This window comes from Streptomyces sp. NPDC043738 (assembly GCF_056436545.1).
Genome location: NZ_JBWKCJ010000010.1, coordinates 1 through 57,671 on the forward strand (window position 1 = coordinate 1; position 57,671 = coordinate 57,671).

Consider the following 57,671-nt stretch of genomic DNA (forward strand, 5'->3'; position numbering starts at 1 on the left):
CCCCCCCCCCCCCCCCCCCCCCCCCCCCCCCCCCCCCCCCCCCCCCCCCCCCCCCCCCCCCCCCCCCCCCCCCCCCCCCCCCCCCCCCCCCGCCGCGTTGTCAGTGGGCCGTGCGACGATTCTCTTCGGCGGCGGCCTCGGGGAGCTAGCTCCAGCGGCCCGTGCGCCCCAGCAGCAGGGCCGTCGCCGCCGTGCCCGCGGTGGAGGTGCGCAGGACGGTCGTACCCAGGCGGTACGGCCTGGCGCCGGCCTCGGCGAAGACGGCGAGCTCCTCCGGGGAGACGCCCCCCTCGGGGCCGACGACGAGCACGATACGGCCGGTGGCGGGGAGTTCGGCGGTGGCCAGCGGAGTGCTGCCCTCCTCGTGGAGGACGGCCGCGAAGTCGGCGTCGGCCAGCAGGGCGGCGACCTGCTTCGTCGTCAGCGGGTCGGCGACCTCGGGGAAGGTCAGCCGACGGGACTGCTTGCCCGCCTCACGGGCCGTGGCGCGCCATTTGCCCAGCGACTTGGCGGCCCGCTCGCCCTTCCACTGGGTGACGCAACGCGCCGCCGGCCAGGGCACGATGGCGTCCACACCGGTCTCGGTCATCGTCTCGACGGCCAGCTCGCCGCGGTCGCCCTTGGGGAGCGCCTGGACGACGGTGATGACCGGCTCCGGCGGGTCGTCGGTGCGCAGCTCCGTGACGGCGACGACGAGCGTGTCCTTGCCCTCGACGGAGGCGACCGTGCCGTAGGCCCCGGTCCCGTGACCGTCCGTCAGCACGACCTCCTCGCCGGCCCGCAGCCGCCGCACCGACACCGCGTGCCGGCCCTCGGGGCCGTCCAGGGTCAGCGTGCCGCCGGCGCGTGCCTGCGCGAGCGAGTCGACGAGGAAGACGGGCGCGGTCATGACGCGCCGCCGGCGCCGGGGAGGGACAACGCCGCCCGTGCCGCGTCGATTTCGGCCGCCAGGACCTCGACGAGCTGCGCGGCGGGCAGCTCCCTGGCCAGCCGGTGCCCCTGCCCCGCCCACAGGTTCATGGCCTGCGCGTCGCCCGCCTTGGCCGCGGCCTTGCGCACGGTGGAGGTGAGGTAGTGGACGGCGGGGTAGGCGGCCGGGGCGTACGGGCCGTGTTCGCGCAGGAAGCGGTTCACCAGCCCGCGGGCCGGGCGCCCGGAGAACGCCCGGGTCAACTCGGTATGCGTGAACAGGGGGTTGTTCAGTGCCTGCTTGTGCAGCGGGTTGGCGCCGGACTCCGGGGTGGCGAGGAACGCCGTCCCCAGCTGCGCCATCGTCGCCCCGGCGGCCAGTACGGCGGCGATCTGTGCCCCGCGCATCAGCCCGCCCGCGGCGATCACCGGGATCTGCACGGCCTCGCGGACCTGGCCGAGCAGCGCCAGCAGCCCCAGCCCCGCACCGGTCCCGTCCGCGTGCGGATCGTCCCGGTGGGTGCCCTGGTGGCCGCCGGCCTCCACGCCCTGCACACACACCGCGTCCGCGCCCGACCACTGCGCGGCCTGCGCCTCGGCCGCCGTGGTGGCCGTCACGACGGTGTACGTACCGACCTTGGCGAAGGAGTCGAGGACGGCGCGCGAGGGGCAGCCGAAGGTGAAGGACACCAGCGGCACCGGGTCCTCACGCAGTATCGCGAGCTTGGCCTCGTAGCCGTCGTCGCTGGGCCCGTCGGTCTCGCCGAGCTCGGTCTCGTACCAGGCGGCCTCGCCCGCGAGCTGCTCGCGGTAGACGTCGACGGCGGCGGTGTCGGCCAGGGTCGGCTGCGGCATGAAGAGATTGACGCCGAAGGGCCGGTCGGTCAGCGACCGCAGCTGTTTGATCTCCTGGTACATGCCGTCGGCGGTCTTGTAGCCGGCGGCGAGGAAGCCGAGACCGCCGGCGCCGCAGACGGCGGCGGCCAGCTCGGGTCCGGAGCCGCCTCCTGCCATCGGCGCCTGCACGATCGGATAGCGGCAGAGATCGGTCAGTGCGGTGGACATGAGCACATCGTGTCACGGGAAACGCCGAGCCCCCGCATCAGGGGCTCGGCGCAGGTACGCGCCTGGGCGCGCCGGTTCGGCCGTGGCCTACCGCCCGTTGAACGCGTCCTTCAGCCGCGAGAACAACCCCTGCTGCCCGGGCTGGAACTGGCCCGTGGGCCGCTCCTCGCCGCGCAGCTTGGCGAGCCGCCGCAGCAGCTCCTCCTGCTCGGGGTCGAGCTTGGTCGGGGTCTGCACCTCGACATGGACGATGAGATCGCCGCGGCCGTTGCCCCGCAGATGCGTCACCCCGCGCTGGTGCAGCGGAATCGACTGCCCGGACTGGGTGCCCGGCCGCACATCGATCTCCTCCACCCCGTCCAGCGTCTCCAGCGGGCACTTCGTGCCCAGCGCCGCCGCCGTCATCGGGATGGTGACCGTGCAGTGCAGGTCGTCGCCGCGCCGCTGGAAGACCGGGTGCGCAAGCTCGTGGATCTCGACGTAGAGGTCACCGGCGGGGCCGCCGCCGGGGCCGACCTCGCCCTCGCCCGCGAGCTGGATCCGGGTGCCGTTGTCGACACCGGCCGGGATCTTGACCGTCAGCGTGCGGCGGGAGCGGATCCGCCCGTCGCCCGCGCACTCGGGGCACGGCGTCGGCACGACCGTGCCGAAGCCCTGGCACTGCGGGCACGGCCGCGACGTCATGACCTGACCGAGGAAGGACCGGGTGACCTGCGAGACCTCACCGCGGCCGCGGCACATGTCACAGGTCTGCGCCGAGGTCCCCGGCGCCGCGCCCTCACCGGTGCACGTCGTGCAGACCACGGCGGTGTCGACCTGGATTTCCTTGGTCGTGCCGAAGGCCGCCTCGTTCAGCTCGATGTCGAGCCGGATCATGGCGTCCTGGCCGCGGCGGGTGCGCGAGCGCGGTCCGCGCTGCGAGGCCGTGCCGAAGAAGGCGTCCATGATGTCGGAGAAGTTGCCGAAGCCCGCGCCGAAGCCGCCCGCGCCGCCACCGCCGGACTGCGACAGCGGGTCCCCGCCGAGGTCGTAGACCTGCTTCTTCTGCGGATCCGACAGGACCTCGTAAGCGGCGTTGATCTCCTTGAACCGCTCCTGGGTCTTGGGATCCGGGTTCACGTCCGGGTGCAGCTCGCGCGCCAGCCGGCGGAACGCCTTCTTGATCTCGTCCTGCGAGGCATCGCGCCGTACGCCCAGGACCGCGTAGTAATCCGTGGCCACTTACGACTCCGCCAGGATCTGTCCGACGTAACGTGCCACTGCGCGTACCGCTCCCATCGTTCCGGGGTAGTCCATGCGGGTCGGTCCGACCACGCCGAGTTTGGCGACTGCCTCGTCGCCCGAACCGTAGCCGACCGTGACGACCGATGTGGACGTCAGGCCTTCGTGGGCATTCTCATGCCCGATACGTACGGTCATGCCCGAGTCCTTGGCCTCGCCGAGGAGCTTGAGCAGCACCACATGCTCCTCAAGGGCCTCCAGCACCGGACGGATGGTCAGGGGGAAGTCGTGCCCGAAGCGCGTGAGATTGGCGGTGCCGCCGATCATCAGCCGCTCTTCGGTCTCCTCCACCAAAGTCTCCAGCAACACCGACAGCACTGTCGAGACCGTGCCGCGGTCGTCCTGTTCGAAGGACTCCGGGAGATCCTGCACCAACTGGGGCACATCCGTGAAACGGCGTCCCACGACCCGGCTGTTGAGCCGTGCCCGCAGGTCCGCCAGTGAGGTCTCGGCGAACGGCGTCTGGCAGTCGATGAGCCGCTGCTCGACCCGCCCGGTGTCCGTGATCAGTACGAGCATCAACCGGGCCGGTGCCAGTGCCAGCAGCTCGACGTGCCGGACCGTGGACCGCGTCAGCGACGGGTACTGCACGACCGCCACCTGCCGGGTCAGCTGCGCCAGCAGCCGTACCGTGCGCCCCACCACGTCGTCGAGGTCGACGGCACCGTCCAGGAAGTTCTGGATCGCCCGCCGCTCCGGGCTGGACAGCGGCTTGACGCCGGCCAGCTTGTCGACGAAGAGACGGTAGCCCTTGTCGGTCGGGATCCGCCCCGCGCTCGTGTGCGGCTGGGCGATGAAACCCTCGTCCTCCAGGGCTGCCATGTCGTTGCGGACGGTGGCCGGGGAGACCCCCAGCTGATGCCGCTCGGTGAGCGCCTTGGAGCCGACCGGCTCCTCCGTCCCGACATAGTCCTGGACGATGGCGCGCAGCACTTCGAGCCTGCGTTCACTGAGCATCCCGCGCACCTCCAGTCCGGCCGTCCGCCGTTTCGTTACTCCTGGCACTCACGCAAGCCGAGTGCCAGACCCGGAGCCAGTGTACGGCCGGGTAGCACGGCCACGGCAAGGGCGACCTTGCGCGGCGTCCGCCCGATGACCGTGTTCGGCCGATCCGCCGGGCAACGCTATCGCGATGGAGCTAGCGTCTCGGTATGGGCACTGCTTGGGAAGAGGCCGGGTGGGAACAGCTCGGTGACGGTGTCGCCAGGCGCCGGATGCCGGGCTGGGACGAGACGATCGGCGTGATCACCGGGTCGGCCGGCGTCATGATCGTGGACACCGGTGCGAGCATCCGTGACGGCGCGGATCTGCGCCGGGCGATCCGTGGCGTACTGGGCCGGGAAGTGACGCATGTCGCGCTCACCCATCCGCATTTCGATCATGTGCTGGGCACCGCCGCCTTCGCCGGCGTCGAGGTGTTCGGCGCGGCCGGCCTGGGCGAGCTGCTCCGGCGCGGCAAGGACGAGCTGCGGCACGACGCGATGCGCCACGGCGTCGCGCGGGACGCCGCCGCGGAGGCCGCCGATCTGCTGGTCGCCCCGCACCACCATGTGCACGGCCAGCTGACCGTCGATCTCGGCGACCGGCAGGTGCTGCTCGCCAACGTCGGTCCCGGCCACACCGCCCACGACCTGGCGGTCCTGGTGCCCGGCCGGCACGGCGCCGCCGAGATCGTCTTCTGCGGCGACCTGGTCGAGGAGTCCGGCGAACCGCAGGCCGGCCCGGACGCACTGCCCCAGCAGTGGCCCGCGGCCCTGGACCGCCTGCTGGCCCTCGGCGGCGAGGACGCGGTCTACGTCCCCGGCCACGGCGCCGTGGTGGACGCCGCCTTCGTCCGCGCCCAGCGCGACGCCCTGGCCGCCCTCTTCGGCGTACCGCCCGCCTGAGCACCGGCCCCCGCCCCGACCGGGGCCCGTCGTCACCGCATCCCTCCGTGATCGCATCCCGCCGCGGTCAGGGCCCGCAGCCATCGGGTCCCGCCGCCGGGCTCTCGTATAGAACAGGCCCATGCAGAGCAAGCGCTACCGCCCCGACCTGACCCCGCCCTGGAAGAAGCAGCGCCCCGCGCCCGAGGTGCCGGCCGACCCCGACCTGGTCGTCGAGGAGGTCACCACGGGCTTCTGCGGCGCCGTGATCCGCTGCGAGAAGACCGCCGAGGGGCCCACGGTCACCCTGGAGGACCGCTTCGGCAAGCACCGTGTCTTCCCCATGGCCCCGCGCGGCTTCCTCCTGGAGGGCAAGGTCGTCACCCTCGTGCGCCCGCAGCACCGGCCGGCGCCGGGCGGTCCCGCCCGTACGGCTTCCGGGTCACTCGCCGTCCCCGGCGCCCGCGCCCGGGTCGCACGCGCCGGGCGCATTTACGTGGAGGGCCGGCACGACGCCGAACTGGTCGAGCGGGTCTGGGGCGACGACCTGCGCATCGAGGGCGTCGTCGTGGAGTACCTGGAGGGCGTCGACGACCTCCCGGCGATCGTCCGCGGCTTCTCCCCCGGCCCGGACGCCCGGCTGGGGGTGCTGGTGGACCACCTCGTGCCCGGTTCGAAGGAGTCCCGGATCGCGGCCGAGGTGACGGGCGAGCACGTGCTCGTCGTGGGCCACCCGTACATCGACGTCTGGGAGGCGGTGAAGCCGTCGTCGGTGGGGATCGCGGCGTGGCCCGCCGTCCCGCGCGGCCAGGACTGGAAGACCGGCGTGTGCCGGGCGCTGGGCTGGCCGGAGAACACGGGGGCGGCGTGGCAGCGCATCCTGTCCCGCGTACGGACCTACAAGGACCTGGAGCCGCAACTCCTCGGACGGGTCGAGGAGTTGATCGACTTCGTCACGGTCGGCGGGGAAGGCTGACGCGAGGGGGAGGCGGACGGCGGGTCCGCTGGAACGGGAGCGCGGCTCGCCGCGGGATCACCCAGCCGGGTGATCAGTCCACCAGGTCCCGCACCACCGCGTCGGCCAGCAGCCGTCCCCGGAGGGTCAGCACGGCCCGCCCCGCCTCGTAGGGCGCCGGCTCCAGCAGCCCGTCGGCCAGCGCCCGCGCCGCCGCACGCGCTCCCGCCGGGGCGAGGATGCCGAGCGGGCAGCCGTCCGACAGCCGCAGCTCCAGCAGGATGCGTTCGACGCGGCGGTCCTCGTCGGCCAGCACCTCGCGGCCCGCGCCCGGGGAGCGGCCCTCGGCCAGGGCCTGGGCGTAGGCGCCCGGATGCTTGACGTTCCACCAGCGGACGCCGCCGACGTGGCTGTGGGCGCCGGGGCCGGCACCCCACCAGTCGGCGCCGGTCCAGTACAGCTCGTTGTGGCGGCAGCGGGCGGCCTCGGTGGTGGCCCAGTTGGAGACCTCGTACCAGGTGAAACCGGCGGCGGAGAGCTTCTCCTCGGCCATCAGGTAGCGGTCGGCGTGGACGTCGTCGTCGGTCATCGGGACCTCGCCGCGGCGGATCCGGCGGGCCAGCTGGGTGCCCTCCTCGACGATCAGGGCGTAGGCGGAGATGTGGTCGGGGCCGGCACCCAGGGCGGCGTCCAGGGATGCCCGCCAGTCGTCGTCGGACTCACCGGGGGTGCCGTAGATCAGGTCGAGGTTGACGTGCTCGAAGCCGGCCGCGCGGGCCTCGGCGACGCAGGCCTCGGGGCGGCCGGGGGTGTGCGTGCGGTCGAGGATCTTCAGGACGTGCTGCCGGGCGCTCTGCATGCCGAAGGAGACGCGGTTGAAGCCGCCCGCGCGCAGCTCGGCCAGATAGCGGGCGTCGACGGACTCGGGGTTGGCCTCGGTGGTGATCTCGGCGTCCGGCGCGAGGCCGAATTCGTCGCGGATGGCCGCCAGCATGCGGGCGAGGTCGGCGGCGGGCAGGAGGGTGGGAGTGCCGCCGCCCACGAAGACCGTCTCGACCGGGCGCGGATCGTCGCCCAGCACCTTGCGGGCCAGGCGGATCTCCGCCACGACGGTGTCGGCGTAGTTGTCGCGGGAGGCCAGGGCGCCGCCGGAGCCGCGCAGCTCGCTCGCGGTGTAGGTGTTGAAGTCGCAGTAGCCGCAGCGGGTCGCGCAGTACGGCACATGCAGATAGAAGCCGAGGGGCCGCCCGGCCGCCCCCGCCAGGGCATGACGGGGCAGCGCCCCGTGCTCGGGCATCGGCTCACCATCAGGCAGTGCGGAAGGCATGGGAACCATTGTCCGTCATGCGGCGCGGAGCACGGTCCGCCCGACGGATCGCCGGGCGGAAGCCCTTACGGTGCCCGTGCGGGGCCCCGGGGGCCGGCCGGCCTGGGACATCGCTCTGGTGCCCGCCAGCGGGGGACATCGCTCTGCTCCCCGCCGGCGCGGGCTCGTCCGCCGTACGGCTGCTCCCCGCACGCCCCGCCCCGCCGGTCCCAGGCCCGACGCCCGCGGGAATACCCTCCCCACCCGCCCCGTTGTGGCCCCGCAGGGGGCCCACGCACCCCCTACGGGATCTGTTCCCACCGGCCCTACGGGACGGCCGCCCCCCAGGCCCCCGCGCCGCCCCCACTCGCCCCACGGAACCCTGCCCGTCCCGGCAGGCGCCCTACGGGCGACCGCCCGCGGCCTGCAGGACCAGGAGGGCCAGGTCGTCGTCGGGCGGGGTCGGGTCGAAGGCGTGGACCGTGTTGCGGATGTGGTCGGCCAGGGCGGTGGCGCCGAGGCCGGCGCCGGCGGCGAGGGCCGTGGCCAGACCGTCCTCGTCGTCGAAGAGCCGGCGCCCGGAGCGTCGCTCGGTGACCCCGTCGGTGACGCACAGCAGCGTCTCGCCGGGGCAGAGGTCGAACGATTCGCTGACGTATGCGGCGTCCTCGACCACCCCGAGCAGCATCTGCGGTGCCGCGACGACCCGGACCGCGCCGTCCGCGCCCAGCACCAGCGGCAGCGGGTGGCCGGCGCTGGCGAGGGTGCAGCGGGCGCCTCCCGAGCCGCCGGGGTACGGGACGATCTCGCCGTAGAGGAGCGACAGGAAGCGGGCCTGTTCGCCCTCCTCGCGGATCTCCACCGGCGCCTCCGCCCCGGCGCCGGCCGCCGCCACCGCCGCCGCCACCGCCGCCACCGAGTCCGCCGCCTCCCTGGCCATGGTCTTGTTGAGCCGGTCGAGCACCTCCGCCACGCCGAACCCGTCGCGGGCCAGCAGCCGCAGCACCGGCCGGGCGAGCCCGGTCACCGCGGCCGCCTCGGGCCCGCTGCCGCAGACATCGCCGAGCGCGAAGCACCAGCGGCCGTCCCCGGCGTCGAAGAGGTCCCAGAAGTCGCCGCCCGCCCAGGCGCCCTCACGCGGTTCGTAGACCACCGCCGACTCCACCCCGGGCACCTGCGCCCGCCCCCGGGGCAGCAGCCTGCGCTGCAGCACCTGGCTGATGCGCTCCTGGCGGCTGTACGCGCGTGCGGTGGCCACCGCACGCGCGACCCGCCGGGCCAGGTCCTCGATCAGGACGACGACCTCGTCGGGGATGCGCAGCAGTCCGCCCCGGCCGAGCAGCAGCGTGCCGAGGCGGCGGCCGCCGGCGACCAGGGGGCAGGCCAGCGCCGCGCCGCCCGGCTCCGCGCCCCCCGGGTCGTCCGGCCAGGGCCAGGGGACCGCGGCGGGCGCGCGGCCCGGCGGGGCGGTGCCGGGTACTTCCGGCGGCTGTTTCTCCAGTGCCGTACGCAGCGAGTCGACCCGGCTCTCGCTGGTGTGCCAGACGCGGGCGAGCCGCTGCTCCTCGACGCTCGCCGCGATGCCCCGGCCGGGCGCGCCGCCGTCGCCGTCGTAGAGCCAGACGGCGCACCAGTCGGCGAGCCGCGGCACGATCAGCTGGGCGGCGAGCGCGGCGACCTGATCGGCGTCGAGCTGGCCGGAGAGCAGGTCGGAGGCCTCGGCGAGGAACGACAGGGCGCCGGTCTCGACCCGGTCGGCGTCCAGCTCCCGGCGGGCGGCCCGGCGCGGCGCGGGGGCGAGGAGTTCGGCGGCCCGCAGTTCACACTGCAGCACCTGATCGGCGTAGGCGATCTCCGGCTCGGGCCGTGCGCCGGCGTCCGGCGCGTCCACCGGCAGGCGGAACCACACGGTCTTCATCGCCCGGCGGTAGGTGATGCCCCAGGATTCGGCGACCGCGCTGATCAGCTGCAGTCCATGGCCGCCGCTTTCGGAGCCGTCACTGTCGGCGGTGGCACCGTCGACCGGGCAGCCGCCGGACAGCGAGCCGTCGGACACGGGGCTGCCGGACGCGGTGCGCCGCGCACGGGCGCGGATCGGCTGTGCCGGATGGTGGTCGGAGACCTCGATGACGACGCCGGGGAGGGGGGCCGGGTCGGCCTCGTCGTCCCGCTCGCCCGCCGCCTCCAGCCGGCAGCGCAGCTCGACGGTGGTGCCCGCGTGCACCACCGCGTTCGTCACCAGTTCGCTGACCAGCAGCACCGCTTCGTCCGCGAGCCGGTCGGTGAGCCCCTCCGTGCCGGGCAGCCGCTCGGCGGCCCAGTCGGCGAAGGCCGCCCGGACGAACTGTCGGGCGGCGGCAGCGGCCTGCGGATCCCCCGGCAGACTGGCCCGCAGGGAGCGGGCGGCGGGTCCGGCCGCGGACGGGCCGCCGGCCCCTTCCGTCGTCGTCGTGCGCGTCGCCGTGACGTCGTCGTCCCGTGGAGACGAAGTGGTCGTCCGCATTGAGCAACTCCCGAGCAGCTCCGCTACAGCGCCGGATGCGCCACCGACAGAGTGACAGAACGAGCGCGGCCATAAGCACTGAGTCACGGAAGTCGGTGGTCACGGCGGTCAATTCGGCTGACGCGCCGGGGGAGTTGGCCGACGCGCCAAGTGCGGCCCGGGGAACCTCGGCATGCGAGACGGTATGGGGCGGACGGCGTGGAGCGGCGAGGGGCGGTACGGGGACGGCCCCGCGCGGCCCGCCCCGTACCGCCCCAGAGCCCCCTACGCCTCCCGTGCCCCCGCGTACATCTCCTCCAGCAGGTCCTTGAACGTCCGCTCCACGACCGGCCGCTTGACCTTGAGGCTGGGGGTGACCTCGCCGTGCTCGATGTCCAGGTCGCGCGGCAGCAGCCGGAACTTGCGGATCTGCTGCCAGCGCTGGAGCCCTTCGTTGACCCGCTCGACGTAGCCGTCGACCAGCTCGCGGACCTGGTCGGTGGCGACGACCTCGGCGTACGACTTGCCGGCCAGGCCGTGCTCCTTGGCCCAGCCCATGATCGTCGGCTCGTCGAGGGCGATCAGCGCGGTGCAGAAGTTCCGGTTGGCGCCGTGCACCAGCACGTTGGAGACGAACGGGCAGACCGCCTTGAACTGGCCCTCCACCTCGGCCGGTGCGATGTACTTGCCGCCCGAGGTCTTGATGAGGTCCTTCTTGCGGTCGGTGATCCGCAGATAGCCGTCGGCCGACAGCTCGCCGATGTCGCCGGTGTGGAACCAGCCGTCCTCCTCCAGGACCTCGGCGGTCTTGTCCGGCAGGCCGTGGTAGCCCTGCATGATGCCGGGGCCGCGCAGCAGGATCTCGCCGTCCTCGGCGATCCGGACCTCGGTGCCGGGCAGCGGCTTGCCGACCGTGCCGGTGCGGTAGGCCTCGCCGGGGTTGACGAAGCTGGCGGCGCTGGACTCCGTCAGGCCGTAGCCCTCCAGGATGTGGATGCCGGCGCCGGAGAAGAAGTAGCCGATCTCCGGGGAGAGCGCGGCGGAACCGGAGACCGCGGCGCGCAGCCGCCCGCCGAAGGCCTCGCGCAGCTTGGCGAAGACGAGGGTGTCGGCGACCTTGTGCTTGACGCCGAGCGCGAACGGCACCGAGGCGTTGCCGGTGCGCTGGAAGTTTTCCTGCGAGGCCTTGGCGTACTCGCGGGCCACCCCGGCGGCCCACTGGAAGATCTTGTACTTGGCGCCGCCGCCCTCCCGGGCCTTGGCCGCGACACCGTTGTAGACCTTCTCGAAGATCCGCGGTACGGCCGCCATGTACGTCGGCCGCACCACCGGAAGATTCTCGATGATCTTGTCGACCCGCCCGTCCACGGCGATCACATGCCCGAGCGCGATCTGCCCGGCGGTCAGCACCTTGCCGAAGACGTGCGCCAGCGGCAGCCAGAGGTACTGCACGTCCTCCTCGGTGACCAGCCCGGTCGCCTGGATCGCGCGGGCCATGTACGACCAGCAGTCGTGCGGCAGCCGTACGCCCTTGGGGCGGCCGGTGGTGCCGGAGGTGTAGATCAGCGTCGCCAGCTGGTCGGCGCGCAGCGCGGCGACCCGCTCCTTGACGCACTCCGGGTGCTTCTCCAGATAGGCGGCGCCGCGCTTCTCCAGCTCGGCGAGGCTGAGCACCCAGCCCTCGGGGTCGTCGGCCGCGGGCTCGGCGCCCGTGTCGTCGATGACGACGACGTGCGCCAGGTCGGGCAGCTCCGCGCGCCGCTCACGCGCCTTGGCGAGCTGTCCGGCGTCCTCCGCGATCAGCACTCGGCTGCCGGAGTCGGCGAGGATGTATCCGGTCTCCTCGGCGTTGGTGCTCGGATAGACCGTGGTGGTCGCGGCGCCGGAGCAGAGCACACCGAGGTCGGCGAGGATCCATTCGACGCGGGTGTTGGCGGCCAGCGCCACCCGCTCCTCGGGCCGTACGCCCAGTGCGATCAGCCCGGCGGCCACGGCGTAGACCCGGTCGGCGGCCTCGGCCCAGCTGATGGCCTTCCAGTCGTCCGGACCCTGACCCGAGGCGGGCGGGACCGGATAGCGATAGGCCTCGATATCGGGCGTGGCCGCGACCCGTTCCAGGAAGAGGTTCGCCACCGAAGGCGGCCGGTTTTCGATCAGCGTGTAGGTGTCCGTCACGGCGTCCTCCGGGGCCCGCTTCGTTGCTGGTGACTCGCGAGTAACCTTGAGCGTGATCAGAGTAGAGCGCGTCGGGCCGCCGCGTAAGGGCCTGAGACCGACTCGTTCACGATGTGACCAGTGCGATAGGTGTACGTAGCACGCTCATCGCCCGATATGCGAGCCGGGCCGGTCACCGCCCACGAGACCACAGCGGGCCACAGTGGTCACGCCGCGACGGAACGGCGCGCTCCGCATTCATCCCGATGCGCGTGCTGGCGTCCGGTGCGCGCCCGCACGCCCCGGTACGTGTTCAGAAGCCCGGTCCGCGTTCAGCGATACGTACGTCGTGCGCGCCCCGGGGAGTCCGCATCCAGTCCCCCTGCGACCTGAAGCCCCAGGGGGACTGGACCCCCTGGGGACCTAGGAGGGACTGGGCCCCCTGGGGGACCTAGGGGACCCACGGGCCCCACGCGCCCCACGCGCCCCCAGGCGGACGGACGGAGGCCGGACAGAGCCCCCGGAAGACGAGGACAGGGCGCCGACCCCCTCAGGGGGCCGACGCCCTGTCCTCGCTCTTGCCGCCTGCTTCTACTTCTTCCTGCGGCTGCTACTTCTCGCGGCTGCTACTTACTGCCGCTGCTACTTCTTCTTCTCACCGTCGGAGTCCGAGGACAGCACCGCGATGAAGGCCTCCTGCGGGACCTCCACGCTGCCGACCATCTTCATCCGCTTCTTGCCTTCCTTCTGCTTCTCCAGCAGCTTCCGCTTACGGGAGATGTCACCGCCGTAGCACTTGGCGAGGACGTCCTTGCGGATGGCGCGGACGGTCTCACGGGCGATGACCCGGGAGCCGATGGCGGCCTGGATCGGCACCTCGAAGCCCTGCCGCGGGATCAGCTCGCGCAGCTTGGCCACCAGCCGCACGCCGTACGCGTACGCCTTGTCCTTGTGCGTGATCGCGGAGAACGCGTCGACCTTGTCGCCGTGCAGCAGGATGTCGACCTTGACCAGGTCGGAGATCTGCTCACCGGTGGGCTCGTAGTCCAGCGAGGCGTAGCCCCGGGTCTTGGACTTGAGCTGGTCGAAGAAGTCGAAGACGACCTCCGCCAGCGGGAGGGTGTAGCGGATCTCGACACGGTCCTCGGAGAGGTAGTCCATGCCGAGCAGGGTGCCGCGGCGGGTCTGGCACAGCTCCATGATCGCGCCGATGAACTCGCTGGGCGCCAGGATGGTGGCCCGCACGACCGGCTCGTGCACCTCGTCGATCTTGCCGACCGGGAACTCGCTGGGGTTGGTGACCTCGTGCTCGGCGCCGTCCTCCATGATCACGCGGTAGATCACGTTGGGGGCGGTGGCGATCAGGTCGAGGCCGAACTCGCGCTCCAGGCGCTCGCGGACGACCTCCAGGTGCAGCAGGCCCAGGAAGCCGACGCGGAAACCGAAGCCCAGAGCGGCCGAGGTCTCCGGCTCGTAGACCAGTGCGGCGTCGTTGAGCTGGAGCTTGTCCAGGGCCTCGCGCAGCTCCGGGTAGTCCGAGCCGTCCAGCGGGTACAGGCCCGAGAAGACCATGGGCTTGGGGTCCTTGTAGCCGCCCAGCGGCTCCGTGGCGCCCTTGGTGAGCTGGGTGATGGTGTCGCCGACCTTGGACTGGCGGACGTCCTTCACGCCGGTGATCAGATAGCCGACCTCGCCGACGGAGAGGCCGTCGGCGGCCGTCATCTCCGGGGAGTTCGTGCCGATCTCCAGCAGCTCGTGGGCCGCGCCGGTCGACATCATCTTGATGCGCTCGCGCTTGTTGAGCGTGCCGTCGACGACCTTCACGTACGTCACGACGCCGCGGTAGGAGTCGTAGACCGAGTCGAAGATCATCGCGCGGGCCGGGGCGTCCTTGGTGCCGACCGGGGCCGGGACCTCGCGGACGACCTTGTCCAGCAGCTCGGGCACGCCCACGCCGGTCTTGGCGGAGACCCGCAGCACGTCGGACGGGTCGCAGCCCACGAGGTTCGCCAGCTCCAGGGCGAACTTCTCGGGCTGGGCGGCCGGCAGGTCGATCTTGTTGAGGACCGGGATGATCGTGAGGTCGTTCTCCATCGCCAGGTAGAGGTTGGCGAGGGTCTGGGCCTCGATGCCCTGGGCGGCGTCCACCAGGAGGATGCAGGCCTCGCACGCGGCCAGCGAGCGGGAGACCTCGTAGGTGAAGTCGACGTGACCAGGGGTGTCGATCATGTTGAGGATGTGGGTCGGGCCACCTTCCTCGTCGCTGCGGGCCCAGGGCAGTCGGACCGCCTGGGACTTGATCGTGATGCCGCGCTCGCGCTCGATGTCCATGCGGTCGAGGTACTGCGCGCGCATCTGCCGCTGGTCGACGACGCCGGTGATCTGGAGCATCCGGTCGGCGAGGGTCGACTTGCCGTGGTCGATGTGCGCGATGATGCAGAAGTTACGGATGAGAGCCGGGTCGGTACGGCTCGGCTCCGGCACGTTCGTAGGGGTCGCGGGCACGCAGGGTCCATTCAGTGAACGCGGGTAGGCGGGACTCGGGTATGTGACGTCTCCCCCATGGTCCCATGAGCGGCGGGGTCGGTCGGGTTTGGGCGGGGTGCCGGTCGTACCGGATGGGTCGCGGGGGCCTTGCGGGGTCCCGCCCGGAGGGCTCCACTGAGGCCTGGCGGGGGCTCGTGCAGAGGCTGATACGAGGCTGATACGGAGGGTGGCCCCGGCCGCTCCGGCGGGGGCCTCGGCCGCTCCCTGCGGGGGTCTCCGGCGGCCGCGGGCCCGGTTTGGGACGCCGTAGACCCTGCTGGTAGCCTGGTCCACTGCGCTTCGTGCCCTCTCTCGTGCGTGGCGCAACTCGAAACTCCAACGAACCTGAAAAGGCTCTTTCGTGGCGAACATCAAGTCCCAGATGAAGCGGATCAAGACCAACGAGAAGGCTCGTCAGCGCAACAAGGCTGTCAAGTCCACTCTGAAGACCGCGATCCGTCGCACCCGCGAGGCCATCGAGGCCGGCGACCTGCAGAAGGCCACCGCCGCCCAGGCCCTGGCTGCCAAGAAGCTCGACAAGGCCGTCAGCAAGGGTGTCATCCACAAGAACGCCGCCGCCAACAAGAAGTCGGCGCTGGCGAAGAAGGTCGCGGGCCTCAAGGGCTGACCTTCCCCCGGAAGAGGATCTCCGGCCCGTCGAAGGCCCTGATCTTCCTCCAACCGCAGCATCAGCTGCCTGCAGAACCCCTGCCGACAGGGACCCAGCGGCCCCTCTCTCCGCTCCCTGGTCGGTGCACCACCGCGCCGCACACGGCCTGCGTTCGCCACGCGGGTGCGGCGCACACCCGGCTCACCCGGCGGCCACCACCGCCGACGAAGCCGCAGTCGCTTGACGCGAAGGCCCCGCCACTCCCCTTCCCCGGGGTGGGCGGGGCCTTTCGTTTTCCCCAGGGGTGGGGCGGGGGCCTTTCGTTGCGCCTGCGCCCTTCACGCGATTGAGGCTGCACCATTTGCCGCGCTTGAGCCTGCGCCATTCGCCGCGCTTGAGCCTGCGCCATTCGCCGCGCTTGAGCCTGCGCCTTTCGCCCGCTGCGCCCGCACCCCTGGCCCTGCCTCGGCAGCTCCGGTTTCCTGCCTGCTCCCTTGCCTGCCGCCCCTCCTTGCCTGCGACATCCTCGCCCACACTCACGTCTGTTCCTTCCTCGCTCGCATCTGCCCTTTCTCGGGCCACGGCCCCCGTTCCGGCCGCCCCGGCGATGGACGTAGATGCGGTCGTATATTCGGTTCAGCTGTCAGTGGGGTCCGCTACGCTGCGGCCATGTCCATCTCGGGGGATCCGAACAATCCCTACGCCCAGCCGCAGCCCAACCCCTACGGCCAGGTGCCAGCGGCGCAGAACCCGGTGCCGCCCCAGCAGAACCCCTACACCCAGCAGGCCCCGCCGACGCAACCCCCCGGCGTCGGCTACGGCTATCCGGCACCCGGCGTGCCCGCCGCCCCCACAGGGACACCCGGTGGTTCCGGCGGCTCCGGCCGCGGCGTCTCCGGTTGGCTGTGGGCGATCGGCGGTGCGGTCGCCGCGTCCGCGATATGGGGGTCACTGCTGTTCGCCACCGGCGGCTTCTCCTCCGAGCCCAGCCCCGACCTCGCGGGCTACGGCTACACCAGCGATCTGTGCGCGGCCACCTCGATGACCCCGTTCGAGAACGCCGACTTCGAGACCAGGAAGAACACCGGCTCGACCTCGAAGGACGCCAACCCGCAGCACAGCGGCGCGCAGCAGAAGTCGCTGGACACCATGTGGTGCAACGTTTCGCTGCAGCGGAAGAACGCCGGCAGCTCCGACTACTCCTCGACCTGGCTGTACGCCACGGCCACCCTGCACAAGAAGACCGACCCGGCCCCGGAGTTCGCCGACAACTACCGCTCGTACGAGAAGCAGGACACCTCGGTCGGCTACAAGGTCGAGTCCGTTGCGGGCCTCGGCGACGAGGCGTATCTGGTGACCCGGAACGACGAGGGCGGCAGCAGCACCAGCTCCTATGTGATCCTCGGCGTCCGGGACGGCTGGATGACCTACCAGTCGACGTGGTCGAGCTACGCATCGAGCAGCAGCTCCAGCAAGCCGCCCACCTCCTCCGAGGTCGCGACCATGCTGAAGACCAGCGCGACGGAGACCCTCAAGCAACTGCGGAACTCAGGGTCGCGGTAGGCCCGACAACGGACACGGCAACGGACACGGCAGCGGACACGCGGCGGCAATGGACACCGACCGCGTACGCCGCGCCCCCCCGCGCGACACCGCACCCCCGTACGTCAGCGCACCCCGCCGTCAGCGCGTCTCGTACGTCAGCCCGTCTCGCACCCCGTACGTCGACGCGTCTCGCACCCTCGTGCGTTGGCGCGTCTCGCCACCGCCGTACGTCGACGCGTCTCGCCACCGCCGTACGTCACGGACTCCCGCGCATCACCGCGACCGCGCCGCGCGGGCAACCGCGACGATGGCCTTCTCCAGGGCGTACGCCGGATCGTCTCCGCCGCCCTTCACTCCCGCGTCGGCCGCCGCCACCGCCCGCAGCGCCGTGGCCACGCCGTCCGCCGACCAGCCGCGCATCTGCTGCCGCACCCGGTCGATCTTCCACGGCGGCATGCCCAGGTCACGGGCGAGGTCACCGGGGCGCGCGCCGCGCGGGGCGGAGGCCAGTTTGCCGATGGCCCGGACGCCCTGGGCGAGCGCGCTGGTGATCATGACGGGGGCGACGCCGGTCGCCAGCGACCAGCGCAGCGCCTCCAGCGCCTCCGCCGCCCGCCCCTCGACGGCACGGTCCGCGACGGTGAAGCTCGAGGCCTCGGCCCGGCCCGTGTAGTAACGCCCGACGACGGCCTCGTCGATGGTGCCCTCAACATCGGCCGCCAGTTGCGCACAGGCCGACGCCAGCTCACGCAGATCGCTGCCGATCGCATCGACCAGCGACTGGCATGCCTCCGGCGTCGCCGATCGCCCGGACGCGCGGAACTCGCCCCGCACGAAGGCCAGCCGGTCGGCCGGCTTGGTCATCTTGGGACAGGCCACCTCGCGCGCGCCTGCCTTGCGAGCGGCGTCCAGCAGGCCCTTGCCCTTGGCGCCGCCGGCGTGGAGCAGGACGAGCGTGATCTCCTCGGCGGGCGAGCCCAGATACGCCTTGACGTCCTTGATGGTGTCCGCGGACAGGTCCTGGGCGGCCCGGACCACCACGACCTTGCGCTCCGCGAAGAGCGAGGGGCTGGTCAGCTCGGCGAGGGTGCCGGGCTGCAGCTGATCTGGGGTGAGGTCGCGCACGTCGGTGTCCGCGTCGGCCGCCCGCGCGGCCGCCACCACCTGCTGTACCGCGCGGTCCAGCAGCAGGTCTTCCTGGCCCACCGCGATCGTGACGGGAGCGAGGGGGTCATCGTGAGCTGTCTTCCTGGCCATCGCGGTCCAGCATCCCACGCCCCACTGACAACGCCGCCCGGGCGGCCGCCCGGCCCACCGCCGCACCCGCCCGCCGGAGCCACCGGCCTCCTGCCGGACAATGGCCGGGTGAACGACAACGCCCGCCCCGCACGCCATGTCATCGTCCTGCCCGACCGCGACGCCGCCGAGGAGGTGGCCGAGGCGCTGGCCGACCGCTTCGGCGTCACCGAAGAACCGCAGCTCGTACGGGACGCGCTGGCCGGTGAGGACGACGCCGAGGACGCCCAGTGGCTGGTGGTGGTCGAAGACCCGGACGCCACCCACGACCCGGCGCAGCTGGACGGCCTCGCGGCGGAGTACGAGGGCTGGCTGGAGACCGAGTAGCACCGGCGGGCACGGGGCCCACGCCCTCGATGGGGCACGGACCCACGCACTTGCCCCTGCCCTTGCCCTTGCCTACGGCTGGTCGCCCGCCCCGGGCACCCGCACCTTGGCCACCACGGGCTCCCGCTCCAGAACGATCCCGAAGTGCTCCCGATAGGTGGCGAGGACCTCGCCCTCTTCCACCTGGCGCTCCTCCCGCGCACCGTCCGCGCCGGTGATCACGAGCGTACGGCCGGAGAGCGTCACCCGACCGGTCTCGGTCAGCCGTGAGCACACCAGGGACTGCGTGAAGTGCGACTTCGGCGAGGTCTGATGCCACCAGCAGCCGACCTCGAACTCCGCGTACGCGCGCGGGCGCCGCTCAAGCCGGTACTGGGGCCTGCCGTCCCGCAGCACGTCGAGATCCCCCTCCGCCGTCTCCTCGATCCGGAACACCCCGGCGGGATCGCTCTGCTCGGCACGGCTGTCCCAGCGCAGCGGGAAGTGGCTGTTCCGGCCGAAGCCGACGTCCGCGAGCCATGGCCCGCCGGGCGTCTGGACGCGCAGCGCGAGATGGTCGTACGGAATCCCCGGCCCGTCGGGACCGAACACCCGGGCCGCAAGCAGCTCGACCTCGTAGCCGAGGGCCCGCAGCAGCATCGCGAAGGCGCCGTTGAGTTCGTAGCAGAAGCCGCCGCGCCGGGCGCCGACGATCTTGTCCAGCAGCGGCTGCTCCGCGAGCACGATCTCCTCGCCGAGGTGGACGGAGAGGTTCTCGAAGGGGACGGTGCGCAGATGCCCGAGGTGCAGTGCGCGCAGCGCGTCGGCGTCGGGAGCCGCGGGCCGTGCGATCCCGATGCGGTCCAGGTAGGCGTCGACGGCAGTGGTGTCCATCAGGTGTGCGTCCTCTCCGTAGCGAACCAGCGGCGGGTCTGCTCCACCGCGGAAGCGGGGGTCCCCGCAGCGATTTCGGCGATGGTCTGCGCCGCCAGCTCACGCCGCCAGGCCAGCTCGGCCTTGCGCATCGCCGTGGAGATTCCGCACGGCCGGCCGAACTCCCGGCCGGCGTGCTCGACCCCGGCCCCCTGCCGGCGGATCTCCTGACAGCGGAAAGCGTCTTCGGTGCCCTCGATCGCCGCGACCACATCCATCAGCGTGATCCGCTCCGGCGCCCGCGCCAACTGGAAGCCGCCCCGGGCCCCGGGCGTGGACGTCAGGATCCCGGCCCGCACCAGGGCCTGCAGCCGCTTGTTCAAGTAAGCCGCCGGCAACGCGAACGAGGCAGCCAACCGAGCCGTGGAGACCGGCCCTTCCCCCTCCAGCCAGGTCAGCGTCACACAGCAGTGCAGGCCCCACTCGACGCCTTCACTCATCCTCATAACCTGGAGTCTACATATCCCGTTTCCGCCGAGCCCCCTGATTAATTCGGCGCGCGAGCCCTACGGAATCGCCTGGCGAGCCGGGACGACGAACAGGGTGCGGTCCGGGAGGGGGCTCTGCCAGACAGGGCTCCTTCACGAAGACGAAAGGCCGACGGATGAACCTCTGGTGACGGGCCGCCGAAGAGGTCTCGGGGCGCGGTGGAGGTCCTTAAAGTTTTGACATCCCGCCGTCCGATCATCTGTGCGAGGTTGCCGTGGCTCTGCCGGACACCGAGACGATCCTCACCGCGGCCGGGCTCGTGGCGACGGCCGTGGTGTGGGCCGTGGAGCGGTTTCTGCCGGGCCGTAAGCGGATCGGCTATCGGGTCCAGATGGACACCGCGATCGGCATGAACCCCCAAGACGCGCACAGCCTCGTGCAGTTGCGGCTGCTGCGGCAGGATCAGGAGATCAGCGACGCGACGCTGGCACTGCTGCGGTTCGAGAACGACGGCGGCAAGGACATCGTCCGGCAGGACTATCAGGAGGCGCTGACCGTCGAGTTCGCCGGACGCACCGTCATCGGTGCCGAGGTGCCGGACGCCAACCCGACGGACCTGGTGCGCATGCTGACCCGCAACGGCGGTGGGCTGCGGCACGACGGCGGCCGGCTGTTCATTCCCAAAGTGCCGCTGAACAAGCGGAACCACTTCAAAGTGTTGGTGCTCCTCACGGGGTCCGATGCGGACCAGGACCCCGAGAGTGGACGCGCCGACAGCGCGGCCGGGGCCGTGACCGTCGGCGGGTTCATCAGCGGCGGACGGATCCGGCGCAACGCCCAGCGCTGGGGGCCGCGCAAGCTCAGCCTCGTGCTGGGTGGCACCTTCATCGTCCTGCTGGGGCTGCTCGGCGGGCTGCTGCTCAGCGGCCGGGCGACGCCGGTGCCCGGCGAATGCGCCGCCGGGCGGCTGACCATCGACGGGTCCACCGCGTTCGCCCCGCCGATGCGGGAGATCGCCCGGCAGTATCGGGCCCGGTGTGCGGACGCAGAGGTCACGGTCCTGGAGAGCGGCAGCCTGTCCGGCCTGGGCATCCTCAGCCGGGAGGCCCGGCCCGCGTCCACCGAGGGCCCCGGTTTCATCGCCGTGTCGGACGTGCCGGCGCCGTCCCTCTACCGACGGCTGGCGGGCGACCCGGTGGGCGTCATCGTGCTCAGCCTCGTGGCCAACGACAAGGCCGGCGTCGACGGCCTCACCTCCGCCCAGGTGCGGAAGATATACGACGGGACCTACACCAACTGGAAGCAGCTGAACGGGCACGACCTGCCGATCCGCCTCGTCAGCCGGGACGCCGGGTCGGGCACCCGCCGGGCCTTCGAGACGTCCGTTCTGCATCGCTCGGAGCCGGGCGTGGTGTCGTCCTACGACTGCGGCGACAAGGACCGCGACGCACGAGCGCGCCTGACGCGCTGCGAGGTGAACAGCACCAAGAGCCTGCTGGACGCGGTCGACCGGGTGCCGGGGGCGATCGGTTACGCGGAGGTCTACGCGGCGGCGCAGCGGCAGCACGTGGTCAGCGTGCGGCTGAACGGGAACGAACCGGACATCGAGTGGGGACGGCAACGCGACTACCCCTTCTGGACGGTGGAGTACCTCTACACCTACGGGCGGCCCGAAGACGGCTCGCTGACCGCGAAGTTCCTGGCCTTCATGGACTCCGACACGGCGAAGAACATCATGCGGATGTACAAGCACGTGCCCTGCGCCGACCGGCAGAGCCTGCCGGTCGCCGTATGCCGGCCGTGAGGGGACGGCCGGCGGGAGGCCCGCGGCCGGCGACCGTTGCCGCGAGACCGGCCGGACCGCCCAGGACCGCGATCGCACCGTCGGTGTCCGTGCGCAGCACCCGGGCGCCCTGGGCGCGCAGCGCCGCGATGGTCCGGTACGCCGGATGCCCGTACGGATTGCCGGCCCCGCAGGAGATCAGCGCCAGGCGCGGCGCCAGCCGGTGTATCAGCGGCGGGTCCTGATAGGCGGAGCCGTGGTGCGCCACCTTCAGGACGTCGACGGCCCCCAGCTCGGGGTGGGCCGCCAGCAACGCCTGCTGAGCGGGCGGTTCGAGATCGCCGAGCAACAGCAGGGTCATTCCTCCCGTGCGGACGAGGAGGGTGACGCTGGAGTCGTTGGGGCTGTCGGCGCTGTCGCGGCTGCCGGTGGCAAGGGGGCCGCCGGGCCCCGGTGCGGCCGGCGGAGCGGGAGGCCAGAGGACTTCCCAGGTGAGGGGGCCCAGCCGACGCCGCTCCCCCGGTGCGGCGGGGACGACCGGGATGCCTGCGGCCGCAGCCGTGCCGCGTACGAATTGGGCCTGTCCCGGTGGCTGTTGAAACGTCGTGGTCTCGATGGCGCCGACCGACCGGCCGCGGAGCGCGCCGGGGAGCCCGTCCACGTGATCGGCGTGGAAGTGGGTGAGGACGAGGAGCGGGATGCGGCGGATTCCCAGGTCGGTGAGGCAGCGGTCGATGGCGCGCGGCTCGGGACCGGTGTCCACCACCAGCGCCGTGCCCTCCCCCGCTGCCAGCACCAGTCCGTCCCCCTGCCCCACGTCGCAGACCACGGCACGCCACCCGGGTGGTGGCCAGCCCGTGATGACGCGGGTCAGCGGGGCGGGCCGGCAGACCGCCAGGATCACGGCCAGCGCACACAGCACGCACATCCAGGGGCGGCGCAGCGTCCGGCGGCCGACCGCCACCAGAACCGCGATGACGACCGCGAGCACCAGCCCGCCCACCCAGCCACCGGCCCAGCCGAACTCGGCTCCCGGCAACGCCGCCCCCGTGCGGGCCACACCGGCGATCCACTCGGCCGGCCACCCCGCGCACCACGCCAGCGCCTGGGCGACCGGCGGCGCAACCGGGGCGGCGGCGAGGGCGGCGAAACCAAGGACCGTGGCAGGGGCCACGGCCAGTTCGGCCAGCAGATTGCAGGGCACGGCGACCAGGCCCACACGGGCCGCGAGCACGGCGACGACGGGGGCGCAGACGGCTTGGGCGGCGGCCGCGGCGGCGATCACCTCGGCCAGCCGGGGCGGTACCCGGCGCCGCTGCAGAGCCGCGCTCCAGCGTGGCGCGAGCAGCAGCAGCGCGCCGGTGGCCAGGACGGAGAGCAGGAAGCCGTAACTTCGGGCGAGCCAGGGGTCGTAGAGGACCAGCAGGAGCACCGCGGCGGCGAGTGCGGGCAGCAGCGAGCGGCGGCGGCCGGTGCCGATCGCCAGCAGCGTGATCAGGCCGCAGGCGGCGGCCCGCAGCACACTCGGGTCCGGGCGGCACACGACGACGAAGGCGAGCGCGAGGGCCCCGCCGATGACGGCCGTCCCGCGGAGCGACAGGCCAAGGAGCGGCGCCAGCCCACGCCGCTCGGCACGCGTGGCCAGATGCGGCGGGCCGATCAGCAGGGCGAGCACGATCGTCAGATTGCTGCCGGAGACGGCCAGCAGATGCGTCAGGTCGGTCGCGCGGAAGGCGTCGTCCAGGTCCGGCGGCACGCGCGAGGTGTCGCCCACGACAAGACCGGGCAACAGCGCGCGGGCATCAGGACGCAGACCGTTGGTGGCGTCCCGGAGCCCCGCGCGCAGGCTTCCCGCCAGTCGCTGAAGGGTACTGGGAGCGCGGACTTCGACCGGCGGCGCGTCCGCGGCGACCCGCAGGACGGCGGCCAGGCGGTCGTTCGACGACAGCGGCGGTACGGCACGGGCCACGACCCGGACACGGGTCGACGGCAGCAACCCGCGCCATGCCGAGGTCAGCCCATGGCGCCCCTGGGTTCGCTGAGCCGTCCCCGGCGCGCCCGCGGCGTCGGAAGCCGTCGGGCGGGCGTCGGCGGCATTCCGCACGGCGGCGCCGCTCAGGTGGTGCTCCGCCCCGTCGCGTCGGCCGCCCTCGTGGTCGCCGCCGCGGGGCTGCACGACCACCAGGGTCGGCGTGCGGACGGCCGTGACCTCGCCGCTCGGCGCGGTGACGCGGACCGCGTCGGCGGTGAACACCACTGCCGGGGGCGTCCGTTGGGATCCGCGTACCCGGGGCCTGGTCAGCCGGGGGTCGCCGGTCACCTCCAGCTCCGCGGTGACCCACGCGTACCGCCCCGCCAAGGCCGGCAGCGGTCCACGCCGGACATCCGCTGCATGCAGCGCCGCGGACGCCGCACCCGCGGCGGCACACAGCAGCACCGCGGCCAGCGCCACGAAGGCACCCGCGGACCACATATGCGGAGGTCGGGGGCGGCGCGGCTGCGTTTCGCGCGGGCCGGCGCCGGGCCGTGGCCGTGGCCGTGCCCCGTCGCGCGGCGGTTCCTCACGTCCCGACCCGTCCCTCAGCGCCTCAGAAGCTGACCCACCGGGGGCTGGTGCTTCGGGGGTTGATGGCTCAGCGGCCGACGCTTCAAGAGCTGGTGGCTCAGGTGCCGGCGCCTCAAAGTCTGGTGGCTCAGGGGTTCGCGCCTCAAAGTCTGGTGACTCAAGGGCTCCCGCCTCAGGATGTGATGCCTCTGGGTCTGGCGTCCCAAGTTCCGGAGTCACGGCTTCCAGCAGGCCACCAGCCCCAGGCCCCCGCTCCGTCCGGCGCCGGACCACGGCCACCCGAAACGCGACCGCTGCGAGAAGGACGGCCGCACCGCCGGCCACGGCCACCGAAGCACCGGGCGCGCCCAGGGCGATCGCCGCAGCCGCCCAGGCCGCCAGCGCGGGCGCGACCAGGCGCAGATCGGCCGGGCCGTCCTGATGAGGGTCCGAGGCGCCGCGCACGGAGGCCGCCATGGCGTGCACCGGGGGCCGCGGGCTGGTCACGGCTCCACCAGCGGGCGCAGGTCGGCGAAGCGGCGCTCTCCGATACCGGTCACCTGGCGGAGCTGGTCCACCGAGGTGAACCCACCATGCTGGGTACGGAACTCGACGATGTGACGGGCCAGGACGGGCCCCACTCCTGGCAGTGCGTCGAGCTGCTGCTCGGTCGCCGTGCTGAGGCTCACCGGCCCGCTCGGCCCGCCGAACCCGGCTCCGGCCCCGGCACCCGATGCCGCACCGGGCCCCGCCGCTCCGGGGCCGCCACCGCCGGCCCCCGCCCCGGTCACACCGACGACGATCTGTTCGCCGTCGGTCAGCAACCGCGCCCGGTTCAGCCCACGGGTGCTCGCCCCGTGCAGCACACCACCCGCCGCCGACAGCGCGTCGATCACCCGGGACCCCGGCGGCATCCGATGGATTCCGGGGTGCCGGACCTTGCCGGTGACGTCGACGACCAACTGCCGGCCCCCACCGCCCGGCGGGCCACTCGCCATCGCGGCGGAGGACGGTGAGGAGGGCGGTGGCGGCAGGGAGGACGAGCGCGTGCCGGCCCCCGGGCCGGGCACGCCGGGCGCCCCCTCGACCGCCGGGGCGCGTACCGGCTCGGGGCGCCCGGCCCAGAAATGCTGGACGGCGAAGCCCACCGCGACCACGAGCACCAGAACCAGCGCGGTAAGCGCCTTGGGGTCGGTGCCGCAGCGTAACTGCACCCACAGGGGCAGTCGTTCACGCACCGCGAGCCAGACCCGCTCCCGACGGCGTCGGCCGGGTGGATCGTGCCCGGGAGGCGTGGGTCCCGCCGGCACGGCCGCGCCCGCGTCGCCGAAGACCGCGGCGACACGGGCCCGTACGCGCTCCCGCTCCCACTCCCGCGGCCCCGTCGTAACGGATGGGCCCGGCGGGCCGTACGACGCAGCGGGCGCCGGTGAGGCCGCCGGGGAGGAGGAAGGACCTGACGAGGAGAGGGGAGGGGCCGAGGAAGCCGACTGGGCGGATCGAAACGAGTTCATACCGACCGACGCTAAGCACCTCGCGCAGATCTCGCCGAGGCACCTCAGATTCGGTGGACAGCACGCGAGTTGTGGATAACCGTGTCACCCACAAGGCACCCGGCAGTCCCTTCTCAGCGCGGCGAGACCACGGCCCCCAGCAGCCCCGGCCCCGTGTGCGCGCCGATCACCGCACCGACCTCGCTCACATGCAGCTCGTTCAGGCCCGGCACCCGCTCCCGGAGCCGCTGGGCCAGGGCGTCCGCGCGCTCCGCCGCGGCGAGATGGTGGACCGCGATGTCGACCTGACCCTCGCCCGCGCGCTCCGCCGCGATCTCCTCCAACCGTGCGATGGCCTTGGAGGCCGTACGGACCTTCTCCAGCAGCTCGATCCGCCCGTCGGCCAGTTGGAGCAGCGGTTTGACGGCGAGTGCGGAGCCGAGCAGGGCCTGGGCCGCACCGATGCGGCCGCCGCGCCGCAGATAGTCCAGGGTGTCGACGTAGAAGTAGGCGGAGGTGCCCGCCGCGCGCTTCTCCGCGGCGGCGACCGCTTCGTCCACGTCCCCGCCGGCCTCCGCGCTCTCCGCAGCGGCGAGGGCACAGAACCCGAGAGCCATCGCGACCATTCCGGTGTCCACGACGTGTACGGGTACCGGTGCGTCCTGGGCCGCCATCACCGCCGCGTCGTAGGTGCCGGAGAACTCCGAGGAGAGGTGCAGCGAGACGATGGCGCCGGCGCCGGCCGCCGCCACCTTCCGGTAGGTCTCCGCGAACACGGCGGGGCTGGGGCGGGAGGTCGTCACGGGGCGGCGCTTCTGCAGCGCCTGGGCGACGGATCTCGCGGAGATCTCGGTGCCTTCTTCCAAGGCCCGGTCCCCCAGGACGACGGTCAGCGGCACGGCCGTGATGCGGTGGCGCTCGACCGCCGCCCGCGGCAAGTAGGCCGTGGAATCGGTGACGATCGCGACATGGCGGGACATGACTGGGAGATTATCCGGGGATGCGGACGCCGCACAGTGCGGGCCCCTCCCCAAGATCTTCCAGGTTTCACCAAGGCTCTGCCAAGTGCCCACCGGGCGACGTTGTCATCACCCTCGGCGTTTGTCATCGCCTCTCCCGGGGGCCCCACCCCGCCCCCACCCACCCCTCACCGCTCCTCCTACGCGTTCACGTCGTCGTACCCTCCGTTCGCGGAGCCTTCTGCCAGGGGTAGGTCTGCTGGGTGTGGGGGTCACGGGCGGTGATCGCCTGCGGGGTCTCGGGGGACGGGCCCCAGGGGTACCCGGCGTCGGTCGTGTCCGAGTCCGGGCCCGGCCGGGCGCCCGCGTCCGACGGGCCGTCTGCGGTGCGCGCCGCCGGCCGCGCGGGACCACCCGCCCCCGGCCGGCCCGCGGCGCCGGGACCGCGCTGCTGTCCTCGCCGCTCCTGCACCGGCTCCCGCAGCGGATCCGTGACCGGCTCGTCCCGGGTCCAGTGCCGCAGCGCGCCCGACTCCACGTCGATCTGGTCGCTCAACGCGGCGAGGTCGTCGTCGGCGAACTTGCGGGCGCGGTCGCGGGCCGCCCAGCGCAGCGACTCCGCGGAGTGTGTGATCCGCTCCGTGCGCTCCCGCAGCTCCGGGAGGCGGGCGGCGATGGTGGCCCGGTCGGGCTCCCGCTCCAGGCGCTTGAGGTCGGCGTCCAGCTCATGACCATGGGCGCTCAGCCGTTCGAAGAGGCCGATCGCCTCGCTGAGGGAGGCGTCTTCCGGGGCGCCGCCGTACAGCACGTCCTGGGTGGCGCGCATGGACGTGCGCAGGGAGATCCGCAGCTGCGCCAGTTCGCCGACGACGCCGGGCTGGGCGAGCTGCCGGGCGCGGAGGGCGGTGTCCTCGACGCTCCTGCGGGCCTGGGCGACCGTGCGGTCCACGCCGCGCTTGGCCGCCTTCACCGCCTTGACGGTCACCCACACCCCGGCCAGCACGAACAGCACGAAGAGCAGTCCGAGGATGGCGGCAACGGCTTCCATGGGCTCTCCCCAGACATGGTCGGCGGCGCCGGTCCTCGCCCGCGCCCTGTATCTCCACCGTAAACGGCTCGGGCAGGCTGCGGGTTCCTGACGAACCCCCAACCTGCCCGTAGGGGAAACCACCTATGTCCTGCCTGGAGCCCGCACCGGACCGGCGCCGGCGCCCGCCGGAGCACCCTCCGAAGTCCCGAGCTCAAGCCGCCCGACACACCCCGGCCCGGCCACCGGCACTGCCGCCCCAGGTGCCCGGAACCGGTCCGTCCGGGCACCCGCGGCGACCGGCGACTACGCAGGGACGATGTTCACCAGCTTGGGCGCCCGGACGATCACCTTCCGGATTCCCGCGCCGTTCAGCGCCGCGACCACCGCCGGCTCGGCCAGCGCCGTCGCCTCCAGCTCCGCCTCGGAGATCGAGGGAGCGACCTCCAGACGGGCCTTGACCTTGCCCTTGATCTGGACGACGCAGGTCACGGTCTCGTCCACGACGTACGCCGGGTCGGCGACCGGGAAGTCCGCGTGCACGACGGTGGTGGTGTGGCCCAGCTTGCGCCACAGCTCCTCGGCGATGTGCGGGGCCAGCGGGGCGACCAGCAGGACCAGCTGCTCCGCGACCGTGCGGGGGATCGGGCCGCCCGTCTTGGTCAGGTGGTTGTTCAGCTCGGTCACCTTGGCGATGGCGGTGTTGAAACGCAGGTTCGCCATGTCCTGGGTGACGCCGTCGATGGCCTTGTGCAGGGCACGCAGGGTGGCCTCGTCGGGCTCGGTGTCGACGACGGTCACCTCGCCGCCGGCCTCGTCCACGACGTTGCGCCACAGGCGCTGCAGCAGGCGGTACTGGCCGACGACGGCGCGGGTGTCCCACGGGCGCGAGACGTCCAGCGGGCCCATCGCCATCTCGTACAGGCGCAGGGTGTCCGCGCCGTACTCGGCGCAGATCTCGTCCGGGGTGACGGCGTTCTTCAGGGACTTGCCCATCTTGCCCAGCAGCCGGGAGACCTTGCCGCCCTCGTAGTAGAAGACGCCGCCCTCGTGCTCCTCGACCTCCGCCGCGGGGACGGCGATTCCGCGGGCGTCCCGGTAGACGTAGGCCTGGATCATGCCCTGGTTGTACAGCTTGTGGAACGGCTCGGCGGACGAGACGTGCCCCAGGTCGAACAGGACCTTGGACCAGAAGCGGGCGTACAGCAGGTGCAGCACGGCGTGCTCGGCGCCGCCCACGTACAGGTCGACGCCGCCGTGCGGCTGGCCCTCGCGCGGCCCCATCCAGTACTGCTCGACGTCCGGGTCGACCAGCTTGTCGGGGTTGCTCGGGTCCAGGTAGCGCATCTCGTACCAGCACGAACCCGCCCAGTTGGGCATGGTGTTGGTCTCGCGGCGGTAGCGCTTGACGCCGTCGCCCAGGTCCAGCTCGACGTTGACCCAGTCCTCGTTGCGGGACAGCGGGGTCTCCGGCTGGGTGTCGGCGTCGTCGGCGTCGAAGGTGCGGGGCGAGTAGTCCTCGACCTCGGGCAGCTCCAGCGGCAGCATCGACTCGGGCAGCGCGTGCGCCACGCCGTCCTCGTCGTAGACGATCGGGAACGGCTCGCCCCAGTAGCGCTGCCGGCTGAACAGCCAGTCGCGCAGCCGGAAGTTGACGGTGCCCTCGCCGATGCCCTGGGCGGCCAGCCACTCGGTGATCTTCGCCTTGGCCTCGGTGACGCCCAGGCCGTCCAGCGAGATCGTGCCGCCGGACGAGTTGATGATCTTCGCGTCGTACGAGGCGAAGGCGTCGTCCCAGGTGGACGGGTCGGTGCCGCGGCCGTCCGACGGCTCGACGACACAGCGCATCGGCAGCTCGAAGGCGCGGGCGAAGGCGAAGTCGCGGGTGTCGTGCGCGGGGACGGCCATGATCGCGCCGGTGCCGTAGCCCATCAGGACGTAGTCGGCGATGAAGACCGGGACCTGCTCGCCGCTGACCGGGTTGGTGGCGTAGACGCCGGTGAAGACGCCGGTCTTGTCCTTGGCCTCGGCCTGCCGCTCGACGTCCGACTTGGACGCGGCCTGCTTGCGGTACGCGGCGACGGCCTCGGCCGGGGTCGCGTGGCCGCCGGTCCACACGTCGTGGGTGCCCTCGGGCCAGGCGTCCGGAACGATGGAGCCGGCCCCGTTGTCGGCGCCCGCGATCAGCGGGTGCTCGGGGGCCAGCACCATGTACGTCGCGCCGAACAGGGTGTCCTGACGGGTGGTGAAGACGGTGATCTTCTCGTCGCCCACCGGGAAGTCGACCCGGGCGCCCTCCGAGCGGCCGATCCAGTTGCGCTGCTGCAGCTTGATGGCCTCCGGCCAGTCCAGCTGGTCCAGGTCCCTCAGCAGCCGGTCGGCGTAGGCGGTGATGCGCATGTTCCACTGGCGCAGCTTGGCCTTGAAGACGGGGTAGTTGCCGCGCTCGGAGCGGCCCTCGGCGGTGACCTCCTCGTTGGCCAGCACCGTGCCCAGACCGGGGCACCAGTTGACCGGCGCGTCCGAGGCGTACGCCAGGCGGTACTCACCCAGGATGTTGGCGCGCTCGATGGGGCTCAGACCGGCCCAGGGGCGGCCGTCGGGGGTCGGGCGGGTGCCGGCCTCGAACTGGGCGACCAGGGTGTCGATCGGGCGGGCAGCGTCCGCCTCCGGGTCGTACCAGGAGTTGAAGATCTGCAGGAAGATCCACTGGGTCCACTTGTAGTACGCCGGGTCGATCGTCTCGATCGAGCGGCGCGGGTCGTGGCCCAGGCCCAGCCGGCGCAGCTGGCGCCGCATGTTCACGATGTTGGCCTCGGTGGAGACCCGCGGGTGCGTGCCGGTCTGGACGGCGTACTGCTCGGCGGGCAGGCCGAAGGCGTCGAAGCCCAGGGTGTGCAGGACGTTGTGGCCCGTCATCCGCTGGTAGCGGGCGTACACGTCGGTGGCGATGAAGCCCAGGGGGTGGCCCACGTGCAGGCCGGCGCCCGACGGGTAGGGAAACATGTCCATGATGAACTTCTTGGGGCGGGCCACCGCGGTGGGGTCGCCGGCCAGGTCGCCCTTCGGGTTCGGGGCCGCGTAGGTCCCCTCCGCCTCCCAGAAGTCCTGCCAGTGCGCCTCGATGTCGGCGGCCAGCGCGGCCGTATAGCGGTGCGGCGCTGCCACCTCGGCAGCGTTGGTCGTCTCGCTCATCGTCCTCAAAGCTCCATCGATCGTCTCTGCCTGCGGAAACGCGCCTCGTCCCCGGCACCCGCCGGAAACAAAAAGACCCCTCGCACAGGAGGGGAAGCCGCGCCGATTCCGACGGGATCTGTCATCCGTCGGTACTGATCAGCGCGGCCCGCTAAGCAGAAGGCGTACGGCACGCATGGCGTCAGGGTACCGCAGGGCGTACGGGGCCCGCGCTGAGGATTACCCCCACACGGGCCCCGTCCCCCGTTACCCCTCGCTCCTGCCGCCGCTCCACCGGGGCACGGGCGGTGCGGGGAGGCGGTGCCGTGCCCCGGTGGCCATCAGGGGCGGTAGGAGGTCACATAGCCGGCGCCCGGGCTGCCCACGCCGGTGACGTCGTCGTAGCCGACGCCCGCGTGCAGGGAGCTGTCCTTGCCCAGGCTGCGCAGCGAGGTCGTGGTGCCCTTGGCGTCGTCGGTGCCGTTGACGTAGTCCACCCGGACCACGGCCAGGTCCCGGCCGGCACCCAGCGGGTGGTCGGTGACGTCGTGGTAGGCGGCGGTGCCGTAGCGCTGGTAGATGGCGGGGTTGGCGAAGCCGATGGCGACGCCGTGCCGGGCCTGCTGTGCCAGCGCCTGGACGCCCGCGATCACCGGCGCGGCCAGGGAGGTGCCGCCGATGCGGTACTCGTCGTAGCCGAGCGAGCCGTCCGGCAGGGTCTGGGTCTGGCCGACCAGGAACCCGGTGTTGGGGTCGGCGACCGCCGCGATGTCCGGCACGGTGCGCATGGCGCCCTTGAGGGCCACGTTCGAGAGCGCGTCCGGGACGACTCCGCGCTGGTAGAAGGGCTGCGGGACGGTCTTGCTGGTGCCGCCGCCGGCGCCTCCGTTGAAGGTGCCGGGGAAGCCGGCCCAACTACTGCCGTCCTTGGACAGGACCGCCTTCTGGGTGCCCCAGCCGGTCTCCCACTGGTAGGCGTCGTGCTTGCCGACGGCCAGGGAGGTGCCGCCGACCGCGGTCACCCATGCCGAGTTCGCGGGGGTGTCGACCTGTTTGGTGCCGGTGTTGGCGACCTCGTCACCGTTGTCACCGGAGGAGAAGTAGAAGCCGATGCCCTGTACGGCGCCCTGCTGGAAGATCTGGTCGTAGGCGGCGGCCACGTCCGGGGTCTCGTTCGCCTCGATGTCGCCCCAGGAGTTGGAGACGATGTCCGCGAGGTGCCCGTCGACGATCTTGCCGAGCGAGTCGAGCAGATCGTCGTCCATGCAGGACGCGCCGCCGACGTAGACGATGTCGGAGTCGGGGGCGACGGCGTGCACGGCCTCGACGTCGAGGGTCTCCTCTCCGTACCAGCCGGCCGCGCCGCACTCCTCGATGTGCGTGTAGTCCTTGGGCAGCACCTGGGAGATCTGGCCGCTGCGGTAACGGGGGTCGCCGTTGCGGGCGGCGTACCGGGCCGCGTCCTGGGTGATGGTCGGCGAGGCGTACGCGTCGGTGATCGCGACGGTGACGCCCTTGCCGGTCCACTTCTTCGCCCCGTAGGCGGCGCGCAGCTGCTTGCCCGTGTAGCCCTTGATCGCGTACGGCGCCCTGCTCCCGTAGGCGGGCGGCAGCTTCTTGGCGGTCCTGGAGCCGTAGTACGAGGAGAACGGCCCCGAGTTGCGGAAGACGCCCTCCGGCGGAGGCAGTTCGCCGGAGCGGTGCTTGGCGAGCTTGGGCGCGTTGTCCAGGCCGGTGACGGTCAGCACCGCGCCGGCCAGCGAGGCGGGCGCGGAGGCCGTGGTGGACGGCGCGTGGTAAGTGTGCCCGGCCTTGCGGTAGTTGTGCAGGTCGGTGGCGAAGGCGCGCTCGGCGGCGGCCGCGTCGCCCTTGACCGCCAGGTAGCGGTTGGTGGTGCCGGTGACCTTCAGGCCGGACCCTTCCAGCCAGTCGGTCACCTTGGCTATCTGGTCGTGCGTCGCGGCGTAGCGGGCGCGCACCTGGGCGGGGCTCAGATACTTCCCGTACGCGGCGGAGTGCGGGTCGGACACGGCCCTGGCGTAGTCCGCGAGGCCCTTGGCGTCGCGGCCGGCCAGGTAGACGCGGGCGCTGACGGCCGTGGCGGCGGCGGTGGCGCCCTGGTCGGCCTGCCGGGTGGCCCACAGGGGCTTGGTGCCCTGCAGCGCGTGCCGGCCGTCGTCGTGGCCCGCGGCGTCGGCGGCGGGCGCACCGAGCGCGAGCGTGCCGGCGACCAGCGGCAGCGCCGCCGCCCAGGCCAGACGGGCGCGGGCACGCGGCGATCTGGTGCGGGTCGATCTCATGTAACCCCCTGTGTGGCGATGCGGTGCGCCGTGGGGTGACTGCGCCGGTGCGGCGGTGCGGCACCTCACGAGCGGTGAATGCGCGGGATGTGACGCTCACGCGGTTCGCCACTCTTTCGGTGAACCGTTCATGTCAGGGGCATGCGATCACCAAGAAGCGCCCAAGGAACGGCAAGGACCGGTCAGGAAGAGGTGCGGAAACCCATGCTCAACTCACCGCGAAGGGCGGGGCGGTGACCGGATATCAGCGTCGCCCCCAACGGGCTTTGCCAAGGCGGGCCCCGGCAACCGGCCCCCCGGCAGGACGGCACCGCCATCCGATACGCACAACAGAGCAGGCCGTCCGCGATGGACGGCCTGCTCTGTATTTGTGGAGCTAAGGAGAATTGAACTCCTGACCTCCTGCATGCCATGCAGGCGCTCTACCAACTGAGCTATAGCCCCAGGTCTTGTCTCCGCCCGGTTCCCCGCTGCGGCATCGCCTACATTACACGGACCTCCCCGCCTTCTGCCAAATCGCCTACCCGTCACCCGGCCGCCACCCCTTGGACGAGGCCCTTCGGTCCGCAGCGACCTCGCGGGCCCCTCGGCGGGACGCGCGGTACTGTCGGCACTACGTGCCCGATTCGTCCTGGGGGAGCCGTACGCCGTGACCGCGCTGGAGCTGGAACAGTCCACCGACCCCGGCGGCCCGGCCACCGACAGGGGCTTCATACGCCGGCACCCGACCCTCGTGGCGGCCCTCGCCTGCCTGGTCTCGTTCACCGCCTTCTGGATCGCACAGCGCCTCGCGCACGTGACGATGATCGACCTGATGGTCTACCGCGCCGAGGGGGACACCGTCCGCGCCGGCGGGTCCCTCTACGACATGGTGGCGACCTCGGCTCGGCTGCCCAACACCTACCCGCCCTTCGCGGCGCTGCTGTTCACCCCGCTCACGCTCCTCGGCGTCCCGGAGATGCGCACCCTCGCCACCGCCGGCAACCTCCTGCTGCTCGTCGCCGTCGTCCACCTCTCGTTGCGCCTGGCCGGCCGGCCCCGGCGCCTCCCTGCGCCCGCCGCGACCCTGGCCGTCTCCGCGCTGCTGGTGTGGTGCGAGCCGGTGTGGACGACGCTGCGCTACGGGCAGATCAACCTGCTGCTCGCCGCGCTGGTCCTGTGGGACCTGACCCGTAAGGACACCAACCGGCTCGCGGGCGTCGGCATCGGCATCGCGGCCGGCATCAAGCTGACGCCTGCGCTGTTCGCGGTGGCCCTCGCGCTGGCCGGCGCCCTGCGGGCCGCCCGGCTGGTGCGCTCCGGCGCGGGGGTCCGCGCCGCCTGGAACCCCTGGCTGCGGCAGGCCGCCGTGGCCACCGCCACCTTCCTCGCCACCGCCGTCCTGTCGGCCCTGGCCCTGCCGCGCGACGCGCACCGCTTCTGGACCGAGATCGTCTTCGCCGCCGACCGGGTCGGCGAGGTGGAGATCACCGCGAACCAGTCGCTGCGCGGCGCCCTCGCCCGGCTGCTGCACACCCACGACCCCGGCGCCGCCTGGATCGTTCTCGCGGGCCTGACCGCGCTCCTGGGCCTGGCGCTGGCGGCCGGGTCACTGGTGCGCGGGGAGCGCGCCTGGGCGGCCGCGGCCTGCGCGGCCACCGCCCTCCTGGTCAGTCCGATCTCCTGGTCCCACCACTGGGTGTGGTGCGTACCGACGCTGATCCTGTGCGGCTCCGAGGCGCTGCGCCGTACGGGCACCGCCGCCCGCCGCTGGTGGACGGCGGCGATCGCGCTGGGCCTGCTGTTCGGCTCGTTCGCTCTGTGGTGGGTGCCACACCGCTGGAACCACCACCAGGAACTGCACCAAAACGGCGTCCAGATGCTGCTCTCCGGTGTCTATCCGATCGCCGGGCTGGCCGTGCTGGCGCTCACCGGTGCGCGGCTGTGGCGGCGGTCCGGCGGGCGGACGCGGCTCCGCGGCGGGGCCGGACCGGCCGAGACCGCCGACGACGGGATCTGAACCGCTCGTCGCCGGTGAACCGCCCTGCGGTGCCCGGGAATTGAGCCGGGGCCCGTCGCGATCGGCGGACGCGGCCGCGCTCAGGCCGTCGCGAACGAATAGAACCGTTTCAGCGTGCAGTGCTCGTCCAGCAGCCGCCCGTAGATCGGCTCCCCGTCGAGCTCCCGGTACGTCTCGATCGGATCGCCCTTTATGACCAGGGCACGGGCGCATTCCTCGCACCAGTACTGGTAGTCGGTGTTGACGGGTTCCATGTCGCGGACGATCGGCGTACCGCTGCCGCACCAGTCACATTTCCTGCTGTGGGCGCCCATCCATCAGCTCCAACTGTGGCCGCAGGCCGTACAGACGAAGGAAATGCCTCCGTTGTCGCCCAGCACCTGCGCCACATGGGACGAGCCGCACGAAGGGCACTGCAGGGCGCAACCGGCTCTCGGGCCGCACACGGACGCCGGACCGTCAACGGGGCAGGTGAAGCGGAGCGCGTATTCCGGCAGCCAGTCGTAGCCCTGTGCCTCGGCGACTTCGAGCAGGTCGTTGACCTCCTCGAGGATGCTCGTGGGCATCGCGATCTCTCCTCCCCTGCCGGCGCCGTCCGATTCTGCCACGGACCGCCGACCGGGTCAGGCCCGACTTCACGTCACGCCCGCGCCGGCGGCCGCCCGTACAACGCGAAGATCCCGCCTCCTGAGGGAGACGGGATCATCCGGGTTGTGGAGCTAAGGAGAATTGAACTCCTGACCTCCTGCATGCCATGCAGGCGCTCTACCAACTGAGCTATAGCCCCGGGTCTTGTTCCGCTCCTCCGGGTTTCCCCCGGCGGCGCCGCGAACAAGAAGAACTTTAGCCTGCGACCTGCCCAGATGTGAAATCCGGTCGGCCGGGGCCGCTCCGCGGGGCTCAGTCGTCGTCGCCGAGCACCGGTTCCGGCAGGGTGCCGGCGTTGTGCTCCAACAGGCGCCAGCCGCGCGCGCCCTCACCCAGCACGGACCAGCAGCAGTTCGACAGACCGCCCAGACCCTCCCAGTGGTGGGCGTCCAGGCCGAGCAGGCGCCCGATGGTGGTGCGGATCGTGCCGCCGTGGCTGACGACGACCAGGGTGCCGTTCTCGGGCAGCTTCCCGGCGTGGTTGAGCACGACGGGGGCGGCCCGGTCGGCGACCTCGGTCTCCAGTTCGCCGCCGCCGCGCCGCACCGGCTCACCGCGCTTCCAGGCGGTGTACTGCTCGCCGTACTGCGCGAGGATCTCGTCGTGCGTCAGGCCCTGCCAGGCGCCCGCGTAGGTCTCCCGGAGGGCGGCGTCGTGCGTCACCTCGAGGCGGGTCAGGGCGGCCAGCTCGTCCGCCGTGGCCGCCGCCCGCTGGAGGTCGGAGGCGATGATGGCGTCCGGCCCGAGCGCCGCGAGCAGCCGGGCCGCGCGCCGCGCCTGGGCACGGCCCGCCTCGGTCAGCTCGATGTCCGTCGAGCCCTGGAAGCGGCGCTCCAGATTCCAGGCGGTCTGGCCGTGGCGCCACAGGACGATGCGGCGGCCCGGCGGCCTCTTCGTGCCGTTCAGAGCAGCTCTCCGTCCTGCTGGCCGGCCGTGGCCTCGGCGTGCGCGGCGGCCTTGCCCCGGGTGGCCTTGGCCTCCTCGGGAAGGTCGATCTCGGGGCAGTCCTTCCACAGCCGCTCGAGCGCGTAGAACACGCGCTCCTCGCTGTGCTGGATGTGCACGACGATGTCGACGTAGTCGAGCAGCACCCAGCGGGCCTCGCGGTCGCCCTCGCGGCGGACCGGCTTGGCGCCGAGCTCCTTGCTCAGGCGCTCCTCGATCTCGTCGACGATCGACTTGACCTGGCGGTCGCTGGGTGCCGAGGCCAGCAGGAAGGCGTCGGTGATCGAGAGGACGTCACTGACGTCGTAGGCGATGATGTCGTGCGCGAGCTTGTCGGCGGCTGCCTGGGCGGCGGCGTTGATGAGCTCGATGGAACGGTCCGTGGCGGTCACAAGCGGCTTTCCGGGTCGAGGGCGGCGTCTCCGGCCGGGCAGGGAAGCGGGGCGCTCGGCTGAGCCACGGCGCGGGCCGCAGTCCCCATGGCAACCGGATCAGCGGTCAGGTACCCCTCAAGGGTCTCACGGACCGCCGACACCCCCGCCAGAGTTTTCGAACCCGTCGACCGGATTCGCTGTTCTGGCAGGTCAGAGCCGTGGTAGGAGGTGCCCGGCCCCGCTGCGGGGGCCGGGCGTCCCGCTCGTCAGCCCTTGTAGTCCCGCCCCAGCACCACGGCGATGTCGACGTTCGAGGCGACCTTGCCCTGCTTGACCGCGCTCGCCGGCAGCCCCAGCGTCTTGGCGACCTCCGTGGCCTTCGCCTTCTGGGCGGCGTCCGCGTAGGCGACCTGGGAGGTGGCCCTGGCCACACCGTCGGTGCCGTCGTCGACGAAGCCGTAGCCGCCGTTGAGCAGGGCGACCTGCGCCTTGCCCGTGGCCGCCTTGGCGCCGGTGGCGTTGCGGACCCCCACCCGGGCGGTCGCGTCGGGGGCGGTCTTCTTGACCGTGCCGCCGAGCACGTCCTTGACCACGTTCGCCGCGGTGGCCGGGCTGAGCGTGCCGTTCGCCTGTACGGGCAGCAGGGTCGTTCGGTACGCGCCGGTCTTGGCCAGCTCCGCCCGCTGCGCCAGCGAACTGCCCAGCTGGGCCTCGGTCAGCGGCGGGTCGAGCACCTGCAGCAGCGCCTTGACGGTGGCGGTGGCCCCGTCGGCGTCGCTGGAGACCTTCTTCAAGGTCGCCTGCACGACCTGCCCGAACCGCTGGAGCTGCTTGACCTGGGTCTCGCCCGGCGCCTGGTAGGTGGCGTAGGCGACGGCCGCCTGGCCGTTGAGGTCCCGGGCGCTGCCCTGCTTGACCACCGGGGAGGCGCCCTTCTTGGCGCCGGGAACGGTGGTGTCGGTGTCGAGGGTGATCCCGCCGACCGTCTCGACGAGGTTCTCCAGGTACGGGGTGTCCAGCCGCCAGGTGGCCTTCAGGTCGGCGCCCAGGAGGCTGTTGAGGGACTCCCGGGTCGGCTCGGAGCCGTCGTCCTTGACGGACTTGCCGAGCGTCGTGGCGCTGCCGTCGTCCTTGGGGACGACGAGGCTGTTGGGCAGCAGGACGGTGGTGCCCTTGTGGGTGGTCTCGTTGTCGACGAGCAGGGCCGTGGAGCTCCTGCCGGACGTGGTGTCCCGCAGATGGACCACGAGCACGTCGCGCTTCTGGCCGCCGGCCGCGGCCGCCTTGCCGGTGTCCGGGCCGGACAGGCCCGGCAGCTTGCCCGCCCACCACAGATAGCCGGCGCCGCCGGCGAGCAGCAGGGCCAGCACGACGGACAGCGCGACGAGCCGGCTGCGTCCGCGCCGCTTGGCCTCCTCGCGCCGCTCGGTGCGGCTCTCGGTGAACTTCAGCCAGTCGATGACGTCTTCGGAGTCCTCGTCCGGCTCCTCGATGAAGGAGAACTGCTCGGTGTGGTACTCCGGGCCGGCCGGGGACCCGCCCTGGGATCCGCCCGCCGCGGCCGGCTCCTCGCGGTCCGGCGACGGGGCGCGGCGCTGGGCGGGCGGCCGCGGCGGCTCGTCGTGGGAGAGCTGCTCGTAGGGCGAGGGCTGGGACTGCTGCGGGATCCACTCCTGCGACTGTTGCTGCTGCGGCCGGCCGTACGGGTCGTACTGCTGGGGGTAGCCGGGCTGGGCCTGCACCTGCCGGCCGTCGTACGGGTCGTAGCCGTACTCCGGCTGGGCCGCGTGGCCCGGCTGCTCCTGGTAGGACTGCTGGCCCTGGTGCCCTTGTTGCGCACCGTAGGGGTCGTAGCCCTCGTAGGCCGGCGGGGCGGGCTGCTGCTGCCCGTACGCGTCGTAGTGCTGCTCGTACGACGGCTGTGCGGCGTCGCGGTAGACCGGCTGCCCGTAGGCGTCGTAGGTGTAGCCCGGCTGCCCCTGCTGGTCGCGGGCATACGGGTCATGGGCATACGGGTCCTGCGGCCCGTACGGATCTGGTCGGTCGCTCACCGGTGCCCCTTTCCGTCAGCCCCGTCAGCGGTCGTTGCGGTACAGCTGTTTTTTGTCGATGTAGCGCACCACACCGTCCGGCACCAGATACCAGACCGGATCCCCCTGGGCCACGCGCGCCCGGCAGTCGGTCGAGGAGATGGCCAGCGCGGGCACCTCGACCAAGGACACCGCTCCCTCGGGCAGCCCGGGGTCCGCGAGGACGTGGCCGGGCCTGGTCACCCCGATGAAGTGGGCGAGTGAGACCAGCTCCGCGGCATCGTGCCAGGTGAGGATCTGGCTGAGCGCGTCGGCGCCGGTGATGAAGAACAGATCCGCGTCGCGGTGTTCGGCACGCAGATCACGCAGCGTGTCTATCGTGTACGTCTTGCCGCCGCGGTCGATGTCGATACGGCTGACGGAGAACTGCGGGTTCGAGGCGGTCGCGATGACCGTCATCAGATAGCGGTCCTCGGCCGGGGACACCGTCTTGTGGCTCTTCTGCCACGGCTGCCCCGTGGGCACGAAGATGACCTCGTCGAGGTGGAACTGGCTGGCCACCTCGCTGGCGGCGACCAGGTGTCCGTGATGGATCGGGTCGAACGTCCCGCCCATCACTCCGAGTCGCCGCTTCACGGGCCCTGTGTGCTCTCCCATGCGTGCAGACCCTACTGGGCGGCGCGCGATGCCGGGGGCCGGGTGCCGTCGACTCAGCGGTCCCGGTTGAAGCGGGTGGTGATCCAGAGCAGGAGGAGCAGGATAAACAGGGCGCCGCCGCCGGTCAGATACGGGCTGAGGCTGGCGTGACCGCCACCCGCGTGCTCGCCTTCGGCGAGGGAGACCAGGGACTGTGCGGTGGTGTGCAGGCTCATCGTCGGCAGGACCAATCCGGGCTGGGGGTCGGGCAGAGACTTCCACCACATCGTAAGCGGCGGCTCACCGCAGGCTCACGGCGACTCCGCCCGGACACCTCCGAAGGGGTCCGGGCGAACGGGCGGGGTCAGTCCCGGCCGTAACCGCGCAGCAGGATCCAGGCGAGCAGGGCGGCGCCGAGCACGCCGGCGATGATCACGGTGCGCAGGATCCAGCCGGGGCCGACGTCGTGGGCGGTCTCCTGGGCGGCGGCGAGCAGCACGCTCGGATGCGGCATGACGATGCGCTCCCTCGGGTACCGGCCCGTGGGTCGTTTGTCCGGGCCTGTGCGGTCAGTGGTGCGATCGTCAGCGTACGCCCGAGCATCCAATCGGTTGTCAGTGGCGTCCTCTAGTCTGAGACACACGCAGTCGAACAGGGGGAGGCCCCAATGACGGAGAGCCCAGGCGGCAGCGAGCACGTACCGAGCCGGGACCGGCGGCGATTCCCCGGAATCTCCTCCCGGTCGTACGAGCACCCGGCGGACCGTTCGGCGCTGGTCGCGCTGCGCAAGCTGAGCGGGTTCGACACCGTCTTCAAGACGCTCAGCGGCCTGCTGCCGGAGCGCAGCCTCCGGCTGCTGTTCCTGTCGGACTCGGTCCGGGTCAGCGACCAGCAGTTCACGCACCTCAACGACATGCTGCGCGATGCCTGCTACATCCTGGACCTGGAGAAGGTCCCGCCGATGTACGTCAATCAGGACCCGCAGCCCAACGCCATGTGCATCGGCCTCGACGAGCCGATCATCGTGGTGACGACCGGTCTGGTCGAGCTGCTCGACGAGGAGGAGATGCGGGCGGTCATCGGCCACGAGGTCGGCCACGCGCTGTCCGGGCACGCCGTCTACCGCACGATCCTGCTGTTCCTGACGAATCTGGCGATGAAGGTCGCCTGGATCCCGCTGGGCAACGTCGCGATCATGGCGATCGTGACGGCGCTGCGCGAGTGGTTCCGCAAGTCGGAGCTGTCCGCGGACCGCGCCGGCCTGCTGGTCGGACAGGATCTGCAGGCCTCGATGCGCGGCCTGATGAAGCTGGCGGGCGGCAATCATCTGCACGAGATGAATGTGGACGCCTTCCTCAAGCAGGCCGACGAGTACGAGTCCGGCGGCGATCTGCGCGACTCCGTGCTGAAGATCCTCAACCTGCTGCCGCGCAGCCACCCGTTCACGACCGTGCGGGCGGCCGAGCTCAAGAAGTGGGCGGCCAGCCGCGACTACCAGCGGATCATGGACGGCCACTACCCCCGTCGGGACGAGGACAAGGACACCTCCGTCTCCGACTCCTTCCGGGACTCCGCGGCGCACTACGCCGATTCGGTGCGCAACAGCAAGGACCCGCTGATGGGCCTGGTCCGCGATATCGCGGGCGGTGCGGGCGATTTGGGCGGCAAGCTGCGGGACACGGTCTTCCGCGGCGGCCAGCGTCCCGGCACCTCGGGCGGCGCGAACGGCTCCGGTGGCACGGGCGGCTCGGACGACTCCTGAGGGACCGGACGGCGGACGAGCCGGCGGGTCCGCCGGCGGACCGGACGCCCGACGGTCCGCCGGGCGGACCGGCTAGCGGATCGGATGGCTCGGCTTCGGCTGGGCGGCGGGCGCCAGCTCACCGCAGAGCGAGGGGTTGGCCCGGTCCCTGGCGTAGGGGTCGGTGCCCGCGGGCCGGTCATGGCCGGCGTGCTGTCCCGCGAACAGCGGGCGCAGCGCGTCGGCCGGCTGCGAGGAACAGGCCAGCGGCCCGGCCTGCAGACTGCTCTGCAGCAGCTCCAGGCGGTGGTCGGCCAGATCCTCGCGCCCGACCCGGAAGTGCATCTCACGCCGTACGGTGACCAGCGAGGCGGCGCCCGCGGTGGCCTTGCCGACCTCCGCTCCGGCCGGCTTCTGCGGCGCGCCGGGGGCGGGCCGCACGGCATAGACGAAGGTGTAGTCGGCGGTCACGACGAGCGCGTCCGGGCTCAACTCCGCGGCGGAGAGGGTGCCGTTGACCCGTACGTCCCGGTCGGCGAGCCGGGTGACGTCGGGGTCGAAGCGGACCAGCCAACCGGTCGCGGCGTAGCGGCCGTTGTCGTCGGGGTGCGCCAGGCTCCGGTCGAACTGGTCGAGTTGCCCGGTGTCGAGCAGCAGCCGCACCGGTCGCACGGAGCCGCCGGTGAGGGTGGCCGGGTCCAGCGACGACTGGACGATGTAGTCCTTGGCGATGCTCAGGGCCGAGATGATCTGGCCGTCGGAGAAGTGCTCGGTGCGGGCGACGGGGGGAAGGTTCACGCCCGCGGCGCCGATCTTGTAGTCGGCCGCGGGGCTGTGCGCGAAGAGGTCCTCGGGCGTCGCGCCCGGTACCTCCCCGCTCGGCGCGAGCGGGACGACGGAGGAGCGCAGCGGCTGCACCCGGGACTGCTCCGGGGTCTTGTACGGGTGCCGGATGCCCATGTAGACGGCGGTGCCGAAGGCGAGCACGATCAGCAGCACCAGCAGGATGGCCTGCCGCGAGCCGCCCAGCCGCATCCAGGCATGCCGGGTCTTCACGGCCGGTGAATGATGCTCACCCAGCCGCTCGTCCGCCGAGAACTCCTGCAGTCGGGCAGCCCGCACGAACGATTCGTCGAAGACAACGGATCGGTATTCGTCCTCACCGCCTCCCGAGGCGCCGTTGGGCGTCCCTTCGGGAGGGTCACCAGGCCCGGTCATACAACAAGGGTAGGTCTGCCGGGGCGAAGGTAAACGCCGGGGCGCCGGGCAACTTCAGCGGAAGGTTCCGTTTCGGGGACCCGTATCGCGGGAAGGGTGTCCGGCCGTCACTGCGGCCTGGGCACCGCCGAGAACGACGGGCGCGCCGGCCCCACGGACGGCAGCGACGGCAGGCCGGGCCGCGCCGTACGGACGCCGTCCGCGTCGCTCGTGGCCGGGAGGTCCACCCCACTGGTCGTGGGCGCCGGAGCCGGGCTCTGGTTCCGTCCGGAGGCGCCCCGGTAGACGGCGCTGAAGGCCAGGGCGACGAGCCCGATGCCCATCACGACGGCCAGCACCCAGGCGACCGGGCGGTGCCAGCGGGTGCTGCCACGGTAGGGGCGCAGCGACCCCCCGTAGGGGCCGTAGGGGTGGTGGTCGGCGTAGCCGCCGTCGTCCTCGTACTCGTCGCCGTACGCGTCGTAGTCGTCGGCTCCCGGGCCTCGGCGCCCACGGCGGCCGCGGGCCGCGGCCTCGCCCGGATCGTCGCCGTCGGGACCGAAACCGGCTCCCGAACGGGCCGCCTCGGCCTCGGCGCGCGCCTCCGCGGCGGCCAGCATCCGCTCGACCGCGGAGGGCTCGTGGATCTGGGCGGACCGGACGAACTCCTCGTCGAAGACCACGGCAGCGAACTCCTCGTCCGCGCTTCCGTGGCTCCCGTGGTGGTGCTCGTCGGGCTCTTCGCCGTCCGGGAACGGCTTGCCCCCCACGTCGTCCGGCACCCGTCCAGGTTAGCCCCGGGCCGTCGTTTTGGGCAGGGATCGGCAGGGCGAACCCCCCACCGGAACACCGCAACCCACGACGGCTCCGCCCCGGCCCACCCGACGCACCAGCCCTAGCGGGTGTGCCCGTCCCCGGTGACGATGTACTTCGTGGACGTGAGCTCCGGCAGCCCCATGGGGCCGCGGGCGTGCAGCTTCTGGGTCGAGATCCCGATCTCCGCGCCGAAGCCGAACTGGCCGCCGTCGGTGAAGCGGGTGGAGGCGTTCACCGCGACGGTGGTGGAGTCCACCAACTGGGTGAACCGGCGGGCGGCGGCCTGCGAGGTGGTGACGATGGCCTCGGTGTGCCCGGAGGTCCAGCGCCGGATGTGCGCCACCGCCGCGTCCAGGTCGGGCACCACGGCGGCCGCGATGTCGTACGAGAGGTACTCCGTCGCCCAGTCCTCGTCCGTGGCGGGGGCGACCAGCCCGGGTCCGGCCTGCTGCCAGGCGGCGTCGCCGTGCACGATCACACCGGCCTCGGTCAGCGCCTCCAAGGCGCGCGGCAGGAACTTCTCGGCGATCCCGGCGTGCACCAGCACCGTCTCGGCGGCGTTGCAGACACTGGGCCGCTGGGCCTTGGAGTTGATCAGGATGTCGATCGCCATGTCGATGTCGGCGGCCTCGTCGACGTAGACATGGCAGTTGCCGGTGCCGGTCTCGATCACCGGGACGGTGGACTCCTCGACGACCGTACGGATCAGCGAGGCGCCACCGCGCGGGATCAGCACGTCGACCAGGCCGCGGGCGCGCATCAGCTCCCGCACCGACTCGCGGCTCTCCCCGGGCACCAACTGCACCGCGTCGGCGGGCAGCCCGGCGCTCCGCACGGCGTCGCGCAGGACGTCCACCAGGGCGCTGTTGGAGGCGTACGCGGAGGACGAGCCGCGCAGCAGGACGGCGTTGCCGGACTTCAGGCACAGCGCCGCGGCGTCGACCGTCACATTGGGCCGGGCCTCGTAGATGATCCCGATCACCCCGAGCGGGACCCGGACCTGGCGCAGGTCGAGACCGTTGGGCAGGGTCGAGCCGCGCACCACCTCGCCCACCGGGTCGGGCAGCGCCACGACCTGGCGGACGTCCGCGGCGATGGCCTCGATCCGCTCCGGGGTGAGGGTGAGCCGGTCCACGATCGACTCGGCGGTGCCGGCCTCCCGGGCCTTGGCGACGTCCTGGGCGTTGGCGGCGACGATCTCGTCGGTCCGCTCCACCAGGGCGTCGGCGATGGCGAGCAGGGCGGCATCGCGGGCCGTCCGCGGCAGCGGGGCCAGGACGGCGGCCGCCTCCCGCGCGCGGCGGGCGGTCTCGAGGACGGGGGAGCTCTGCGATGCGCTGCTGGTCATGCCGGAAAGCCTAGCGGGCGGGCCGGCCGCCGCCCGGGGGTATCTCACAGCGCGGGACGCCTCGCCCGGTGGTCAGTAGGGGTGGACGCCGACCGGTGAGGCCGGCGGCAGTCCGTACCCCTCGGCGATGCGCTGGTGGTAGGTCTCGCGGTCGATGACCTCCAGGCCGACGATCTCCCACGGCGGCAGCTTGGCTGTCGAGCGGTGCTCGCCCCACAGGCGCAGCGCGACCGCGGCGGCGTCGTGCAGATCACGGGCCTCCTCCCAGTAGCGGATCTCGGCGTGATCGTTGGCGTAGCGGCTGGTCAGCAGGAAGGGGTGGTCGTGGGCGAGCTGTTCCAGCCCCCGCCGGACCTCCTTGAGCGGAGCCTCGGCGCCCGAGACGCTGAGGGTGATGTGCCACAGCCGGGTGGCCTCGCGGCGCTCGCCCTCCGGGGCGGGCCGCGCCGTCCGGTTCCGCTCCGCCCGCTCGTCGTCGTCCGACCGGTCGCCGACCTCGCCGGTTTCGACGCTGGTCAGCGTCCGCTCCGCCGTCCCTCGGGGCAGTGCCCCCGGGCGCCCTCGTCTCACCCGCGGCCTCCTGTGATGCGCATCGCTCCGCCCTCGGGGGTGCGGAGCCGATTGGTGCGGTCGTCCTTCGGCGTGTGCGCTTGCACTCTGCGGGCGCCGTTCCCCTGCGGCGCCCCCACAACAAAGTTGACCAGCCCGCGGGCCGTCGCGGGGCCGTTTTCGCCAAGGTCTCCGCGGAAAGGCCGGTACGCGCTCCGCCTGGGGGCGGTGTCCGTGCCCCCGCGGCGGCGGTCGCACGGGCCGGGCGGCGTCAGTGGTGCAGCAGCACCAGGTCGTCGCGGTGCACGACCTCCCGCTCGTAGGCGGGGCCCAGCTCACGGGCGAGATCGCGGGTCGAACGTCCCATCAAACGGGGGATTTCCCTGGCGTCGAAATTGACGAGTCCGCGGGCCACCGCGCGGCCGTCGCCGTCCCGCAGCTCGACCGGGTCGCCGGCGGAGAACTCGCCCTCCACGGAGGCGATACCGGCCGGCAGCAGCGAGGAGTGCCGCTCGACGACGGCGCGCACCGCCCCGTCGTCGAGGACGAGGGCACCGCGCGGGGTGGAGGCGTGCGCGAGCCACAGCAGCCGGTCGGCGGAGCGCCGGCCGGTGCGCAGGAAGTGGGTGCCGGTCCGGCCGCCGGCCAGCGCGTCCGCGGCGTGCACGGCGGAGGTCAGGACCACCGGGATGCCGGCCGCGGCCGCGATCCGGGCCGCCTCGACCTTGGTGACCATGCCGCCGGTGCCGACGCCCGCCTTGCCCGCGCTGCCGATGGAGATGCCCTCCAGGTCCTTGGGCCCGCGCACCTCCGCTATCCGCGACGTGCCGGGGGTGGCCGGGTCGCCGTCGTAGAGGCCGTCCACGTCCGAGAGCAGGATCAGCAGGTCGGCACGGACGAGGTGGGCGACCAGCGCCGCCAGCCGGTCGTTGTCGCCGAAGCGGATCTCGTCGGTGGCGACCGTGTCGTTCTCGTTGACGATCGGCACGGCGCCCATGGCCAGCAGCTGGTCCAGGGTCCGGTAGGCGTTGCGGTAGTGGGCCCGGCGGCTGGTGTCGTCGGAGGTCAGCAGGACCTGCCCGACGCGGCGGCCGTAGCGGGCGAAGGACGCCGTGTAGCGGGCGACCAGCAGGCCCTGGCCGACGCTGGCGGCGGCCTGCTGGCGGGCCAGGTCGCGGGGCCGCCGGTCCAGGCCCAGGGGGGCCAGGCCGGCCGCGATCGCACCGGAGGAGACCAGCACGATCTCCTTGTCCTGGTGCTTGGCCAGGACGTCCACCAGCGCGTCCACGCGGTCCGCGTCCAGTCCCCCGGCGGCCGTGGTCAGCGACGACGAGCCGACCTTCACCACGATCCGGCGGGCGTCCGCCACGCCTTCGCGCCGGCCGCCACCCCCCTCGACCGTGGCCTTCCGGGCCGCCCCTTCGTCCATGCTCGCGCCTGCCACCCTGCGTACCCCTGTGCTTGCTGATACCGCCGCCGTACGGGTATTCCTGCTGGTGCCCGCGCGACGTCCCTACGGGCGCAATCTACGGCAGTACGGCCCCCGGGCGCGTGCCGATATCGCCTGGCGGACGCTCCGCGAGACGGCCGGGCGGACTCCGCCGCGGTTCGGGAGCGGGTACCGGGGCCGCACCGCCGCCGTGTGCGCCACCCCACAGGGTTTTTCGTTAGACGGACGCCGAGGCCAAGAGGTTGCGTTCGATTGGTCCGCTTTCGCGGTGATGAGAGCCACAGCAGATTGTCACCAAGGCCAACGAGGTCATACGGTCGGGTGTCCATCGGTCCCGTTTCGCCGCTCCGGCGGCGTCGCAGCGCGGGACCCGGCCGCCCCCCTCGGCCTCCCCCCTGACCTTCTTGCTGCCAGGAGCCCTCCCCCGTGCCTTCCGCCGGAATCGTTCCCCGCCGAGCCGTACAGCTCGCGGCCCTCTTCGCGATGATGATCGCGTTCATCGCCCAGCTGGTCGGTGCGCTGCTGCCCATCGTCCCGTTGTTCATCGCCGCGTCCGTGGTCAACCTGGGTCTGGACCTGGTCCTCCAGCACAAGCAGCCCGGCCTGCTGGCCGTGCTGGGCCGGATCCGGTTCGACGTCACGGTGCGCCAGTTGCTGCGCGACATGCTGATACTGGTCGGCCTGCTGCACATCGACGGCATCAACCCCCTTGAGGAGCAGGCGCCGCTCACCATCACGCTGCTGCTCTTCTACGGCACCCACTTCGTGTGCCAGGCGGTCGCGGTGCTGGTCCGCAGGACCCGCAGCCTGCCGTTCGTGACCCGCAACATCGACGCGAGCGCGCTGCGGCTGTGCGACGCCCCGCCGCGGATCCTCTCCCGCCAGACCGGCCGCCGGCTGCTGCGCTTCTCGGTCCCCACCACGGCCGGCATGATGCTCACCGCCATCACCACGGACGCCTACTGGGGCGGCATCGGCCTGGCCGTCTCCCTGGCGCTGTCGGCCGGCGGCACGCTCTACCTGGGCACCTGGCTGCTGCCCAAGAAGCGGGTGGCCGGTGAGCGGCAGGCGCTGGAGTGGCTGGACGACTGGCTGGCCGCGTACCAGCCGACGGTCGGCATGTACTTCTCCGGCGGCGCCTCCTCCGCCTACCAGGCCAACATGTGGCTGAGCACGCTGGCCTCCCTGGACGGCAACCCGATCATCGTGCTCCGCGAGCGCTTCATGGTGCAGAAGATCGACGCCACGGACGTACCGATCGTCTGCATCCCCAAGGTCGCCAACCTGATGCGCCTGGAGCACTCCACGCTCAAGGTGCTGCTGCACCCGGCGAACTCCGGCAAGACCTCGCAGATCCTGCGCATCCCGTCCATCAAGCACGCCTTCACCAACCACGGCGAGAGCGACAAGCTCTCCTCCTGCAACCCGTACGCGAAGGCGTACGACGAGGTGTGGGTGGCGGGCCCGGCGGCCCGCGACCGCTACCAGCTCGCCGACATCGGCGTCGAGGACAAGGACGTCGTCGAGGTCGGCCGCCCGCAGCTGGCCCCGATCCGGCCCTACGAGGGCGCCCCGGCCGGCCGACCGACCACCGTGCTGTACGCCCCGACCTGGGAGGGCTGGGACGGCAACCCGGGCAACACCTCGGTGATCCTGGCCGGCGAGAACATCGTCCGCGAGCTGCTCGCCGACGACGACGTGCGGCTGCTGTACAAGCCGCACCCGATGACCGGTTCCGTGGACCCGCGCGCGGGCGCCGCCAACATCCGCATCCAGGCGATGATCGAGGAGGCCAACGGCCGGCGCAGCGGCGCCCGGCCCGGCCCCGAGGCCGCCGCCGAGCTGGCCCGCCGTACCGAGGAGCTGACCGCGCTGACCACCTCGGCGTTCCGCAAGAGCGCGGACGAGCTGGAGCGGATGCGGCTGCAGGGCACCCCCGACGAGGGCCGCGCGGCCGCCGTGGAGGCCGCGGGCGCCGCCTGGGAGGAGGCGTACTGGAACTCCTTCCCCGAGTGGGAGCACCGCATCATCACCACCGCCCGCCCCGGCATCTTCGGCTGCTTCAACCAGGCGGACGTGCTGATCAGCGATGTCTCCAGCGTCGTCTCCGACTACCTGACCAGCGAGAAGCCGTACGCGGTCGCCAACACCTCGGGCATGGGCGAGGCCGACTTCCGGGCGAACTTCCCCACCGTGCGGGCGGCCACGATCCTCACCCCCGAGGCGGACGGGGTGAAGGCCCTGCTCGCCGCGGTCCGCAATCCGGAGCTGGACACCCTCGCGGCGGAGCGGGCCGAGCTCAAGGAGCACCTGCTGGGCCCGTCCGACCCGCCGTCCTCGGTCCGCTTCAACCAGGCGGCGCAGGCGCTGTGCGCGAAGGCCGACGAACGCCGCATCCGGATGGAGAGCCGGCTGTCCGGGATCCCCGGGCAGCGCTCGCAGGAGGACGTGGACGCCTCTGAGGCGGCCGAACGCGAGGCCAGCGGCGCCTCGGACGCCACCGCGGCCGTCTAGCCCTCAGCGGGCCGCCTGCGGCCTCGGCCGGCGCCCCAAAGCAAAGGGACAGGCCCCGGGAGGATCTCCTCCCGGGGCCTGTCCCTGTCGAGGGCACGGGCCACGGCGCCTAGAAGGGCCGGAAGCCCTTGAACTCCTCGGTGGCCTCGTCCCGCTCCGCGTCGCGGTCGCGGCGGCGGGTTGCGGCCGGACGCGGCGCGTCGAAGCGGTGGTCCTCACCACGGCGGCCCAGCATCTCCGCGCCGGCGGCCATGGTCGGCTCCCAGTCGAAGACGACGGCGTTGTCCTCGGGGCCGATCGCCACCCCGTCCATGGCCTTGGCGCCCGCCTTGAGCAGCGCGTCCTCGACGCCGAGGCGGTTGAGCCGGTCGGCCAGATAGCCGACCGCCTCGTCGTTGTTGAAGTCGGTCTGGCGCACCCAGCGCTCGGGCTTCTCGCCCCGTACGCGGAAGAAGCCCTCGCCCTCCTGCGTGATCGTGAAGCCCGCGTCGTCCACGGCCTTCGGCCGGATGACGATACGGGTGGCCTCCTGCACCGGCTTGGCGGCGCGGGCCTTGGCGACGATGTCGGCGAGGGCGTACGACAGTTCCTTGAGGCCCTGGTGGGCGACGGCCGAGACCTCGAAGACGCGGTAGCCGCGCTCCTCCAGGTCGGGCCGGATCATGTCGGCCAGGTCCTTGCCGTCGGGGATGTCCACCTTGTTGAGGACGACCACCCGCGGCCGGTTCTCCAGGCCGCCGTACTGGGTCAGCTCCTCCTCGATGACGTCGAGGTCGGAGAGCGGGTCGCGGTGCGACTCCAGGGTCGCGGTGTCCAGGACGTGCACCAGCACCTCGCAGCGCTCGACATGGCGCAGGAACTCCAGGCCCAGGCCCCTGCCCTGGCTGGCGCCCGGGATCAGGCCGGGGACGTCCGCGATCGTGTAGACCGTCGAGCCGGCCGTCACCACGCCGAGGTTGGGCACCAGCGTGGTGAAGGGGTAGTCGGCAATCTTCGGCTTGGCGGCGGAGAGCACCGAGATCAGCGACGACTTGCCCGCGCTCGGGTAGCCGACCAGCGCCACGTCGGCGACGGTCTTGAGCTCCAGCACGATGTCGCGGGCCTCGCCGGGCTCGCCCAGCAGCGCGAAGCCGGGGGCCTTGCGGCGGGCGGAGGCGAGCGCGGCGTTGCCGAGACCGCCGCGGCCGCCCTGGCCCGCGACGAAGGTGGTGCCCTGGCCGACCAGGTCGGCCAGGACCTCGCCGTTCTTGTCGAGCACGACCGTGCCGTCCGGCACCGGCAGGACGAGGTCCTTGCCGTTCTTGCCCTCGCGGTTGTCGCCGGCGCCGGGCTGGCCGTTGGTGGCCTTGCGGTGCGGGTGGTGGTGGTAGTCGAGGAGGGTGGTGACGTCCTGGTCGACGACCAGGATCACATCGCCGCCACGGCCGCCGTTGCCGCCGTCCGGGCCGCCGAGCGGCTTGAACTTCTCCCGGTGTACGGAGGCGCAGCCGTGGCCTCCGTTACCCGCGGCGACGTGCAGCTCGACGCGGTCCACGAAGGTGGTCATGGGTGGGTGCCTCCAGATAACTGCGGGAAAAAACGTCGCGGTACTCCGCGAATGTCTCTGTGGTAACACGCCAAGGGCGGACCGGCCTTCCCGCTCCTGCGGGAAAAGGCGGTCCGCCCTCGGAGTGATGCTCTGACGTGCGCTTACGTCCGGGCCGAAATTACTCGGCGACCGGGACGATGTTCACGACCTTGCGGCCACGGTGGGTGCCGAACTGCACCGCGCCGGACTGCAGGGCGAACAGCGTGTCGTCGCCACCGCGGCCGACGCCCGCGCCCGGGTGGAAGTGGGTGCCACGCTGGCGGACCAGGATCTCACCGGCGAGGACGGCCTGACCGCCGAAGCGCTTCACGCCGAGCCGCTGAGCATTGGAATCGCGACCGTTCCGAGTGGACGATGCGCCCTTCTTGTGTGCCATGTCTCCTCAGTCCCTTACTTCGCCGGAGCGTCGATGCCGGTGATCTTCAGCGCCGTGTGGAGCTGGCGGTGGCCGATCCGCTTCTTGTAACCGGTCTTGTTCTTGTACTTCTGGATCCGGATCTTGTTGCCCTTGTGGTGGTCCACGACCTCGCCCTGGACCTTCACGCCGGCCAGGACCCACGGGTCGCTGGTGACCGAGTCACCGTCGACGACCAGCAGCGTGGAGAGCTCGACGGTGTCGCCGACCTTGCTGGTGGAAATGCGGTCAACCTCGATGACGTCGCCAACAGCAACCTTCTGCTGGCGCCCGCCGGTGCGCACGATCGCGTACACGCGGAACTCTCTTTCGCTAGGAACGGATCCTCTGATGCCAGCCGCTCACACGGGCTCGGGACGGCCCGTGGAATCCGAGTGGACGAGCGGCCTCCCTCGGCGGACCGAGAGGTGTTTGCTCAGGGGTTTGGTGTCACAGACACCGACGGTCAAGATTACGGGGCCTTGACCAGAGGGTCAAACCGGCCCCCGGGCCGCTGACGGCCCGGGGCACGGTTTCGCCGCTCGGCCCTCCGCTTACGCCACGGAGGACTGCTCGGCGGCAGCGGTCTTCTTGGCCGCGGCCTTCTTCGTCGTCGCCTTCTTGGTGGCGGTCTTCTTCACCGTGGCCTTCTTGGCGGTGGTGGTCTTCTTCGCCGCCGCCTTCTTGGCCGTGGTCTTCTTCGCCGCGGTCTTCTTGGCGGCCGTCTTCTTGGCCGCCGCCTTCTTCGCGGTCTTCTTGGCCGCGGGCGCCGCCTCCGGCTCGGCCTCGGCGCCCTCGACGGACTCCGCGGCCACGGCCGGCGCCTCGGCGGGCTCCGGCTCGGCGGCCGGCGCCGTGATCACGACGGTCGCCTCGGAGTCGGACACCTCGGGCGAACCCGCCGGGGCGGTCACCTTACGGGTCACCCGACGGCGCGGACGGGCCGGCGCGGGCTCCGCGGCCGGCGCCTCGGCGACCGGCTCCACGACCGCCTCCGGCTCCGGCTCCGCCACCGGCGCCGGCTCGGCCGGCAGCACGATCGCGGCGGCCTCCTCGGCGGCCTTGGGGGCGCCCGCCGGAGCGGACACCTTCCGGCTCACCCGGCGGCGGCCACGGCCGCGTCCGGCGGCCGCCTCGGCCTCCGCCGGGCTGCTGAACCACTCCTCGGCGTCGGCCACCGCGGGCTGCAGCTCGGCCTCCGTCACGGCGGCGGGCTCCAGCTCCGGGGCACCGCCGTCCGGCGTCGGCTCGGCCGCCTCGACCTCGTGGACATGCGGCTCGGCCTGCGCGGCCTTGCCCTTCTTCTTGCGCTTGCCGCCACCGCCGGCCGTCGTCGGCTGGTCCATGTGGACGATCACGCCGCGGCCGTTGCAGTGGACGCACGACTCGGAGAAGGACTCCAGCAGGCCCTGGCCGACCCGCTTGCGGGTCATCTGGACCAGGCCGAGCGAGGTGACCTCGGCCACCTGGTGCTTGGTACGGTCCCGGCCCAGGCACTCCAGCAGCCGCCGCAGCACCAGGTCCCGGTTGGACTCCAGCACCATGTCGATGAAGTCGATCACGATGATGCCGCCGAGGTCGCGCAGCCGCAGCTGGCGCACGATCTCCTCGGCCGCCTCCAGGTTGTTCCTGGTGACCGTCTCCTCCAGGTTGCCGCCCTGGCCGGTGAACTTGCCGGTGTTGACGTCGACCACGACCATCGCCTCGGTCCGGTCGATCACCAGCGAGCCGCCGCTGGGCAGCCAGACCTTGCGGTCCAGCGCCTTCATCAGCTGCTCGTCGATGCGGTACGTCGCGAAGACGTCGACGTCCGAGGTCCACTTCTGCAGCCGGTCGACGAGGTCCGGGGCGACGTGCGAGACATAGCCGTGGATGGTCTGCCAGGCGTCGTCACCGCTGACGATGACCTTGGAGAAGTCCTCGTTGAAGATGTCGCGGACGACCCGGACGGTCATGTCCGGCTCGCCGTAGAGCAGCGAGGGGGAGCTGGTGGAGGAGGCCTTGGCCTTCTTCTGGATCTCCTCCCACTGCGCCTGCAGCCGCTGCACGTCGCGCGCCAGCTCGTCCTCGCTCGCGCCCTCCGCGGCCGTGCGGACGATGACGCCGGCGTCCTCGGGGACGATCTTCTTGAGGATCTGCTTCAGGCGCGCCCGCTCGGTGTCCGGGAGCTTGCGGCTGATGCCGGTCATCGAGCCCTCGGGCACGTAGACCAGGTAGCGGCCCGGCAGCGAGACCTGGCTGGTGAGCCGCGCGCCCTTGTGGCCGATCGGGTCCTTGGTGACCTGCACCAGCACCGACTGGCCGGACTTCAGCGCGGTCTCGATCCGGCGCGGGCCGTTGGCCATGCCCAGCGCCTCGAAGTTGACCTCACCGGCGTACAGCACCGCGTTGCGGCCCTTGCCGATGTCGACGAAGGCGGCCTCCATCGACGGCAGCACGTTCTGCACCTTGCCGAGGTAGACGTTGCCGACGTACGAGGTCGCCTGCTCCTTGTTGACGAAGTGCTCCACGAGCACGTTGTCCTCAAGGACGCCGATCTGGGTGCGCTCGCCGCTCTGGCGGACGACCATCACCCGCTCGACGGCCTCGCGGCGGGCGAGGAACTCCGCCTCGGTGATGATCGGCACCCGGCGGCGGCCCTGCTCGCGGCCCTCACGACGGCGCTGCTTCTTGGCCTCCAGACGCGTCGACCCCTTGATCGACTGCACCTCGTCGGCGCCGGTGCCCTCTTCCTTCTTGCGGGGCTCGCGGACCTTGACGACCGTGCGCTCCGGGTCGTCGGCGTGGCCGGCCTCGGCCTCGGCGGCGTCACCGCTGCGACGGCGGCGACGGCGGCGGCGACGGCTGCTGCTGGAGCCGCCGGCCGGCTGCTCCTCGGCCTCCTCCTCCGGGTGCTCGGCGGCGCGCTCCTCGGCCTCCTCCAGCTCGGCCTCGGTCTCCGCACCGGCGGCCTCGGCGGGCTGCTCCTCGGCGCCCTCGGCGGTCTCACCACGGCGGCGGCGACGGCCACCACGGCGGCGGCGGCGCGAGGGGCGCTCGGCCGACTCGTCCTCGTCGTGGGCGAACTCGCCCGGCTCGGTCTCCGGCTCGGCCTCTTCCGCGGCCTCCGGCTCCTCGGCCGGGGCGACGGCGACCTGCTCGGGCTCGGCGGGGGCACCACGGCGGCGGCGACGGCGCGCGCCACCGGCGGGCTGCTCCTCCGCCACCGGCTCGACGACGGCCTCCTCCTGACGGGCCGCGGCATGGGCGGCGGCCGCGCTCTCGGGGGTCTGGAACATCGGCTCGGCGAAGACCGGCGCCTGGAAGACGGCCGTCGGGGGCCGCTGCGCCCGGCGGCGGCCGCGCACCGGCCCCTCCTGGACAGGCTCCTCCACCGCACGGGGCTCCTCGGCGACCGGCTCGGCGGCGCGGCGGCGGGTACGGCGGCGGGGGGCCTCGGCGGGCTCGGCGGCGGGGGCCTCAGCCACCGGTGCCTCCTCGGCCTCCTCTGCCTCCTCGGCCTCGGCTTCCTCGGCCACCTGGGGCGCGCCGGCCGGGGCGGTGGCCTTACGGGTGGCGCGGCGGCGGGTACGGGCCGGCTTGGCCTCCTCGGCGACCGGCGCCGGAGCCTCCTCCTCGACAACCGGCGCGGCCGGCGCGGGCGCCTCGGCCACCACCGGCTCCGCGGCGATCTCGGTCTGCGGCGAACCGGCGGGCGCGGTCGCCTTACGGGTGGCCCGGCGGCGCGTACGGGCCGGCTTGGCCTCCTCGGCGGCGGCCGGGGTCTCCTCGGCGGCGGCCGGCTGCGGGGCCCCGGCCGGGGCGGTGGCCTTACGGGTGGCGCGGCGGCGCGTACGGGCCGGCTTGGCCGCGTCCCCGGTGGTGACCGCGGCCGCGGCGGCCTCCTCGGCGGGGGCCGGATCGGCGGCCGCGGCGGCGGTCTCGGTGCTCAGCACCGCGCTCTCGGCGGCGCCCCCGGACGCCGGCGGACCGGCCGGCCGGGAAGCCGCACGGCGCCTGCGGCGCGGCGGCAGCGTGTCGCTGGGTGAGTGGTTGTCCTCGATACCACGGTCCTGGGACGGCGTGGATTCGGTGGGCTCATTGGGCTCGAGCATGCGGGCGGTTCTCCCGTCACGCTCCCGGGCGCCGCGCCTGGTTCCGGTAGCGGTCCGCGCGATGAGCGCGGTCCCGCAGTCCGGGGCGTGGGCGCCGCACGGGAGCTGTCGTCTCGCTCGCCGGGCCCCGTGGGCGGGGACCGGCGAAAGTCTCCTGGTCAGTGCGTCTGCCGGACCGGGGTGGCTCCCTGGCTGATCGGCGACGCAACGACGGCGGTCCTACGCAGTACCTTCCCCGGCTCCCGGGGAGGCCCCACTCGGCGCCTTCGCGGCACTCTGCGCGTCGGCCGTGATAGGGGCGGCCGTGGCAGCGTCGCGGTCGGGCGCTAGCGGGTCAGTCACCGCGCCGGCCTCCTCATCGAGCAGCCCCTGCGCCAGCCTGGTCACCGCAGCGGGGACCGGCGGCGCCAGGTCGGCCGTAGCTCGGAGGCCGGACAGGACGTCGTCGGGTCGAACGGCGGGTGTCACATGCCGAACAACCAGCCGCAGTATCGCACAGGCATTGCCGTCAGGCCTATCGCCCTCGTGACCGGCTGCTTCCAGCCGCGCCACCGCGGCCCGTGCGTCGAACGTCCGCATGCCGTTCTTCGTGCGGCGCTCGACCAGCACCTCGTCGGCGGCGAGGAACGCCTCCACGGCGCGCCGGGCCTCCTCGGGTGCGACCCCGTCGAGCCGGAGCTCCCACACCGAGGCCTGCAGCCGGTCGGCCAGCCCGCTGGTGTGTGCCTCGACGGAGTCGATCACATCGAGGCCGGCCGGCAGCGACTCGTCGAGCAGCTCGCGGAGCTGATGCGGATCGCGCCGCTCGGTGAGCTGGATCTCCAGATACTCGGCCTCGCTGCCCGTGCCGGTGGGGGCGGCGTTGGCGTACGACACCTTGGGGTGCGGGGTGAAGCCCGCCGAGTAGGCCATCGGGACCTCGGCGCGGCGCAGCGCCCGCTCGAAAGCGCGCTGGAAGTCGCGGTGGCTGGTGAACCGGAGGCGGCCGCGCTTGGTGTAGCGCAGTCGGATGCGCTGCACCGCCGGTGCGGGCGGCGGGCCTTCGGGCTGTCGCTTGCCCAGTGTCGCTCAGTCCTTCGTGAGTGCGGTCGTACTGCTACCAAGAGTACGTGTCCCGGGGGCTCCCGGTTCCCGGCGGGGCGGTACGGCCTCGGCCGGCCGCGGTTCCGCGGACCCGCCGAACAGGGCGCGCCTGATCTCCCCGCGGGTCTGCCGCACGGACTCCCGTACGGCACCCAGCGCCTGGCGGGTGGCCCGCCCGGCATCGCGCAGGGCCTGCCGGACCGGGCGCCAGACGCCGTCGCGGATGCCGTGCCCGAGCGGCGTCAGCACCGTGCGGTACGTCCAGCGGAACGGCTCGACGAAGATCCACCGCAGCAGCCGGCCGAGGAACCGGCCGACGGCGCGGGAGACGAACCCCGCGGCCCGCCAGCAGTGCCCGAGCGCGTCCCCGACCTCCCGGCAGACCACGGTCACCGCGGCCACCAGCGCCCGCCCGACCGGCTGCAGCACATACCGCCAAAGGGCGACGGCGGGCACCACCAGGATCCATCGAACGAGCGCGGCGACGGCCGTACCGACGCCCCGGACCAGCCAGGCGATGCCGTGCCCGACGGGCGTCAGCAGGTACGTGTACAGCCACTGGGCCGGCACCACGACCAGATACCGCACCAGCCACGCCACCGCGGCCGCGATCCCCCGCCCCACCGGCGCCACCACATACCGCCACAACGCCACCCACGGCCAGACGAACAACGCCTTGCCGCACCACACCGCCCCCACGCCCAACGCCCGTACCAACCAGGCGATTCCACGCCCTACGGGCGTGAGGACGTACGCGTACAGCCACTGCGCCGGCACCACGACCAGATACCGCACCAACCACGCCACGGCCGCCGCGATCCCCCGCCCCACCGGCGCCACGACATACGCGTACAGCCACTGCACCGGCACCACGACCAGGTACCGCACCAGCCACGCCACCGCGGCCGTGGTCCCCAGCCCCAAGGGTGCGATCACACACCGCCACAGCCAGGCCAACGGGGTGACGACGAGGGTGCGCCACAGCCACGCCAGGCCGCGGCCGCAAGGGCGCAGCAGCGCGCGGTCGACGGCCTTGGCGCAGACCACCAAGGCGTCCCACACCAGGCGCACCGGCACCACGAGCACCAGCACCACGATCCGCACCGGGATGCGGACCACTGTGGTCAGGCACCCCTCCCCCGGCTCGTAGCGGTCCGGCGCGCGCCGGTCCTTGTCGAGCGACACGGTGTCGAGGCCGTCCCGCCGCCCCCCGTCGATGGCCCCCATACGGCCTTCCCCCTCGTTCGCTTCCCTGCGGTGCCGTTCCCACCCCGCATTGTCCGTGAACACGCAACGGCCCGGCCACCGCGGGGTGCGGGGCC

45 protein-coding genes and 2 tRNA genes are annotated in these 57,671 nt (G+C 72.5%); 9 read left to right on the top strand and 38 right to left on the bottom strand.

Features of this window, described 5'->3' with window-relative positions; all coding sequences use genetic code 11:
• Positions 1 to 145 precede the first annotated feature (145 nt).
• The 4 genes from AC0680_RS15570 to hrcA form a co-directional block, all read right to left on the bottom strand.
• Positions 146 to 889, bottom strand: coding sequence for a 16S rRNA (uracil(1498)-N(3))-methyltransferase (locus tag AC0680_RS15570; RefSeq protein WP_478628573.1), 744 nt, complete (start codon positions 887 to 889; stop codon positions 146 to 148).
• The gene (locus AC0680_RS15575) at positions 886 to 1,974 is read right to left on the bottom strand and encodes a nitronate monooxygenase (RefSeq protein ID WP_478628576.1); all 1,089 of its coding nucleotides are present in this window, start codon (positions 1,972 to 1,974) and stop codon (positions 886 to 888) included. Before AC0680_RS15575 ends, AC0680_RS15570 begins: the two co-directional genes overlap by 4 nt.
• Positions 1,975 to 2,061: 87 nt before the next feature.
• Positions 2,062 to 3,195 carry a molecular chaperone DnaJ gene (gene dnaJ / locus AC0680_RS15580; protein ID WP_478628579.1) on the bottom strand — a complete coding sequence of 378 codons (1,134 nt, stop codon included), beginning with the start codon at positions 3,193 to 3,195 and terminating at the stop codon, positions 2,062 to 2,064.
• The gene (gene hrcA / locus AC0680_RS15585; protein ID WP_384426864.1) at positions 3,196 to 4,212 is read right to left on the bottom strand and encodes a heat-inducible transcriptional repressor HrcA; all 1,017 of its coding nucleotides are present in this window, start codon (positions 4,210 to 4,212) and stop codon (positions 3,196 to 3,198) included. It abuts the gene before it with no gap.
• A 194-nt stretch (positions 4,213 to 4,406) separates the two neighbouring features.
• Here hrcA and AC0680_RS15590 point away from each other — a divergent pair, with 194 nt between their 5' ends.
• Together AC0680_RS15590 and AC0680_RS15595 are read left to right on the top strand one after the other, a co-directional pair.
• Positions 4,407 to 5,141, top strand: a complete 735-nt coding sequence (locus AC0680_RS15590) for an MBL fold metallo-hydrolase (protein WP_478628582.1) — start codon at positions 4,407 to 4,409, stop codon at positions 5,139 to 5,141.
• Between the two features lie 121 nt (positions 5,142 to 5,262).
• Positions 5,263 to 6,096: a DUF3097 domain-containing protein gene (locus tag AC0680_RS15595; RefSeq protein WP_478628585.1), complete on the top strand. Its 834-nt coding sequence runs from the start codon at positions 5,263 to 5,265 to the stop codon at positions 6,094 to 6,096.
• Between the two features lie 73 nt (positions 6,097 to 6,169).
• Here the strand turns inward: AC0680_RS15595 and hemW are convergent, their stop codons facing one another.
• The 4 genes from hemW to lepA all read right to left on the bottom strand — a co-directional run bounded on the left by hemW (position 6,170) and on the right by lepA (position 14,522).
• Complete coding sequence (hemW, locus tag AC0680_RS15600; protein ID WP_478628588.1) at positions 6,170 to 7,402, bottom strand: radical SAM family heme chaperone HemW; 1,233 nt, start codon at positions 7,400 to 7,402, stop codon at positions 6,170 to 6,172.
• Between the two features lie 382 nt (positions 7,403 to 7,784).
• Complete coding sequence (locus AC0680_RS15605) at positions 7,785 to 9,884, bottom strand: SpoIIE family protein phosphatase (RefSeq protein WP_478628591.1); 2,100 nt, start codon at positions 9,882 to 9,884, stop codon at positions 7,785 to 7,787.
• A gap of 264 nt (positions 9,885 to 10,148) precedes the next feature.
• Complete coding sequence (locus AC0680_RS15610) at positions 10,149 to 12,038, bottom strand: AMP-dependent synthetase/ligase (protein WP_478628594.1); 1,890 nt, start codon at positions 12,036 to 12,038, stop codon at positions 10,149 to 10,151.
• Between the two features lie 621 nt (positions 12,039 to 12,659).
• A complete protein-coding gene (gene lepA, locus AC0680_RS15615; protein WP_478628597.1) occupies positions 12,660 to 14,522 on the bottom strand; it encodes a translation elongation factor 4 in 1,863 nt (620 codons plus the stop codon).
• A 382-nt stretch (positions 14,523 to 14,904) separates the two neighbouring features.
• Here lepA and rpsT point away from each other — a divergent pair, with 382 nt between their 5' ends.
• Both rpsT and AC0680_RS15625 read left to right on the top strand, forming a co-directional pair.
• Positions 14,905 to 15,171 carry a 30S ribosomal protein S20 gene (gene rpsT / locus AC0680_RS15620; RefSeq protein WP_478628600.1) on the top strand — a complete coding sequence of 89 codons (267 nt, stop codon included), beginning with the start codon at positions 14,905 to 14,907 and terminating at the stop codon, positions 15,169 to 15,171.
• A 651-nt stretch (positions 15,172 to 15,822) separates the two neighbouring features.
• On the top strand, positions 15,823 to 16,716 hold the full coding sequence (locus tag AC0680_RS15625; RefSeq protein WP_478628603.1) for a hypothetical protein: 894 nt from the start codon (positions 15,823 to 15,825) through the stop codon (positions 16,714 to 16,716).
• A 255-nt stretch (positions 16,717 to 16,971) separates the two neighbouring features.
• On the opposite strand, the gene holA is transcribed toward AC0680_RS15625, so the two are convergent.
• Positions 16,972 to 17,955: a DNA polymerase III subunit delta gene (gene holA, locus AC0680_RS15630; protein WP_478628606.1), complete on the bottom strand. Its 984-nt coding sequence runs from the start codon at positions 17,953 to 17,955 to the stop codon at positions 16,972 to 16,974.
• Between the two features lie 108 nt (positions 17,956 to 18,063).
• Here holA and AC0680_RS15635 point away from each other — a divergent pair, with 108 nt between their 5' ends.
• Positions 18,064 to 18,321, top strand: coding sequence for a hypothetical protein (locus AC0680_RS15635; RefSeq protein ID WP_478628608.1), 258 nt, complete (start codon positions 18,064 to 18,066; stop codon positions 18,319 to 18,321).
• Between the two features lie 72 nt (positions 18,322 to 18,393).
• On the opposite strand, the gene AC0680_RS15640 is transcribed toward AC0680_RS15635, so the two are convergent.
• Positions 18,394 to 19,194 carry an arylamine N-acetyltransferase family protein gene (locus tag AC0680_RS15640; protein ID WP_478628611.1) on the bottom strand — a complete coding sequence of 267 codons (801 nt, stop codon included), beginning with the start codon at positions 19,192 to 19,194 and terminating at the stop codon, positions 18,394 to 18,396.
• On the bottom strand, positions 19,194 to 19,679 hold the full coding sequence (locus tag AC0680_RS15645) for an RrF2 family transcriptional regulator (protein ID WP_478628614.1): 486 nt from the start codon (positions 19,677 to 19,679) through the stop codon (positions 19,194 to 19,196). Before AC0680_RS15645 ends, AC0680_RS15640 begins: the two co-directional genes overlap by 1 nt.
• A 257-nt stretch (positions 19,680 to 19,936) precedes the next feature.
• Between AC0680_RS15645 and AC0680_RS15650 the strand changes: the two genes are divergently transcribed.
• Positions 19,937 to 21,466, top strand: a complete 1,530-nt coding sequence (locus AC0680_RS15650; protein ID WP_478628617.1) for a substrate-binding domain-containing protein — start codon at positions 19,937 to 19,939, stop codon at positions 21,464 to 21,466.
• On the opposite strand, the gene AC0680_RS15655 is transcribed toward AC0680_RS15650, so the two are convergent.
• The 7 genes from AC0680_RS15655 to AC0680_RS15685 form a co-directional block, all read right to left on the bottom strand.
• Complete coding sequence (locus AC0680_RS15655) at positions 21,396 to 23,918, bottom strand: ComEC/Rec2 family competence protein (protein ID WP_478628620.1); 2,523 nt, start codon at positions 23,916 to 23,918, stop codon at positions 21,396 to 21,398. The genes AC0680_RS15650 and AC0680_RS15655 overlap by 71 nt on opposite strands.
• 575 nt (positions 23,919 to 24,493) lie before the next feature.
• Positions 24,494 to 25,228, bottom strand: coding sequence for a ComEA family DNA-binding protein (locus AC0680_RS15660; protein WP_478628623.1), 735 nt, complete (start codon positions 25,226 to 25,228; stop codon positions 24,494 to 24,496).
• Positions 25,229 to 25,617: 389 nt separating this feature from the next.
• The gene (locus AC0680_RS15665; RefSeq protein WP_478628626.1) at positions 25,618 to 26,463 is read right to left on the bottom strand and encodes a DegV family protein; all 846 of its coding nucleotides are present in this window, start codon (positions 26,461 to 26,463) and stop codon (positions 25,618 to 25,620) included.
• A gap of 187 nt (positions 26,464 to 26,650) precedes the next feature.
• The gene (locus AC0680_RS15670) at positions 26,651 to 27,490 is read right to left on the bottom strand and encodes a hypothetical protein (RefSeq protein ID WP_478628629.1); all 840 of its coding nucleotides are present in this window, start codon (positions 27,488 to 27,490) and stop codon (positions 26,651 to 26,653) included.
• A 285-nt stretch (positions 27,491 to 27,775) separates the two neighbouring features.
• Positions 27,776 to 30,664 (bottom strand): leucine--tRNA ligase, encoded by a 2,889-nt coding sequence (locus AC0680_RS15675; protein WP_478628632.1) that lies wholly within the window; start codon positions 30,662 to 30,664, stop codon positions 27,776 to 27,778.
• 320 nt (positions 30,665 to 30,984) lie between these two features.
• Positions 30,985 to 32,943: a S53 family peptidase gene (locus AC0680_RS15680; protein WP_478628635.1), complete on the bottom strand. Its 1,959-nt coding sequence runs from the start codon at positions 32,941 to 32,943 to the stop codon at positions 30,985 to 30,987.
• 371 nt (positions 32,944 to 33,314) lie between these two features.
• Positions 33,315 to 33,387: transfer RNA gene (locus tag AC0680_RS15685), tRNA-Ala, on the bottom strand.
• Positions 33,388 to 33,592: 205 nt separating this feature from the next.
• On the opposite strand from AC0680_RS15685, the gene AC0680_RS15690 reads away from it, so the two are divergent.
• Positions 33,593 to 34,942 carry a glycosyltransferase 87 family protein gene (locus tag AC0680_RS15690; RefSeq protein ID WP_478628638.1) on the top strand — a complete coding sequence of 450 codons (1,350 nt, stop codon included), beginning with the start codon at positions 33,593 to 33,595 and terminating at the stop codon, positions 34,940 to 34,942.
• A gap of 80 nt (positions 34,943 to 35,022) precedes the next feature.
• Here the strand turns inward: AC0680_RS15690 and AC0680_RS15695 are convergent, their stop codons facing one another.
• The 9 genes from AC0680_RS15695 to AC0680_RS15735 form a co-directional block, all read right to left on the bottom strand.
• Positions 35,023 to 35,256 (bottom strand): hypothetical protein, encoded by a 234-nt coding sequence (locus AC0680_RS15695; protein ID WP_030413843.1) that lies wholly within the window; start codon positions 35,254 to 35,256, stop codon positions 35,023 to 35,025.
• Between the two features lie 3 nt (positions 35,257 to 35,259).
• Positions 35,260 to 35,508, bottom strand: a complete 249-nt coding sequence (locus tag AC0680_RS15700; RefSeq protein WP_478628641.1) for a hypothetical protein — start codon at positions 35,506 to 35,508, stop codon at positions 35,260 to 35,262.
• Between the two features lie 148 nt (positions 35,509 to 35,656).
• A tRNA-Ala gene (locus tag AC0680_RS15705) sits at positions 35,657 to 35,729 on the bottom strand.
• A 113-nt stretch (positions 35,730 to 35,842) separates the two neighbouring features.
• Positions 35,843 to 36,496, bottom strand: a complete 654-nt coding sequence (locus AC0680_RS15710; protein ID WP_478628921.1) for a histidine phosphatase family protein — start codon at positions 36,494 to 36,496, stop codon at positions 35,843 to 35,845.
• Positions 36,493 to 36,927, bottom strand: coding sequence for a ribosome silencing factor (rsfS, locus tag AC0680_RS15715; protein WP_384489552.1), 435 nt, complete (start codon positions 36,925 to 36,927; stop codon positions 36,493 to 36,495). The genes AC0680_RS15710 and rsfS overlap by 4 nt, the downstream gene beginning before the upstream one ends.
• A 248-nt stretch (positions 36,928 to 37,175) precedes the next feature.
• On the bottom strand, positions 37,176 to 38,960 hold the full coding sequence (locus AC0680_RS15720) for an LCP family protein (RefSeq protein ID WP_478628644.1): 1,785 nt from the start codon (positions 38,958 to 38,960) through the stop codon (positions 37,176 to 37,178).
• A 24-nt stretch (positions 38,961 to 38,984) separates the two neighbouring features.
• Complete coding sequence (nadD, locus tag AC0680_RS15725) at positions 38,985 to 39,596, bottom strand: nicotinate-nucleotide adenylyltransferase (protein ID WP_051006918.1); 612 nt, start codon at positions 39,594 to 39,596, stop codon at positions 38,985 to 38,987.
• 53 nt (positions 39,597 to 39,649) lie between these two features.
• Positions 39,650 to 39,811 (bottom strand): hypothetical protein, encoded by a 162-nt coding sequence (locus AC0680_RS15730; protein WP_384426823.1) that lies wholly within the window; start codon positions 39,809 to 39,811, stop codon positions 39,650 to 39,652.
• Between the two features lie 128 nt (positions 39,812 to 39,939).
• The gene (locus AC0680_RS15735) at positions 39,940 to 40,089 is read right to left on the bottom strand and encodes a hypothetical protein (protein WP_478628646.1); all 150 of its coding nucleotides are present in this window, start codon (positions 40,087 to 40,089) and stop codon (positions 39,940 to 39,942) included.
• Positions 40,090 to 40,242: 153 nt separating this feature from the next.
• On the opposite strand from AC0680_RS15735, the gene AC0680_RS15740 reads away from it, so the two are divergent.
• Positions 40,243 to 41,337: a M48 family metallopeptidase gene (locus AC0680_RS15740; protein ID WP_478628648.1), complete on the top strand. Its 1,095-nt coding sequence runs from the start codon at positions 40,243 to 40,245 to the stop codon at positions 41,335 to 41,337.
• A gap of 72 nt (positions 41,338 to 41,409) precedes the next feature.
• On the opposite strand, the gene AC0680_RS15745 is transcribed toward AC0680_RS15740, so the two are convergent.
• The 5 genes from AC0680_RS15745 to proB form a co-directional block, all read right to left on the bottom strand.
• Positions 41,410 to 42,534, bottom strand: a complete 1,125-nt coding sequence (locus AC0680_RS15745; RefSeq protein WP_478628650.1) for an SCO2583 family membrane protein — start codon at positions 42,532 to 42,534, stop codon at positions 41,410 to 41,412.
• A 107-nt stretch (positions 42,535 to 42,641) separates the two neighbouring features.
• The gene (locus AC0680_RS15750; RefSeq protein WP_478628653.1) at positions 42,642 to 43,295 is read right to left on the bottom strand and encodes an SCO2584 family spore wall biosynthesis protein; all 654 of its coding nucleotides are present in this window, start codon (positions 43,293 to 43,295) and stop codon (positions 42,642 to 42,644) included.
• Between the two features lie 113 nt (positions 43,296 to 43,408).
• On the bottom strand, positions 43,409 to 44,677 hold the full coding sequence (locus tag AC0680_RS15755) for a glutamate-5-semialdehyde dehydrogenase (RefSeq protein WP_478628656.1): 1,269 nt from the start codon (positions 44,675 to 44,677) through the stop codon (positions 43,409 to 43,411).
• Between the two features lie 72 nt (positions 44,678 to 44,749).
• Positions 44,750 to 45,247, bottom strand: coding sequence for a hypothetical protein (locus AC0680_RS15760; RefSeq protein ID WP_384426812.1), 498 nt, complete (start codon positions 45,245 to 45,247; stop codon positions 44,750 to 44,752).
• Positions 45,248 to 45,497: 250 nt separating this feature from the next.
• The gene (gene proB, locus AC0680_RS15765) at positions 45,498 to 46,655 is read right to left on the bottom strand and encodes a glutamate 5-kinase (RefSeq protein WP_478628923.1); all 1,158 of its coding nucleotides are present in this window, start codon (positions 46,653 to 46,655) and stop codon (positions 45,498 to 45,500) included.
• 447 nt (positions 46,656 to 47,102) lie between these two features.
• Here proB and AC0680_RS15770 point away from each other — a divergent pair, with 447 nt between their 5' ends.
• The gene (locus AC0680_RS15770) at positions 47,103 to 49,190 is read left to right on the top strand and encodes a hypothetical protein (RefSeq protein WP_478628658.1); all 2,088 of its coding nucleotides are present in this window, start codon (positions 47,103 to 47,105) and stop codon (positions 49,188 to 49,190) included.
• Positions 49,191 to 49,299: 109 nt separating this feature from the next.
• Here AC0680_RS15770 and obgE read toward each other — a convergent pair whose 3' ends face one another.
• The 6 genes from obgE to AC0680_RS15800 form a co-directional block, all read right to left on the bottom strand.
• Positions 49,300 to 50,736 carry a GTPase ObgE gene (obgE, locus tag AC0680_RS15775; RefSeq protein ID WP_478628661.1) on the bottom strand — a complete coding sequence of 479 codons (1,437 nt, stop codon included), beginning with the start codon at positions 50,734 to 50,736 and terminating at the stop codon, positions 49,300 to 49,302.
• A gap of 160 nt (positions 50,737 to 50,896) precedes the next feature.
• Positions 50,897 to 51,154 (bottom strand): 50S ribosomal protein L27, encoded by a 258-nt coding sequence (rpmA, locus tag AC0680_RS15780; RefSeq protein WP_384440512.1) that lies wholly within the window; start codon positions 51,152 to 51,154, stop codon positions 50,897 to 50,899.
• A 14-nt stretch (positions 51,155 to 51,168) separates the two neighbouring features.
• Positions 51,169 to 51,489, bottom strand: coding sequence for a 50S ribosomal protein L21 (rplU, locus tag AC0680_RS15785; RefSeq protein ID WP_384440515.1), 321 nt, complete (start codon positions 51,487 to 51,489; stop codon positions 51,169 to 51,171).
• Between the two features lie 237 nt (positions 51,490 to 51,726).
• Positions 51,727 to 55,266, bottom strand: coding sequence for an Rne/Rng family ribonuclease (locus AC0680_RS15790; RefSeq protein WP_478628664.1), 3,540 nt, complete (start codon positions 55,264 to 55,266; stop codon positions 51,727 to 51,729).
• A 219-nt stretch (positions 55,267 to 55,485) separates the two neighbouring features.
• Entirely contained in the window at positions 55,486 to 56,286 is an 801-nt protein-coding gene (locus AC0680_RS15795) for a TIGR03936 family radical SAM-associated protein (protein ID WP_478628666.1), read from the bottom strand.
• Positions 56,287 to 56,334: 48 nt separating this feature from the next.
• Positions 56,335 to 57,576 (bottom strand): hypothetical protein, encoded by a 1,242-nt coding sequence (locus AC0680_RS15800; protein WP_478628668.1) that lies wholly within the window; start codon positions 57,574 to 57,576, stop codon positions 56,335 to 56,337.
• Positions 57,577 to 57,671 lie beyond the last annotated feature (95 nt).

What these genes read in the sequence shown, in the direction of transcription:
- hemW (WP_478628588.1), bottom strand. Translation starts at nt 7,402, where the DNA reads ATGCCTTCCGCACTGCCTGATGGTGAGCCGATGCCCGAGCACGGGGCG.
- nadD (WP_051006918.1), bottom strand. Translation starts at nt 39,596, where the DNA reads ATGGGAGAGCACACAGGGCCCGTGAAGCGGCGACTCGGAGTGATGGGC.
- AC0680_RS15590 (WP_478628582.1), top strand. Translation starts at nt 4,407, where the DNA reads ATGGGCACTGCTTGGGAAGAGGCCGGGTGGGAACAGCTCGGTGACGGT.
- AC0680_RS15730 (WP_384426823.1), bottom strand. Translation starts at nt 39,811, where the DNA reads ATGAGCCTGCACACCACCGCACAGTCCCTGGTCTCCCTCGCCGAAGGC.
- AC0680_RS15680 (WP_478628635.1), bottom strand. Translation starts at nt 32,943, where the DNA reads ATGAGATCGACCCGCACCAGATCGCCGCGTGCCCGCGCCCGTCTGGCC.
- AC0680_RS15700 (WP_478628641.1), bottom strand. Translation starts at nt 35,508, where the DNA reads ATGCCCACGAGCATCCTCGAGGAGGTCAACGACCTGCTCGAAGTCGCC.
- AC0680_RS15655 (WP_478628620.1), bottom strand. Translation starts at nt 23,918, where the DNA reads ATGTGGTCCGCGGGTGCCTTCGTGGCGCTGGCCGCGGTGCTGCTGTGT.
- AC0680_RS15735 (WP_478628646.1), bottom strand. Translation starts at nt 40,089, where the DNA reads ATGCCGCATCCGAGCGTGCTGCTCGCCGCCGCCCAGGAGACCGCCCAC.
- AC0680_RS15670 (WP_478628629.1), bottom strand. Translation starts at nt 27,490, where the DNA reads ATGGAAGCCGTTGCCGCCATCCTCGGACTGCTCTTCGTGCTGTTCGTG.
- obgE (WP_478628661.1), bottom strand. Translation starts at nt 50,736, where the DNA reads ATGACCACCTTCGTGGACCGCGTCGAGCTGCACGTCGCCGCGGGTAAC.
- AC0680_RS15595 (WP_478628585.1), top strand. Translation starts at nt 5,263, where the DNA reads ATGCAGAGCAAGCGCTACCGCCCCGACCTGACCCCGCCCTGGAAGAAG.
- AC0680_RS15575 (WP_478628576.1), bottom strand. Translation starts at nt 1,974, where the DNA reads ATGTCCACCGCACTGACCGATCTCTGCCGCTATCCGATCGTGCAGGCG.
- AC0680_RS15755 (WP_478628656.1), bottom strand. Translation starts at nt 44,677, where the DNA reads ATGACCAGCAGCGCATCGCAGAGCTCCCCCGTCCTCGAGACCGCCCGC.
- proB (WP_478628923.1), bottom strand. Translation starts at nt 46,655, where the DNA reads ATGGACGAAGGGGCGGCCCGGAAGGCCACGGTCGAGGGGGGTGGCGGC.
- holA (WP_478628606.1), bottom strand. Translation starts at nt 17,955, where the DNA reads ATGGCCAGGAAGACAGCTCACGATGACCCCCTCGCTCCCGTCACGATC.
- AC0680_RS15665 (WP_478628626.1), bottom strand. Translation starts at nt 26,463, where the DNA reads ATGTCCCGCCATGTCGCGATCGTCACCGATTCCACGGCCTACTTGCCG.
- AC0680_RS15790 (WP_478628664.1), bottom strand. Translation starts at nt 55,266, where the DNA reads ATGCTCGAGCCCAATGAGCCCACCGAATCCACGCCGTCCCAGGACCGT.
- AC0680_RS15745 (WP_478628650.1), bottom strand. Translation starts at nt 42,534, where the DNA reads ATGACCGGGCCTGGTGACCCTCCCGAAGGGACGCCCAACGGCGCCTCG.
- AC0680_RS15645 (WP_478628614.1), bottom strand. Translation starts at nt 19,679, where the DNA reads ATGAGGATGAGTGAAGGCGTCGAGTGGGGCCTGCACTGCTGTGTGACG.
- hrcA (WP_384426864.1), bottom strand. Translation starts at nt 4,212, where the DNA reads ATGCTCAGTGAACGCAGGCTCGAAGTGCTGCGCGCCATCGTCCAGGAC.
- AC0680_RS15695 (WP_030413843.1), bottom strand. Translation starts at nt 35,256, where the DNA reads ATGGGCGCCCACAGCAGGAAATGTGACTGGTGCGGCAGCGGTACGCCG.
- AC0680_RS15605 (WP_478628591.1), bottom strand. Translation starts at nt 9,884, where the DNA reads ATGCGGACGACCACTTCGTCTCCACGGGACGACGACGTCACGGCGACG.
- AC0680_RS15625 (WP_478628603.1), top strand. Translation starts at nt 15,823, where the DNA reads ATGTCCATCTCGGGGGATCCGAACAATCCCTACGCCCAGCCGCAGCCC.
- AC0680_RS15800 (WP_478628668.1), bottom strand. Translation starts at nt 57,576, where the DNA reads ATGGGGGCCATCGACGGGGGGCGGCGGGACGGCCTCGACACCGTGTCG.
- AC0680_RS15740 (WP_478628648.1), top strand. Translation starts at nt 40,243, where the DNA reads ATGACGGAGAGCCCAGGCGGCAGCGAGCACGTACCGAGCCGGGACCGG.
- rpmA (WP_384440512.1), bottom strand. Translation starts at nt 51,154, where the DNA reads ATGGCACACAAGAAGGGCGCATCGTCCACTCGGAACGGTCGCGATTCC.
- AC0680_RS15640 (WP_478628611.1), bottom strand. Translation starts at nt 19,194, where the DNA reads ATGGACACCACTGCCGTCGACGCCTACCTGGACCGCATCGGGATCGCA.
- AC0680_RS15570 (WP_478628573.1), bottom strand. Translation starts at nt 889, where the DNA reads ATGACCGCGCCCGTCTTCCTCGTCGACTCGCTCGCGCAGGCACGCGCC.
- AC0680_RS15675 (WP_478628632.1), bottom strand. Translation starts at nt 30,664, where the DNA reads ATGAGCGAGACGACCAACGCTGCCGAGGTGGCAGCGCCGCACCGCTAT.